53 protein-coding genes, 2 tRNA genes, 3 rRNA genes and 1 pseudogene (2 of these 59 only partly in view) are annotated in these 55160 nt (G+C 60.8%); 19 read left to right on the top strand and 40 right to left on the bottom strand.

What is annotated here, in order from left to right; genetic code table 11:
* Together ACMDB8_RS10080 and ACMDB8_RS10075 are read right to left on the bottom strand one after the other, a co-directional pair.
* Positions 1-69, bottom strand: the start of a protein-coding gene (locus tag ACMDB8_RS10080; protein ID WP_056723537.1) for a DUF1652 domain-containing protein. Its footprint begins 171 nt before the window's first position; the window shows 69 of its 240 coding nt (coding positions 1-69); the start codon lies at positions 67-69; its stop codon lies beyond the left edge, outside the window.
* A gap of 119 nt (positions 70-188) precedes the next feature.
* Positions 189-1088: a polysaccharide deacetylase family protein gene (locus ACMDB8_RS10075; RefSeq protein WP_223541492.1), complete on the bottom strand. Its 900-nt coding sequence runs from the start codon at positions 1086-1088 to the stop codon at positions 189-191.
* Positions 1089-1295: 207 nt separating this feature from the next.
* Here ACMDB8_RS10075 and ACMDB8_RS10070 point away from each other — a divergent pair, with 207 nt between their 5' ends.
* On the top strand, positions 1296-1976 hold the full coding sequence (locus ACMDB8_RS10070) for an SOS response-associated peptidase family protein (protein WP_409079276.1): 681 nt from the start codon (positions 1296-1298) through the stop codon (positions 1974-1976).
* A 60-nt stretch (positions 1977-2036) separates the two neighbouring features.
* Here ACMDB8_RS10070 and ACMDB8_RS10065 read toward each other — a convergent pair whose 3' ends face one another.
* The 3 genes from ACMDB8_RS10065 to ACMDB8_RS10055 all read right to left on the bottom strand — a co-directional run bounded on the left by ACMDB8_RS10065 (position 2037) and on the right by ACMDB8_RS10055 (position 3257).
* On the bottom strand, positions 2037-2183 hold the full coding sequence (locus ACMDB8_RS10065) for a hypothetical protein (RefSeq protein WP_177336464.1): 147 nt from the start codon (positions 2181-2183) through the stop codon (positions 2037-2039).
* A gap of 64 nt (positions 2184-2247) precedes the next feature.
* On the bottom strand, positions 2248-2559 hold the full coding sequence (locus tag ACMDB8_RS10060) for an AzlD domain-containing protein (protein ID WP_162252411.1): 312 nt from the start codon (positions 2557-2559) through the stop codon (positions 2248-2250).
* Positions 2559-3257, bottom strand: a complete 699-nt coding sequence (locus tag ACMDB8_RS10055) for an AzlC family ABC transporter permease (RefSeq protein ID WP_056723529.1) — start codon at positions 3255-3257, stop codon at positions 2559-2561. The genes ACMDB8_RS10060 and ACMDB8_RS10055 overlap by 1 nt, the downstream gene beginning before the upstream one ends.
* A gap of 167 nt (positions 3258-3424) precedes the next feature.
* On the opposite strand from ACMDB8_RS10055, the gene ACMDB8_RS10050 reads away from it, so the two are divergent.
* The 3 genes from ACMDB8_RS10050 to ACMDB8_RS10040 all read left to right on the top strand — a co-directional run bounded on the left by ACMDB8_RS10050 (position 3425) and on the right by ACMDB8_RS10040 (position 5944).
* The gene (locus ACMDB8_RS10050; RefSeq protein WP_056723526.1) at positions 3425-4360 is read left to right on the top strand and encodes a sensor domain-containing diguanylate cyclase; all 936 of its coding nucleotides are present in this window, start codon (positions 3425-3427) and stop codon (positions 4358-4360) included.
* A gap of 285 nt (positions 4361-4645) precedes the next feature.
* Positions 4646-5521, top strand: coding sequence for a 4-hydroxy-tetrahydrodipicolinate synthase (gene dapA, locus ACMDB8_RS10045; protein WP_223541490.1), 876 nt, complete (start codon positions 4646-4648; stop codon positions 5519-5521).
* A 60-nt stretch (positions 5522-5581) separates the two neighbouring features.
* On the top strand, positions 5582-5944 hold the full coding sequence (locus tag ACMDB8_RS10040; RefSeq protein WP_409079275.1) for a DUF2784 domain-containing protein: 363 nt from the start codon (positions 5582-5584) through the stop codon (positions 5942-5944).
* Positions 5945-6022: 78 nt separating this feature from the next.
* On the opposite strand, the gene ACMDB8_RS10035 is transcribed toward ACMDB8_RS10040, so the two are convergent.
* Both ACMDB8_RS10035 and ACMDB8_RS10030 read right to left on the bottom strand, forming a co-directional pair.
* Positions 6023-7567 carry a sensor domain-containing diguanylate cyclase gene (locus tag ACMDB8_RS10035; RefSeq protein ID WP_223541489.1) on the bottom strand — a complete coding sequence of 515 codons (1545 nt, stop codon included), beginning with the start codon at positions 7565-7567 and terminating at the stop codon, positions 6023-6025.
* Between the two features lie 83 nt (positions 7568-7650).
* Positions 7651-8178 carry a DUF3087 domain-containing protein gene (locus ACMDB8_RS10030; RefSeq protein ID WP_056723518.1) on the bottom strand — a complete coding sequence of 176 codons (528 nt, stop codon included), beginning with the start codon at positions 8176-8178 and terminating at the stop codon, positions 7651-7653.
* Between the two features lie 226 nt (positions 8179-8404).
* Here ACMDB8_RS10030 and ppnN point away from each other — a divergent pair, with 226 nt between their 5' ends.
* Positions 8405-9778: a nucleotide 5'-monophosphate nucleosidase PpnN gene (gene ppnN, locus ACMDB8_RS10025; protein ID WP_056723516.1), complete on the top strand. Its 1374-nt coding sequence runs from the start codon at positions 8405-8407 to the stop codon at positions 9776-9778.
* 88 nt (positions 9779-9866) lie between these two features.
* Positions 9867-10307 (top strand): NUDIX hydrolase, encoded by a 441-nt coding sequence (locus ACMDB8_RS10020; RefSeq protein WP_223541487.1) that lies wholly within the window; start codon positions 9867-9869, stop codon positions 10305-10307.
* Positions 10308-11166: 859 nt separating this feature from the next.
* On the opposite strand, the gene ACMDB8_RS10015 is transcribed toward ACMDB8_RS10020, so the two are convergent.
* The 14 genes and pseudogenes from ACMDB8_RS10015 to ACMDB8_RS09950 form a co-directional block, all read right to left on the bottom strand.
* Positions 11167-11706, bottom strand: coding sequence for a type II secretion system protein (locus ACMDB8_RS10015; protein WP_409079274.1), 540 nt, complete (start codon positions 11704-11706; stop codon positions 11167-11169).
* Entirely contained in the window at positions 11681-12055 is a 375-nt protein-coding gene (locus ACMDB8_RS10010) for a type II secretion system protein (protein WP_056723510.1), read from the bottom strand. The genes ACMDB8_RS10015 and ACMDB8_RS10010 overlap by 26 nt, the downstream gene beginning before the upstream one ends.
* Positions 12056-12059: 4 nt before the next feature.
* Positions 12060-12533: a type II secretion system protein gene (locus ACMDB8_RS10005; protein ID WP_056723508.1), complete on the bottom strand. Its 474-nt coding sequence runs from the start codon at positions 12531-12533 to the stop codon at positions 12060-12062.
* A gap of 2 nt (positions 12534-12535) precedes the next feature.
* Positions 12536-14362: a secretin N-terminal domain-containing protein gene (locus tag ACMDB8_RS10000; protein ID WP_223541486.1), complete on the bottom strand. Its 1827-nt coding sequence runs from the start codon at positions 14360-14362 to the stop codon at positions 12536-12538.
* Positions 14359-14877 carry a hypothetical protein gene (locus tag ACMDB8_RS09995; protein ID WP_056723503.1) on the bottom strand — a complete coding sequence of 173 codons (519 nt, stop codon included), beginning with the start codon at positions 14875-14877 and terminating at the stop codon, positions 14359-14361. Before ACMDB8_RS09995 ends, ACMDB8_RS10000 begins: the two co-directional genes overlap by 4 nt.
* Positions 14877-15425: a pilus assembly protein PilO gene (locus ACMDB8_RS09990; protein ID WP_409079273.1), complete on the bottom strand. Its 549-nt coding sequence runs from the start codon at positions 15423-15425 to the stop codon at positions 14877-14879. The genes ACMDB8_RS09995 and ACMDB8_RS09990 overlap by 1 nt, the downstream gene beginning before the upstream one ends.
* Positions 15412-15957, bottom strand: a complete 546-nt coding sequence (locus tag ACMDB8_RS09985; RefSeq protein WP_056723500.1) for a PilN domain-containing protein — start codon at positions 15955-15957, stop codon at positions 15412-15414. The genes ACMDB8_RS09990 and ACMDB8_RS09985 overlap by 14 nt, the downstream gene beginning before the upstream one ends.
* A 1-nt stretch (position 15958) precedes the next feature.
* Positions 15959-16762, bottom strand: coding sequence for a hypothetical protein (locus tag ACMDB8_RS09980; protein ID WP_409079272.1), 804 nt, complete (start codon positions 16760-16762; stop codon positions 15959-15961).
* Positions 16743-18449 carry a GspE/PulE family protein gene (locus tag ACMDB8_RS09975; RefSeq protein WP_056723496.1) on the bottom strand — a complete coding sequence of 569 codons (1707 nt, stop codon included), beginning with the start codon at positions 18447-18449 and terminating at the stop codon, positions 16743-16745. The genes ACMDB8_RS09980 and ACMDB8_RS09975 overlap by 20 nt, the downstream gene beginning before the upstream one ends.
* Before the next feature lie 84 nt (positions 18450-18533).
* Entirely contained in the window at positions 18534-19067 is a 534-nt protein-coding gene (locus ACMDB8_RS09970; RefSeq protein ID WP_056723493.1) for a response regulator, read from the bottom strand.
* A gap of 363 nt (positions 19068-19430) precedes the next feature.
* Entirely contained in the window at positions 19431-20981 is a 1551-nt protein-coding gene (locus ACMDB8_RS09965; RefSeq protein ID WP_409079271.1) for an ABC transporter substrate-binding protein, read from the bottom strand.
* Positions 20978-21247: pseudogene (locus ACMDB8_RS09960) on the bottom strand (hypothetical protein); the annotation flags it as partial. The gene ACMDB8_RS09965 and the pseudogene ACMDB8_RS09960, both read right to left, overlap by 4 nt.
* 50 nt (positions 21248-21297) lie before the next feature.
* A complete protein-coding gene (locus ACMDB8_RS09955) occupies positions 21298-21954 on the bottom strand; it encodes an SCO family protein (protein WP_056723488.1) in 657 nt (218 codons plus the stop codon).
* Between the two features lie 201 nt (positions 21955-22155).
* Positions 22156-22764: a lytic transglycosylase domain-containing protein gene (locus ACMDB8_RS09950; RefSeq protein WP_056723487.1), complete on the bottom strand. Its 609-nt coding sequence runs from the start codon at positions 22762-22764 to the stop codon at positions 22156-22158.
* A gap of 194 nt (positions 22765-22958) precedes the next feature.
* Here ACMDB8_RS09950 and gspG point away from each other — a divergent pair, with 194 nt between their 5' ends.
* From gspG to ACMDB8_RS09935, 3 genes are all read left to right on the top strand, one after another.
* Entirely contained in the window at positions 22959-23393 is a 435-nt protein-coding gene (gene gspG / locus ACMDB8_RS09945; protein ID WP_056723485.1) for a type II secretion system major pseudopilin GspG, read from the top strand.
* Between the two features lie 14 nt (positions 23394-23407).
* A complete protein-coding gene (locus ACMDB8_RS09940; protein WP_223541484.1) occupies positions 23408-24595 on the top strand; it encodes a type II secretion system F family protein in 1188 nt (395 codons plus the stop codon).
* A 175-nt stretch (positions 24596-24770) separates the two neighbouring features.
* Positions 24771-25325: a hypothetical protein gene (locus ACMDB8_RS09935; RefSeq protein ID WP_413966571.1), complete on the top strand. Its 555-nt coding sequence runs from the start codon at positions 24771-24773 to the stop codon at positions 25323-25325.
* A gap of 82 nt (positions 25326-25407) precedes the next feature.
* On the opposite strand, the gene ACMDB8_RS09930 is transcribed toward ACMDB8_RS09935, so the two are convergent.
* A complete protein-coding gene (locus ACMDB8_RS09930) occupies positions 25408-26304 on the bottom strand; it encodes a LysR family transcriptional regulator (protein WP_056723480.1) in 897 nt (298 codons plus the stop codon).
* 144 nt (positions 26305-26448) lie between these two features.
* On the opposite strand from ACMDB8_RS09930, the gene ACMDB8_RS09925 reads away from it, so the two are divergent.
* Positions 26449-27876 (top strand): mechanosensitive ion channel family protein, encoded by a 1428-nt coding sequence (locus tag ACMDB8_RS09925; protein WP_056723478.1) that lies wholly within the window; start codon positions 26449-26451, stop codon positions 27874-27876.
* Positions 27877-27991: 115 nt separating this feature from the next.
* On the opposite strand, the gene ycaC is transcribed toward ACMDB8_RS09925, so the two are convergent.
* From ycaC to ACMDB8_RS09890, 7 genes are all read right to left on the bottom strand, one after another.
* The gene (gene ycaC, locus ACMDB8_RS09920) at positions 27992-28618 is read right to left on the bottom strand and encodes an isochorismate family cysteine hydrolase YcaC (protein WP_056723476.1); all 627 of its coding nucleotides are present in this window, start codon (positions 28616-28618) and stop codon (positions 27992-27994) included.
* Between the two features lie 69 nt (positions 28619-28687).
* Positions 28688-30526: an amidohydrolase gene (locus ACMDB8_RS09915; RefSeq protein ID WP_056723474.1), complete on the bottom strand. Its 1839-nt coding sequence runs from the start codon at positions 30524-30526 to the stop codon at positions 28688-28690.
* A complete protein-coding gene (locus ACMDB8_RS09910) occupies positions 30526-31134 on the bottom strand; it encodes an antibiotic biosynthesis monooxygenase (RefSeq protein ID WP_223542233.1) in 609 nt (202 codons plus the stop codon). Before ACMDB8_RS09910 ends, ACMDB8_RS09915 begins: the two co-directional genes overlap by 1 nt.
* Complete coding sequence (locus tag ACMDB8_RS09905) at positions 31127-31543, bottom strand: DoxX family protein (protein WP_056723469.1); 417 nt, start codon at positions 31541-31543, stop codon at positions 31127-31129. Before ACMDB8_RS09905 ends, ACMDB8_RS09910 begins: the two co-directional genes overlap by 8 nt.
* A 257-nt stretch (positions 31544-31800) precedes the next feature.
* The gene (locus tag ACMDB8_RS09900; RefSeq protein ID WP_056723467.1) at positions 31801-32160 is read right to left on the bottom strand and encodes a DUF6124 family protein; all 360 of its coding nucleotides are present in this window, start codon (positions 32158-32160) and stop codon (positions 31801-31803) included.
* 1084 nt (positions 32161-33244) lie between these two features.
* On the bottom strand, positions 33245-34162 hold the full coding sequence (locus ACMDB8_RS09895; protein ID WP_056723466.1) for a LysR family transcriptional regulator: 918 nt from the start codon (positions 34160-34162) through the stop codon (positions 33245-33247).
* 47 nt (positions 34163-34209) lie between these two features.
* The gene (locus tag ACMDB8_RS09890; protein ID WP_056723464.1) at positions 34210-35199 is read right to left on the bottom strand and encodes an MBL fold metallo-hydrolase; all 990 of its coding nucleotides are present in this window, start codon (positions 35197-35199) and stop codon (positions 34210-34212) included.
* A 262-nt stretch (positions 35200-35461) separates the two neighbouring features.
* Between ACMDB8_RS09890 and ACMDB8_RS09885 the strand changes: the two genes are divergently transcribed.
* Positions 35462-35917, top strand: a complete 456-nt coding sequence (locus ACMDB8_RS09885) for a helix-turn-helix domain-containing protein (RefSeq protein ID WP_056723463.1) — start codon at positions 35462-35464, stop codon at positions 35915-35917.
* A gap of 37 nt (positions 35918-35954) precedes the next feature.
* Here the strand turns inward: ACMDB8_RS09885 and ACMDB8_RS09880 are convergent, their stop codons facing one another.
* Entirely contained in the window at positions 35955-36779 is an 825-nt protein-coding gene (locus ACMDB8_RS09880; protein ID WP_046043440.1) for an alpha/beta fold hydrolase, read from the bottom strand.
* A 31-nt stretch (positions 36780-36810) separates the two neighbouring features.
* Entirely contained in the window at positions 36811-37386 is a 576-nt protein-coding gene (locus ACMDB8_RS09875) for a flavodoxin family protein (protein ID WP_056723461.1), read from the bottom strand.
* 321 nt (positions 37387-37707) lie between these two features.
* Between ACMDB8_RS09875 and ACMDB8_RS09870 the strand changes: the two genes are divergently transcribed.
* The gene (locus ACMDB8_RS09870) at positions 37708-40512 is read left to right on the top strand and encodes an ATP-binding protein (protein ID WP_409079458.1); all 2805 of its coding nucleotides are present in this window, start codon (positions 37708-37710) and stop codon (positions 40510-40512) included.
* Here the strand turns inward: ACMDB8_RS09870 and ACMDB8_RS09865 are convergent.
* Together ACMDB8_RS09865 and ACMDB8_RS09860 are read right to left on the bottom strand one after the other, a co-directional pair.
* Positions 40477-41961, bottom strand: coding sequence for an ATP-binding protein (locus ACMDB8_RS09865; RefSeq protein WP_056723457.1), 1485 nt, complete (start codon positions 41959-41961; stop codon positions 40477-40479). The genes ACMDB8_RS09870 and ACMDB8_RS09865 overlap by 36 nt on opposite strands.
* A 151-nt stretch (positions 41962-42112) precedes the next feature.
* Positions 42113-43063: a GlxA family transcriptional regulator gene (locus tag ACMDB8_RS09860; protein ID WP_056723455.1), complete on the bottom strand. Its 951-nt coding sequence runs from the start codon at positions 43061-43063 to the stop codon at positions 42113-42115.
* 333 nt (positions 43064-43396) lie between these two features.
* Between ACMDB8_RS09860 and ACMDB8_RS09855 the strand changes: the two genes are divergently transcribed.
* Positions 43397-44119 carry a pirin family protein gene (locus ACMDB8_RS09855; RefSeq protein ID WP_409079459.1) on the top strand — a complete coding sequence of 241 codons (723 nt, stop codon included), beginning with the start codon at positions 43397-43399 and terminating at the stop codon, positions 44117-44119.
* Positions 44120-44172: 53 nt separating this feature from the next.
* Here the strand turns inward: ACMDB8_RS09855 and ACMDB8_RS09850 are convergent, their stop codons facing one another.
* Complete coding sequence (locus ACMDB8_RS09850) at positions 44173-45048, bottom strand: LysR family transcriptional regulator (protein ID WP_056723452.1); 876 nt, start codon at positions 45046-45048, stop codon at positions 44173-44175.
* 112 nt (positions 45049-45160) lie between these two features.
* Here ACMDB8_RS09850 and ACMDB8_RS09845 point away from each other — a divergent pair, with 112 nt between their 5' ends.
* Positions 45161-46384 carry a YbfB/YjiJ family MFS transporter gene (locus ACMDB8_RS09845; protein ID WP_409079460.1) on the top strand — a complete coding sequence of 408 codons (1224 nt, stop codon included), beginning with the start codon at positions 45161-45163 and terminating at the stop codon, positions 46382-46384.
* 83 nt (positions 46385-46467) lie between these two features.
* Here ACMDB8_RS09845 and ACMDB8_RS09840 read toward each other — a convergent pair whose 3' ends face one another.
* Entirely contained in the window at positions 46468-47520 is a 1053-nt protein-coding gene (locus ACMDB8_RS09840; protein ID WP_056723448.1) for an AraC family transcriptional regulator, read from the bottom strand.
* A gap of 163 nt (positions 47521-47683) precedes the next feature.
* On the opposite strand from ACMDB8_RS09840, the gene ACMDB8_RS09835 reads away from it, so the two are divergent.
* The 5 genes from ACMDB8_RS09835 to ACMDB8_RS09815 all read left to right on the top strand — a co-directional run bounded on the left by ACMDB8_RS09835 (position 47684) and on the right by ACMDB8_RS09815 (position 51051).
* Entirely contained in the window at positions 47684-48535 is an 852-nt protein-coding gene (locus ACMDB8_RS09835) for a 3-hydroxybutyryl-CoA dehydrogenase (protein WP_056723446.1), read from the top strand.
* Positions 48522-49181 (top strand): TetR/AcrR family transcriptional regulator, encoded by a 660-nt coding sequence (locus ACMDB8_RS09830; RefSeq protein ID WP_056723444.1) that lies wholly within the window; start codon positions 48522-48524, stop codon positions 49179-49181. Before ACMDB8_RS09835 ends, ACMDB8_RS09830 begins: the two co-directional genes overlap by 14 nt.
* A gap of 89 nt (positions 49182-49270) precedes the next feature.
* Positions 49271-49684 (top strand): VOC family protein, encoded by a 414-nt coding sequence (locus tag ACMDB8_RS09825; RefSeq protein WP_056723442.1) that lies wholly within the window; start codon positions 49271-49273, stop codon positions 49682-49684.
* Positions 49685-49822: 138 nt separating this feature from the next.
* On the top strand, positions 49823-50251 hold the full coding sequence (locus tag ACMDB8_RS09820) for a hypothetical protein (RefSeq protein ID WP_056723439.1): 429 nt from the start codon (positions 49823-49825) through the stop codon (positions 50249-50251).
* A 47-nt stretch (positions 50252-50298) separates the two neighbouring features.
* The gene (locus ACMDB8_RS09815) at positions 50299-51051 is read left to right on the top strand and encodes a hypothetical protein (protein WP_223542235.1); all 753 of its coding nucleotides are present in this window, start codon (positions 50299-50301) and stop codon (positions 51049-51051) included.
* 64 nt (positions 51052-51115) lie between these two features.
* Here ACMDB8_RS09815 and rrf read toward each other — a convergent pair.
* The 5 genes from rrf to ACMDB8_RS09790 form a co-directional block, all read right to left on the bottom strand.
* Positions 51116-51231: ribosomal RNA gene (rrf, locus tag ACMDB8_RS09810) — 5S ribosomal RNA — on the bottom strand.
* 169 nt (positions 51232-51400) lie between these two features.
* Positions 51401-54292: ribosomal RNA gene (locus ACMDB8_RS09805) — 23S ribosomal RNA — on the bottom strand.
* A gap of 234 nt (positions 54293-54526) precedes the next feature.
* Positions 54527-54602, bottom strand: a tRNA-Ala gene (locus ACMDB8_RS09800).
* A 10-nt stretch (positions 54603-54612) separates the two neighbouring features.
* Positions 54613-54689, bottom strand: a tRNA-Ile gene (locus ACMDB8_RS09795).
* A 122-nt stretch (positions 54690-54811) separates the two neighbouring features.
* A 16S ribosomal RNA gene (locus tag ACMDB8_RS09790) occupies positions 54812-55160 on the bottom strand; it runs 1188 nt beyond the window's last position.
* Together the 16S, 23S and 5S rRNA genes with 2 tRNA genes alongside form the textbook arrangement of a ribosomal RNA operon.

Below are 55160 nucleotides of genomic sequence, written 5' to 3'. Positions count from 1 at the left end.
CGTGCACTCGCACGACAGCGGCTCAAAACCGGACTCTACGATGTTGCAAAGCACTGAAATCGGAAGCATGGCCGGTCCCTCGGGCGACAGTCAATTCGATTGGAGCCGTTTCAGCATAGTTACACTTTGCCGATTTTGCGCCAGTAAATTGCCGTCAATTTTGTTATACCCCTCGCATTTCCGGCCTTTCAGTGGGAATTCCCCCCCCAGATCCAGTTCCAGAACCCCGGCAATTCGACCGGCTGCGAACCGTCGCGCACGGTTCGTGCCATGGCCGCCCGCTGTAGCGCGGCCTGATCGTCGTAAAACGGCTTGTCGGCGGTTTTCACCCCGGTCTCCCGGGCGCTGTCGAGCAGAATCTGCAGGTACTCACGGGTATGCCGGGCGGTATAGCGGTTGAGGTCGTGGAAGGTCACCACCACCGGAATCACGCCATCGACCACCGGCAATTCACCGCGGGCAATGCGTTCGCGAACTTCGGACATCGAACGCAGCATGTGCGACCGGCGCCGGGGGCTGGCATTGAAGCCCCAGATCTTGCCGTCATTGGCGCTCAAATCTGTCAGCAGTACATGCAGGCCATGCTGCTGATAAGCGGCGAAGGTACGCTTGTCGTAGTTCCAGAATGGCGGGCGCAGCAGGGTTGGCCGGGCGCCGGTAATCGCGGCGATGTCGGCGCTGCCATCGGTGAGGGCCTGCTCCAACGCTGGCGGGTCAAGGGAGCGATGATTGGTGTGCCAGGGTGTCGCCGTGTGAAAGCCCAGGATATGACCTTCGGCATGTTCACGACGCATGATGTCCCGGCCCAATTCGCTGCCACCGGCTCGCGGAGCGCGGGTTTGCACGAAGAACACGGCCTTGATGTCCGGCTGCAGCGGATTTCGCGCCAGGCTCTCCAATACCGTGACGGTCGGGTTCCACCAGCTCGATGCACTGGGACCGTCATCGAAGGTCAGCAGAAACCGGATGGGGGGTTGCGCCTGCAAACGCTGTTCGGTCCGGGGAGTCATTTCGATCGGTGCGGCGATACAGCCCAGCAGACCCACTGCCAGGGCACACACCGTTAAACACTTGAACAATGGTTTCATCTTTTGCCTTGGGCCAGACCATCACGGTCGATACTTCAAAGGGCAAGGATCCTTCGATCGCTCATCCGTCGTCGGCCCGCATCGAGACGACGGGTCGAGGTTGGATAGGGTACACAGGGTTTGGTTCCGGTGCTTGCCAGGCCCGTTTCGTCACGAGCTACTAAACTCAAAGCTTCGGTCGGAGCGTCTTAACCGGAGTGTCAGGCCATGTGCGGACGACTGTCGCAATACCGTGGAATCCACGACTTCGTAGCGGTGCTGAGCATCCCCGACGCGCTGATCAATCACGTCGGCAACGACCCCCTGGGGCACTATAACGCCGCCCCCACCACGCAACTCGCCCTGCTGCACCTGGAGAACGAGCGGCTGCACGCTGACGCCGTGCGTTGGGGTTGGCGACCGCACTGGGCAACGGATCGCACGGAGCCGGTCAATGCCCGGGTCGAGAAAGTCGCCCACGGCCCGTACTTCCGGGCGATCTGGCCCCATCGCGCGATCTGCCCGATTGATAACTGGTTCGAATGGGTCGACGCCGGCGACGGCAACAAACAACCGTGGTTGATTCGACGACGCAATCGCGCCCCGGCTTTCTGCGCGGCCATCGGCCAGTACCCCATCGGCGGAGCGCCTCACAGGGAGCACGACGGTTTCGTCATCCTGACGGCCGACAGCGCAGGCGGCCTGCTTGACGTGCATGACCGCCGACCGGTGGTGTTCTCGCCCGAGCTGGCGCGGGAATGGCTGGACCCTGCCACGCCCAAGGAACGAGCCGAGGAAATGGCGTTATCCCAGGGCGAGGTCAGTGATGTGTTCGAGTGGTACAAGGTTGACAGGGCCGTTGGCAATGTCAGGAACCAGGGCGCCGCGCTGATCAAGGAAGTTCCATGAACCTGTCAATAACGACAAAGCCCCGCTCAAAGGCGGGGCTTCGTTGTATTCCCGTGCCGGTCAGAACTTGCGATCAGGCTCTGACAGTTCCTTACCGTCGTCAGGATGCTTCCAGTCCGGTATCGAACGCTTCTGTTGCTCAATCTCTTCTTCCGTGGGTTCGTCCTCGTCTTCTTCCAGGTCCGGTTGCTTGGGTTCATTGGCCATGTTCACCTCTCTTCCTGAAGGGATCGGTCATCAACTTAAGCTTAGATCAGTTCCCCTGCCCCGCTCAAAGCCACCAGCGCAGCAAAAAGAAGAAGCCCATGCTCAACAGCATGCTGAGCAACGTATTACGGGTGTAGAGCACCAGGACGACAGCCACCAGCGAACTGATCAGATAGGGATTGTCCCAGTGCAGATTCAGCTGTTTTTCCGGCATGAACACAATCGGCCCGCAGATGGCGGTCAACATGCCCGGTACGGCAAACCCCAGGAACTGCCGGGCATTGCTACTCAAGCGTAGCGGCAGTCGCGGTTCCAGAAAAACATAGCGGTTGAGGAACACCAACACGCCCATTCCGATAATCACTGCCCAGACCATCATATGCGGCCACCGTAGAATTTATTGCAGACAAACCCGGCGGTCATGCCCGCCAGTCCCGACAGCACCAGCGCCGAGCCCCATTGCCAGTAGCTGAACAGTACCGAACAGAACAGCGACACCGCCACACACACCACGGTCGGCACATTGCGCACCACCGGGGTGATCAGGGCGATGAAGGTCGCCGCGATGGAGAAGTCCAGGCCCAGGTGTTCAAGGCCGGGAATACTGCTGCCAAGCACAATGCCCGCCAGGGTGAACAGGTTCCAGGCGATGTAGAACGTCAGGCCCACACCCAGGGCGTACCAGCGGTTGAACTGCTGTTTGTCGTGCTGGCTGGTCAGGGCGAACAACTCATCGGTGAGCAAGAACCCCAGGCCCGCGCGCCAGCGCCCCGGCAAGGGCGAAATGACCGAGCGCATGCTCATTCCGTAGAGCAAATGCTGCGAAGTCAGCAGCAACGTGGTCAGCAGGATCGAAAAGATCCCGGCCCCGCCCTTGAGCATGCCGATGGCCACCAGTTGCGCCGCACCGGCAAACACAATGCTCGACAGGCCCTGGCCTTGCAGGGGCGTGAGATTGGCTTCGATGGCCATGGAACCGGCCAGCAAACCCCAGGGCGCGGTGGCCAGGGACAACGGCATGATCGCCGCTGCGCCACGCAAAAAGGCACTGCGCGGCATGATTGAGTTGGACATAACATTCTACAGACAGGGAAAGACCCCGGACTGTGCCAGCAGTCGCTGGCGAAGGCTTGAACAATCTTGCTCACTGATACGCGGCGTGCCATTCATCGGCTGCCCGCTTGATTCGCCAAAGTGCTAGCAACATGATGGCCCTGCATTTTCCTCGAGGCAGGCCCTTCATGAGTTCAGTGGAAACCGACAGCGACGTTTATAAAACCCTGCTGGAGTCAACCCGGGCGATTCCCTGGCGCATCGACTGGAAAACCATGACGTTCAGCTACATCGGGCCACAGATCGAAGAGCTGCTGGGCTGGAAGCAGCACAGCTGGGCCTCGGTCAATGACTGGGTCGAGCGCATGCACCCGGATGACCGCGACTACGTGATGGACTTCTGTGTCTCGCAGTCGCGCGCCGGTATCGATCACGAGGCCGACTATCGCGCACTCACCGAAAGCGGCGAGTACGTCTGGATCCGCGATGTGGTGCATGTGGTGCGCAAGGACGGCGAAGTCGAGGCGCTGGTGGGTTTCATGTTCGATATCAGCGAGCGCAAGAAAACCGAAGAGCACCTGATCCGCCTGCAAAAGCAGCTTGAGGAGTACTCCTTCCAGGACGGCCTGACCGGCATCGCCAACCGGCGCATGTTCGACACAGTGCTCGAGCGCGAGTGGAACACGGCCCAGCGCACCGGCTTGCCGTTGTCGGTGATCGTGCTGGATATCGACTACTTCAAGCAGTACAACGACCATTACGGCCACATCAAGGGCGACGAATGCCTGCGCCGCGTCGCGCAAACCTTGTCCCTGGCGGCCAACCGGCCACGGGACTTCATCGCGCGGATCGGCGGTGAAGAATTTGTCTGGCTGCTGCCGGAAACCGATGCCGAGTCTGCGCGGCTGGTGGCGCACAAATGCCTGCACCTGATTCGCCAGCAACAGATCCCCCATGAATTCTCGAACGTGTCGAAGCTGCTGAGTATCAGCCTCGGCGTCGGCACCACCCTGGCGTCGATGCATGCGACGGCCCTGGAATTCGTCGAACAGGTCGATCATCTGCTCTACAAGGCCAAGCACAATGGCCGGATGCGCGCCGAGTACGCTGACTTTCGTGATTGACAAATGGCGCTCCGGCTTTTAAAACTGAGCGCCTCACTCAGGGTGTAAGCAAGTATGTCCGCAACCTTCAATCTCGACTCTTCCGTCATTGGCTTGATTGCCAAGGCGCAAGGTTGCGTTGCGCACGCCCTCAAATCGAAGAAACAGTCGCTCATGTGACCGGGGCGCGCTGTCCCGTCAGATGAGCTGACAGGACATTGAGCGCGACGGACCACCCTCCCCTTGCTTACTCTCCTTCCATGCCCCTGACGGTGACGAAATCGGTCAACCATCAGGAGAAAGTGCATGTCAGCGTTTCAAGGTATCTGGGTTCCACTGGTCACCCCCTTCCACAACGGCGCCATCGATTTCGTCGGCTTGCGCCGGCTGGTCAGCCATCTGCTGGAAAAAGGCGTCGACGGCCTCATCGTTTGCGGCACCACCGGCGAACCGGCGGCGATGGGCAAGCATGAGCAACTGGCGGTGCTCGATGCGGTGCTGGAGCTGGTGCCGGCGCAACGGGTGGTCATGGGCCTGGCCGGTAACAACCTGACCGAAATGTTGCAGTTCCAGAGCGAGATCCTCAAGCGCCCGGTGGCTGGCCTGCTGGTGCCGGCGCCGTATTACATCCGCCCCTCCCAGGCCGGCCTCGAGGCGTTTTTCCGCACGGTCGCCGATGCCTCCAGCGTTGCGCTGATCCTTTACGACATCCCTTACCGTACCGGCGTGGCCTTCGAACAGGCGACCCTGCTCAACATCGTCGCCCACGAACGGATCGTCGCCATCAAGGATTGCGGCGGCAATTTTTCGAACACCCTCGCCCTGCTCAATAGCGGCCTTGTCGACGTGCTGTGCGGCGAAGACAACCAGATCTTCAACGCCCTGTGCCTGGGCGCCAAAGGCGCGATTGCCGCGTCGGCGCATGTCCATCCGGAACTGTTCGTGCAGTTGTACCGGCAGATCCGCGACAACCAATTGGCTGAGGGCCGCGCCACGTTTTTCCGTTTGCTGGCGCTGATCAATAGCCTGTTCCTGGAGCCCAACCCGGCCCCGGTGAAAACCGCGCTGGCCCTGCAAGGCTTGATCGGAGACGAACTGCGCGCGCCCATGCAACGCAGCAGTGAATCGATGACCGAGCATTTGAAGGACGTGCTCTGGGCATTGGATCGCGACCATCGATAGAGCGCCGGCCTGCGGCCCGAGTACCATGGAGCGATTCGTTCAGCCTTCAGGGGCACCGACATGCTGTACCGAATCGCCGCCGATGGGCTGATGCTGTTCCACTTGCTGTTCATTGTGTTCGTGTTGTTCGGCGGGTTGCTGGTGCTCAAATGGCGCCACCTGATCTGGTGGCATCCGCCCGCTGCGTTGTGGGGTATGGCGGTGGAATTCTTCCACCTGCCCTGCCCGCTGACCGACTGGGAAAACCACATGCGCCATGAAGCCGGGCAAACCGGCTATGGCGGTGGGTTCGTCGAGCATTACATTTGGCCGATGATTTACCCGGCGGGACTGACCCCCGACATTCAGTTGGGATTGGGCGCCGTGGTGTTGCTGATCAATGTGCTGGTCTATCTTCGATTGATCAAGCGATGGGCTGCCTGAATCTTCAACCACCCGACGGTCGCGTCCTGGGCTGGTGGCTGGTCCAGGGAACGGACCGGTTAGACTGGCGCCCGCCCCTCAGTTGGCAATCACGCTCATGTTGCGCCCACTGGCCTTGGCCACATATAGCGCCTTGTCTGCCGCACCGATCAGCTCTTCGGGGCGGATCTGGGACGCGGCATTGCTGGCACACACGCCGACGCTGACGGTTACGCTGCCTTCCGGGCTGTCACTGTGGGCAATGTCGGCCTGCAGTACCGCGCGGCGGATTTTCTCCGCCACCAGAAATGCCCCCACGTAGTCGGTGCCGGGCAGCACCACGGCAAACTCTTCGCCACCATAGCGGGCGGCCAGGTCACCGGGGCGCTTGATGTTTTCCGTGATGATCGCACTGACCTTGCGCAGACACTCATCACCGACCAGGTGGCCGTAGCGGTCGTTGAAGGGTTTGAAATGATCGACATCAATCATCAGCAAAGCCAATTCGGACTGGTTGCGTCGGGCACGGCCCATTTCGGCATCGATGAAAGCGTCGAGCTGACGACGGTTGGCCAGCCCCGTCAGTGCGTCCTTGAGGGCCAGGCCTTCGAGGTTGCGATTGACCTCCAGCAGCTTGTCCTGGGTGTCCAGCAACTCGACCTGCACCAGGTTCTGCTGCCTCATCAGCTTGATCAGGCGAAACCCCAGTACCCCGATAAAACCCAGCAACAGCGTGACGATGCCGGTGCTGAGCAGCGTCTCCTTGCGCCAGCTGCCGAGCACTTCATCCTTGTTCAACGCGGTAAAAACGATCAGCGGATAACCCTCGACCCGGCGATACCCTATTACCCGCTCGACACCGTCGATGATCGACTTGATCGTGGCCGTACCCGCGTCGCCCTTTGGCAACAACTGGGTGAACAACGGACTTTTGGCGAGGCTGGTGCCGATGTCCGCCTCCTTGAAGGGTCGGCGAATGACAACGCTGGCATTGTCGGCGATCAGGTTGATCACGCCGTTACTGCCCATGTCGATGCTGTCGTAGAGCTGCAGGAAATGGCTGAGGTAGATTGACGCCAGCGCCACCCCGGCAAAGCTGCCGTCGGGATGATTGACCCGGCGCGAAACCGTCACGATCCATTCACCGCTCGAACGGCTCTTGATCGACGGCCCGATGTGCGGCCCCCGGCTGGGGTTATCGCGATGGAAGATGAAGTATTCGCGGTCGGAATTGTTGACACCGGTCTGGCCGGCGCCATTGGAATTGGCGACCCACTGCCCATTTTCGTCGAAAACAAAGACACCATGGAGTTGGCTCAACTCACTGCGCTGGGCGTTGAGCAATAGCGGCAGCCGGGATTTATCCACGCCGTCGTGTTCCAGACGATCGACCAGGGTGAACAGCAGCGTGTCGGCCTGCTTGATCGTGGCCTGCGCTTGCGATGCCAGGGTCTGCGCAAGGTTGGACATCGCCACTTCCTTGTCATGCAGGCGGTACTGGCGAGAGCTCCAGGCTTCCCAGATCACGATAACCACCATCGACAGGCACACCGCCACCAGCAGGATCACCGCCGAGCGGACCTTGAGACGGGGCACGACTGGCCGGAGCATTTCAATATGATCGTGGATCGATGGTTGTCCCATGTTGCTCCCTGAGGGTCTATGACGGACGAGCCTTCCTGATCGCCGCGTTTGCTTACTATGCCTGATCCAGGCTCGCCATGATGTTAGCCCCTGGCCGGCTTTACCGCCTCCAGCCATGCCGGATCCAGGCGCGTCTGTTCGGTATCGATACCCAGCGCCTGCATTCGTTCCCTGTGCTGATCCATTTCGCGGAGCAACTGGCCATGGTCGCTGGAGTTGCCATCGAGCTGATGCATCTGGTTCAACCCCAAATGGTAGAAACGCAACAGCTTCATCGCCACCGGATCACCCTTTTCCACGGCCGCCGTTACATGATGCATGACATTGGTAACGCTCATCAGGCTGCGCTTGAGTTGCCAACTGTAGACCGCCGGCGCCATCCACTCCTGGCGCCAGAACACTTTGCGCATCAACGCCGCCATTGCCAGCACCGCAACAAACACGCCACCAATGTTGAAGCGCAGGTTGTCGCCCCCCGGCGTGCCGAACAGGGCCACCGCCGCCGTGGACAGCACCATCGCCAGCGCCAGAAAGATCAGGGCAATGATGAGCGTGCTACGCCGTGTCTGTTGCCGGTAGGTCTGGGCGTTCATCGGCTGGATTTCGAACATTGCGTCGGGTTTCCTGAGCTTGAAAGGGGTCTGAGGCAAAAAGACAGCGGGCCATTATCGCCTCTGCGCGGGATTTAGCTATGCTGGGGCGCCTTTTCATCTTTTCATCGTCAAGCGGGGGACGTGGCAAGACCGCGCAGTTCGTGCCATCTTCTTTCATGAATACACATTATTCGGATGCCATTCGTAGTTGCTGTGTGAATGACATCGTTTTAAGGATCATTGAATGACCCAACGCCAAGTTATCAACGCCTCCGTCAGTCCCAAAGGCAGCCTGGAAACGCTCTCGCAACGGGAAGTCCAGCAATTGAGCGAAGCCGGTTCCGGCAGCACCTACACCCTCTTCCGCCAGTGCGCCCTGGCCATCCTCAACACCGGCGCCCATGTCGACAACGCCAAGACCATCCTTGAAGCCTACAAGGATTTTGAAATCCGCATTCACCAGCAGGACCGCGGCGTGCGCCTGGAATTGCTGAACGCCCCGGCCGACGCCTTCGTCGACGGCGAAATGATCGCCAGCACCCGGGAAATGCTGTTCAGCGCCCTGCGCGACATCGTCTACACCGAAAATGAACTCGACAGCCAACGCATCGATTTGAGCACCTCCCAGGGCATCAGCGACTACGTCTTCCACCTGCTGCGCAACGCCCGCACCCTGCGTCCCGGGGTCGAGCCGAGGATTGTGGTGTGCTGGGGCGGGCACTCGATCAACACCGAAGAATACAAATACACCAAGAAAGTCGGCCACGAACTGGGCCTGCGCAGCCTGGACATCTGCACCGGTTGCGGCCCCGGTGTGATGAAAGGCCCGATGAAAGGCGCGACCATCGCCCACGCCAAGCAACGCATCCACGGCGGCCGCTACCTGGGCCTGACAGAACCCGGGATCATCGCCGCCGAAGCGCCGAACCCGATCGTCAACGAACTGGTGATCCTGCCGGACATCGAAAAGCGCCTGGAAGCCTTCGTCCGCGTCGGCCACGGCATCATCATCTTCCCCGGCGGCGCCGGTACGGCCGAAGAGTTCCTGTACCTGCTGGGCATCCTGATGCATCCGGGCAATGAAGGCCTGCCCTTCCCGGTCATCCTCACCGGGCCGAAACACGCTGCGCCGTACCTGGAACAACTGGACGCGTTCGTCGGTGCCACCCTGGGCGACGCCGCCAAGCAGCACTACCAGATCATCATCGATGACCCGGCCGAAGTGGCGCGACAAATGACCCAGGGCCTCAAGGCGGTCAAGCAGTTCCGCCGCGAGCGCAACGATGCGTTCCATTTCAATTGGCTGCTGAAAATCGACGAAGGCTTCCAGCGCCCATTCGACCCGACCCACGAAAACATGGCCAACCTGAAACTGAGCCTCGACCTGCCCGCCCACGAACTGGCGGCCAACCTGCGCCGTGCGTTCTCCGGCATCGTCGCCGGTAACGTCAAGGACAAGGGCATCCGCCTGATCGAAGACCACGGGCCGTACCAGATCCGTGGCGACGCGGCGATCATGCAACCGCTGGACCTGCTGCTCAAAGCCTTCGTCGCCCAGCACCGCATGAAACTGCCGGGCGGCGCGGCTTATGTGCCGTGTTATCGAGTCGTTGCGTAACTAATTCGGTGTAGAAATGCCGACATGAGCTTTACCGTCGCGAACCGCAGTGAAAGCTGCGATTCGCGGCACTCTATGGAAAGAAAAAATGCGCCAGCGCAATTCCGCCAGACTGCTGGTGATCAATCCCTCGCAACAGGTTCTGCTGTTTCACTTCCAACACAAAAACGATGCCCTCGCTGGCCAAAGCCACTGGGCGACACCCGGTGGAGGTCTTGAGCAAGGAGAATCCTTCGAGGCTGCGGCGGTTCGTGAACTGTTTGAAGAAACCGGACTGAATGTCGCTGCCGTGGGAGCCAGCGTTGCAGAGCGGCGTTTTCCGATGATGCTGCCCAGTGGTGAAACGGTGCTGTCGGTTGAACGGTATTTTGTGGTTCATACCGACAGTGAACGCCTGTCCCGTGAGGGATGGACGGCTAACGAAGTCCGGGTAATGGCGGACCATAAATGGTGGTCCGTAGCCGAACTGCGAGAGACCCGAGAAACGGTGTGGCCGGAGCAGTTGATCACGATGCTGGAAAACGTCTGAAGGGCGTACACAAATCCTGTGGCGAGGGAGCTTGCTCCCGCTGGGCTGCGAAGCGGCCCCGAGATCAGACAGTGCGGTTTGCGAGTCAGCCCCCGCTGAATGGATTTGCGACTGCTGCGCAGCCGAGCGGGAGCAAGCTCCCTCGCCACATTGGTGGTATGAACCAAAGGATTATCATTGGTTGTAAGGCCGCCATCGCGAGCAAGCTCGCTCCCACAGTTGATCCGGGTATGACTGCAAGAGGTTGGTCGGCTGTCAGGCCGCCTTCGCGGGCAAGCCCGCTCCCACAGTTGGGCTGGGTACATTCGAAAGAAATTGGTCGGCTGGCAGGCCGTCATCGCGAGCAAGCTCGCTCCCACAGAAGAGCAAAGGCAAGTCGGCGTACACCCACGCTTTTCACCACTCATCAGGCCGAGCGTTAGCTCGCCTGCAGCTCTTGATCTTGATCCACCCGCCCCCTCGGAAGGCTGAGTGGAGGTGTTTATCCGGGGATTGGCGCGCAGCGCCGTTCGACGCAGTCGAACTCATTGCATGTAGGTCGAAGCGAAGCCGACCGGAGGGCAATGCCCCCGGATGAATACCGCAGCGAAGGAACCCCGAACCTTAGCGAGGGGCCGTACGTTCGGGGCGAGCGTTTTTTTGGTTACTTTTTTTAGGCGCTTGTAAAAAAAGTGACTCGCCGTAAGGGCGAAACCATACGCCGCCGTTACCGCAGCAATGGATATGTACACGGTCAACAAAAGACAGGTCGGCTGTCAGGCCGCCTTCGTCGGAACGCCGCCCGGAGCAAGCCCGCTCCCACAATTGGACCGGGTACATTTGGCGGAAATGTGTTGCCTGTCAAACCCGCTCCCGAGGTTCAAGGCTGCAATGCCTGGGGCCCGGTGGACTGTTCTTTCGGCGGTCCCTCGGCGCCATCGAGAACGACTTTCTCGGCCACGAACTGCCAGTCCTTGTAACTGGCCATGCCCTTGAAGTCCGCCCACTGGCTGGGGAAGTTCTCTTGCTTGAGCGGCTTCTGCTCGGACGGGCAATACACACCGCTGATACGCCCGTCCAAATCGCGCATCAGCTCCCACTCGCCACCCGTCATCGGCTCCGGGTACAACTGCCGCAGGTGATGCCTGGCCGTCGGGAAACGCTCGTCCTGCAACAGGTCCTTGAGCTCTTTCGGATACTGGGCCATACCGGGTGAACTGCGGTGATAGCTGCGCAACGCCTGGGCATACTGCGTACCGGCCCAGAGCAACTGCATTTCCCGATCACGGCGAGAAGCGGTGGCCCACAACTCGCCGGCACTGGCCAGGCCCATGCCCAGCACGACGATCAGAAACAGCACACCCAGGTAGGTAAAGCCATCCTGGTTCGCAGGTTTACCACTCGGAATAAAGGCTGCCATCGCGCGCCCTCCCGCTGGCCCCACTCTTGATATCGGACACCCCGCCCGCCACGCCATCCGGTGGCGCGACCATGACCCAGGTGTCCTTGCGCTCGGCAATCGGATCCAGCGGCTGGTTGCGCAGGTAGCGCAGTTCGACCAGCTGTTCGATGGAGTCGGGATAACGCCCGGTGTCCCCGTAATAGTGATCCAGTGCCTCGCGCATGGACGACAGGCTCTGGCGCAGGGTGGTCTCCTTGGAGGCCTCCAGGCTGCCGAAGTAGCGTGGCAAGGCGATCGTCATCAAGGTCGCGATGATCGCCATGACCACCATCAGTTCAATCAGGGTAAAGCCCTTTTGCCGACGCATATGCTCACCACTCTCGGTAGGCGATGCCATTGAGACCCTTGCCGCGTGCCTTGGAGTAAACGTCAAAGACGTCCTGGCCCTCCCGCGGGTTCTCAGCCGAACTGTCATAGGAACGCAGGCCCCAGCCGCCCTCGTCGTCACGCTTGACGACTGCCAGCGGGTCACGGGGGATGCGCCGCAGGAAGTAGAACTTGGCGCCCTTGGGGCTGCGCGTGTCACGCACACCCTCGACCAACACTTGCAGGTTCGGCGGGTAGCCGCTGCTGTCGATCGACTTCTCGATGTAGCCGGCGTCGAAGGCCTGCTTGTAAGCATCGATGGCATCGCGGATCTGGTACAGCGCGGTCCGCAGGTCCTGCTCTTTGCCCCGGCGCACCACGGTCTCGGTCAGCGGTGCGGCCATGCCGGCCAGCAGGCCGACCAAGGCGAGCGTCACCACCACTTCGACCAGGGTAAAACCGCGTTGCGAGGCGTTCATGATCAAGGCTTCCCAACGGTAACGGTGGTGGCGATCGGTGCGTTCATGGGGTTGGTCTGAACCGTCGTGCTCATCGAACGGTCCGGTGCCTGGATGTGCATGCTGGTTTCGGTACCGGTCTGGAATTCCATGTCCGACGGGCTCTGGTACGGCAGGTTGCGCACGATCCGTGGGGTGATCGACAACACCAGTTCGGATTTGCTGACGTCGTCCTTGTTGCTGCCGAACAGGCGACCCAGGCCGGGAATGTCACCCAGGCCGGGGATCTTGTTGCCGGTGCTGCCATGGTCGTTGCGCACCAGCCCGGCGAGGATCTGGGTTTCTCCGTCATGCAGGCGCAGAGTGGTCTGGGCGTTGCGCGTATCGACCTGGACCGGAATGGTGCCCTGAGCGGTCGGCGTCAGCGGCGTGGCGTTACTGACTTCCAGCGCGATCTTGATCGCCACTTCGTTGTTCAGGTGCACGATGGGTTGCACTTCGAGCTTCAGACCGACGTCGAGGTAGGTCACGCTTTCGGTGATCACCGGGCCCTGGGTCGAAGGCACCGAGGTGGCGCTGATGATCGGCACACGCTGACCGATGTGGATGCGCGCCTGTTCGCGGTTGCTGACCCGGATCACAGGGCTGGCCAGGGTGTTGATGTCCTTGTCCTGGGCATTGATCTTGGCCTGGGGCGATGGCGAGATCGTGATGCGGCCGGAGTTGATGCCCTTGAGCTGATCGAGAAGGGTCACCGCCGAGCCGTCGCTGTTGACCACGCCAAAGGTGTTGGGCCATTGCAGGCCAAGGTCGAGAATGCGCTGGCGGGCGACTTCCATCACTTCCACTTCCAGCACCACTTCCGGGTTGGACTGGTCCTGCGATTGCAGGAGTTTTTCCGCCATGCGCACCGCGTCGCCGGTATCGCGCATGGTCAGGGTGTTGAGGCGCTCATCGACGAACACGTCGCGGGTCTTGAGCATGGTCTTGATCATGTTCAACGCCGTGTTGGCATCGATGCTGGTCAGGTAGAAGGTACGCATCACCAGTTCCTGGTAATCCTTGATCTTCTGCGGCGAGTCCGGGTAGATCAGCAAGGTGTTTTCGTTCACCACTTTCTGATGCAGCTGGTTCTGTTGCAGCAGCAGATCCACGGCGTCTTCGATACGCACGTCACGTACGAAGATCGTGGCTTTCATGTCCGGGCGCAGGTCCTTGTCGAAGATGAAGTTCAGGCCGGCGACCTGGGACAGCACTTCGAAAATGGTCTTGAGGTTGGCATCGCGAAATTCCAGAGTCACCGGCCGGTCAAGGCGCGTGCGCAGCTGGGGGTACTGCACCACGTTGCGGCTCTGCACCAGGCGGATGCTGTCTTGCAGTTCCAGGGCGCCTTCGTTCTTCGGGTCCAGTTCGAGAATCTGCTTGACCTGGCGGTCGGCACCGTAGATGTCACCGCGACGCAGGTCGCCACGGGCCAGTTCGAGTTTCTCATCCATGCTGCGCAGGTAGTCGAGCTGGCGCAGGGAGTCCTGGGCGCGACGGTTGTTCGGCTCGATATTCAAGACCCGGCTGTAAGTCATGCGGGCCCCGGCGAAATTACGCTGGGTGCGGTCCATGTCGGCCTGGCTCAGCAGCGACTTCACGGCGAGGGCCCGTCCGTTGTTGAGGGCCATGTGCAAATCGGTATCGCGAGGGTTTTCCCGCAATCCCTCTTCGATGCGGGCCAGACCGGCTTCGTACTGGCCCGATTCGATCAGGGCCGAAGCTTCATCCTTGGCGAGCTGCGCGGAACTGCATGCGGCCAGCCCAGCGCAGAGACAAAGGCTCATCAACAAACGGGATTTGTTCATTCCGTACTCCCCACAGACAAAGTCTGCGCCAAACGCAGAGGCAGGTAGACCAGGCTCAGTTCCTTCTCGGAAATCCGCTCGATCCGCCAGGTTTCGTCGATGACATCCCCCTTGCGCACGACGTATATTTTTTCGCCGCTCTGCAAGAACACCTGCAGATCGGAATGGTCATGCAGCCTGCCGACAAACTGGAAGGGCAACGGTGGTGCCGTGGGGACTTGCACCACCGGAGTAACGACTACCGGTTGTTCAGTGACGGTGCCAGGGGCCGGCGCCGCTATCCAGCTGCGGGCGGCGAACAGGTCGCCTGCCGGGCTCAGGTCCTTGATCGGCGTCAGCGCAGCGGCACTCGATGCAGCCGTCGGTGCGCCCGGGGTCTTGCCCTTGACTGGGGTAGCCACGGTGGCCACCGCAAGGTCGCTGTCGTCGGCCTGATTGAAGTATTCGGGGAGCCAGGCGAGCGCTGCCGCTACACCGAAGAACGCCACCCAACCCGCCACGCGTTTGGTATTCATCATGACCTCGACAGGTAAAGGGTCATGCGGATCCGCCCGGTCAGGTCGGTATCGGCGATATTCTTGCGCGAAAGCTCCACATCCTCGAGCACCACTGCTGGTAACTGGCCGAGCAAGGCGTGCAGGAAACGCCGCAGTTGCGGGTAGCTGCCACGTACCGGCAGCAGAATCTGATAACGGGCCAGGTGCGTCTTGGGGTCCACGCCCAGGGAGTATTCACCCCGGGACAAGGTGATGCGCTCCTGGGCGGCCAGGGCATAGATCTTGTCGATGGCCACGGTGGCCTGGGGCTGGGATGGCAACTTGCTGCGGAAGTCGTCGAGCTGGCGCTGCGGCACCACCGGTGCGGCCACGCTGCCGTCTTCGACCTTGGCCAGGTACTCGGTGGCTTCGCGAGTCTGCTGGCTGAGACTTTGCAGCGACTCCCAGTCCGGCAGCAAACCTACCAGGCCATAGCTCAGCGCCAGCACCAGCATGGTCATCCCTGCCAGCCCCGGAACGCCCAGGCCTTTCAGGTATTCGTGGACGATCAATTTATGGATTTGCATCGCCGATCTCCCAGGTGGCCGACAGGTTGAACTGCACCGGGTGTTCCGGCACGTTGGCGACAATTTCGTGGCTCAGCAGCGACACGTCGGACAGCTCGTCGCTGGCTTCGAGGCGACGGTGGAAATCGAGCATGGCTTCCAGGTCCAGCGCCTCGGCGCTGATACGCACCTGGCCCTTGCGGGCGTCCGGGGTAAGGGTCAGCAGCGCAATGTTGTCCCGCGGCATGGCTTCGAGGGTGGCGAACAGGCGCTCCCAGGGACGACGCAACTGCTGGGAGACCTTGCGCATTTCCGCCAGGTTATGCGCCTGCTCGCGAATTTGCGCCGGGGTCAGGCTGAGTTTGCTGCCGGTATCGCCGGTGAGCACTCGCTGCGTGGTTTGCAGATGCCCCTGCTGCTGTTCGGCCTCGTTGCTCAGGTGCTGTTGCACCATCAGGCAAGTCAATGTCAGCACCACGCCACCGGCCAGCAGGCTCCAGCCCAAGGGGCCTGCACGGCGGCGCGGCTGAAAGTCGAGCATCAGGGGGCGCATGTCAGGCCACCGCCCGAGACATGAGGTACAGGCAATCGCGTGCGGCTGTCCGGTCTTCTTCGAGGCTGCGCAGCTGCACGCCGGGCACGTCGGGAGGCGAATCGATGCGCGCCGGTGCATGCAGGTAGACATTCAACGGCCGTTCGCTGGTGGAAGCCTGCAACTGGTTTTCACGACCGATCAGCGCGGTCAGCGCGGCATCGCTGTCGCTGCTGCCCACCGAACGCACCGAGGTCCAGCGTCCTTCCCGGGCCAGCAGCAACACGCTGCGCACCGGTTCGGCGACCACGAACAGGAAGTCCCCGGCTTCAAAGCTTTTATCGAAATGGTTGAACGCCACCATCAGATACGGCTGCACCGAACGCAGGCGCAAACCGCGAGCACGGACCAGGGCGCGCAGGCGTTCGAGCAAGCCCTGTGGCAGCGCGGTGGCGATGCGATCGTAACCGGCGGGTTCGGCCGAGAGCACCAGGCTCCAGGGCTGCGTCGGGGCACCGTAGAGGTCTTCGAAACACAGGTGGGCGAAGCCGAGCAATTCGGCCGGGCTGCTGATCTGCTCACTCCAGGGCACCAGGCAATAGCGGCTGAAGTGCCCGGAGATCACCACGGTCAGTTCCGCCCTGGCAACGCTGTGTTCGGCCAGCAAGCGGTCAAGGGTATCGAGGGCCACCGTCCAGGCCTGGAAGCCTTCGTCGATGTAGCCGACGCTGCCCAGCCAGTGGGTTGCAGCACCCTGCCGTTGCCCCAGGCCAACACCGTTGGCGCCGAGCACGGCGACAAATTGCTCACGAGATAAAAGTGACACGATTGATCTCCTCGAGCGTCGTCCGGCCTTGTTCCACCATCTCCAGCGCCGACTCGCGCAACAGTCGCAAGCCACGCTTGCAGGCGTGCGCCTTGATTTTCGAAATGGGCTGGCGCTCGACGATCATTTGCCGCAATTCGTCGTCCAGATGCAGCAATTCGGCAATCGCGCTACGCCCGCGATAACCGGTGCCCCGGCAATGCCCGCAGCCCTTGCCGTGGACGAACTGGTAGTGAGCGACCTTTTGCGGATCGAGCCCCGAGACCTCCAGTTCTTCTTGGGTCGGGCTGTAGGGGCTGCTGCAACTGGTGCAGACCAGGCGGATCAAACGCTGGGCCAGCACGGCATTGAGAGCCGAGACCAGGCTGTAGGGATCGATTTCCATCTGGGTGAAACGGCCGATCACGTCGAACACGTTGTTGGCATGAATGGTGGTGAACACCAGGTGACCGGTGAGCGCCGATTGCACGGCGATCTGTGCGGTGTCCGGGTCGCGGATTTCACCGACCATGATCTTGTCCGGGTCATGGCGCAGGATCGAGCGCAGGCCCCGGGCGAAGGTCAGGCCTTTCTTCTCGTTGACGGGGATCTGCAGCACGCCCGGCAGTTGATACTCCACCGGGTCTTCAATGGTGATGATCTTGTCCACGCCGTGGTTGATCTCGGTGATCATCGCGTACAGGGTGGTGGTCTTGCCGCTACCGGTCGGCCCGGTCACCAGCACCATGCCATAGGGTTCGGCGGCCAGCCGTCGCAACTGGCGCAAGGTTTCTTCTTCAAAACCCAGGGCCTGCAATTGCACACCGCAGACCTTGTCCGCCAGGTCCTGTTTATCGAGGACCCGCAGCACCGCGTCTTCCCCAAAAATGCTCGGCATGATCGACACCCGGAAGTCGATCTGCCGGCCGCTGATGCCGATCTTGAAGCGGCCATCCTGAGGCACGCGTTTTTCGCCGATGTCCAGTTCGGCCATGACCTTGACCCGGGAAATCACTTGTTCGGCGAATTCGTTGCCCTGGATCTTGCTGATGTTGTTGAGCACACCGTCGATCCGGTACTTGATCACCAGGCCGCTGCCGGTGGTGCCGAGGTGGATGTCGCTGGCGTGCATTTTCAGCGCGTCGTACAGGGTCGAGTTGACCAGTTTGACGACAACGCTGGAATCTTCGCTGATGCTGGTCAGGGACAGGCTTTGCAGGTTATCGATCTCGGCGCCGGCGTCGCTCTGGGCGTTGAGCGACTCCACCGCATGGAAGCTTTCTTCGTGACGCGCCAGGTAGGCCTTCAGGTCATCGGCATGCACCAGATACAGCGGCGCGCCTTGCAGGCATTCATCGATCCAGGCCAGGCGCGCACTGTCGAAAGGGTCGGCGAACACACCGATGACCGCATCGTTATGACGCAGCAGAGTGAATTCGCGCTTGAGGCATTGAGCCAGGGTGACCCGGTCGAACACCGGGGTGGAATTGAACAGGCTGTCGGTGTCGAGCACCGGGTAGTGCAGGGTTACGCCGAGGCATTGAATGAAGGGCATGGGAGCCAGTTCGCACAGTCCCCCCAGGGCGTCCAGCATCCGCTCGCCGGAACTGGTGGCCAGGGCCCGGGCCTGGGCCAGTTGCTCACTGCTGAAACGAGTCGGTGCACATTCCGGTTGCGCCGGTTCTACGGCAAGGGATAGACGGTCCATGGCTTGCTCTCCAACGCCCGGGGCTTTGGGCCCTGTCGGCGCGGCGAGCCATTTCGGCGCAGGCCGAAACGTCTTGTCGCGCCACTACTCCCCGGTGAGCAATTGTTCGTCGTCTGGAGCCTTGGTGGCCGATGTACTTTTTCGGCGATCTGCCAGCACCCAACTACCGTCGTACAACTGCAACGGGAAACTCTCGGTCCTGCTCTGGCGTCGTTCGACAAAGCCTTCGCAAGTGCTCACTCCCGCTTTGGGTTCGCGTTGCCTGCCCAGAAGATCAAGCACTGCACGGGCCAATTCCGCCAATGGAAACGGCTTGAACAGGATATGGCTGACGCCCAGTTGCCGGGCCCGCTCACAAACTTCCGCGGTGGGGTGCCCTGTGATCAGCACGAAATGACACTTCCTGTTCTGGCGGACGGCATCGAGCAACTGAAAGCCTTCCATATCGGGCAAGCGGTAATCGAACACCATCACATCGGGCGCGAAATCGTCAGCTTCAGCGATTCCTTGCGCACCGTCGTGGGCAATCCGGACTTCCAGTGCTTGCGCCTGCAGGTAACCCTGGAGGTTCTCCGCCAGCAACTGTTCGTCATCAACAACCAGTACTTTGTTTAACAAGGTGGACTCCTTGAAACCGCAGGTCCGGGATTTGAACCTGACGGAGTGCGCGCCCTGACAGGACTAACGCATACTTCATGCCAGGCTGGGCGCCGGTAATTTTAGGACTTCATGTCCTTGAATTTAAAAACAATGCCTTTTCGTACCGTAACTCCATCCCCCAGAAACGGGGAAAGCGACCTGATTGGCACTGATTTATTTCCCCCACTGTTGGGGAAACCCCCTATTGATCGTCAATCCGTTCGATTCGATTGCGCGAGCGCAATGGCGCCGACGCCCTCTTCCCGGTTAAGCGTAGCCCTGCGATTTCGACAGTGAAAGCGTCTGCACCGGGTGGTATCGAGTTTCATGATCGGCCTCCGGTCAGGGCTTGGCAGCAATGGGTTTATAGGGCGCGACCAGGAAGAAACGCTGATCCGGCAGATCCACCGTGACGATATGGGCACCGCTCAGGCCCAGGCGTCGGCCCGGACCAAAGCTCATCAGTGGCGTCAGCCCGGTATCGAAGTCACGCAGGCCTTCCAGAGCACTGACCAGCTTCTCGCGACTGGCATTTCGCCCGGCCTGCTTCATGCCTTCGCTGAGCAGCATCATCGAACTGAACGCGCCCACTTGCAGCACCGCGTGCTGGCCACCGAGGCCCTGATGTTCGCGCAGCTGGGTCAGGGCCAGGCGCCCGGCCAGGGTCCAGTCGCTGGGCACGAACGGATAGGCCAGGAACACCCGCCGGGAAAATCCGCTGGGCATCTGCGTCAGATTGCCCGCCACCTGGTTCGAGGCTGCGAACAGGTAAGGCACCTGTCCCGCCGCTTGCAAGCGCTCGGCCAGGCGACTGAAGCCGCTGCTGCTGCCCAGGTAAAACACCGAGCGCGACCCCAAGGGAAAATCATCCCCGGCCGGGTCATAGGCTTGCAGGCTGACCTTTTGCCAGGCGTGCCCCTGCAAGTATTTGCTGAGGTCTTGCGCCGCCAGACGTTGGCCGGGTTCGTCCGGGTAGGCGATCAGCGTCGGCCCCTGAAGCACCCGCAGGCTGGCCCTGGCGTAGTCGGCCAGGGCGATCAATTGCTCGCGAAGGCCCGGCAGCGGTTCGAATATCTGCGGGCTGGTATAGGGCGTGCCTTGCAAGGACAGCGGCCCGATCAGGGGAATGCCGGCCCGTTCCAGACGTACGGCGAAGCTCCCGTCCAATGCCGGCGCCAGCGGTGCGATCAGGGCAAACACCTGCTCTTCGTCGATCAACCGATCCAGCGCCTTTTCGGCACTGGCGCGGTCGGCACCGGGGTCGAGGATGGTCAGGCGCAACTGCCGGCCATGAATTCCGCCCGCCTCGTTGATGCGCGCCACGCAGCCGTTGAGCACCGCCGCCACCGTGATGCCCTCCTCGCCCAAGGGTCCGGAACCCGGCAACAACGTGCCCAGGTGCAGACTGTCTGGGGCCAGGCCCGGGTCGCTGTCGGCGGCCAGGTGCTTGAGGTACGCCGTGAGGTTGCGTTGATCGATCATCGACAACACGAACCGTGGCATCGTTGGATCGAGCTGGTTGTTGCCCGGATCGCGCCCCTCCTGCACCGCCCGCGCCAGGGTGGTTTCACTGTAGGCCGGGTAACTGCGGCCGTTGATGTGCTGTTGGCCCTGGCTGCTGGCCAGTCTCGACCAGCGCAGGTCTGGCGGGCGCACCTCGCCTTCCGGGCGCCCGAGGCCATCTTCACCATGACAACTGGCGCACGGCAGGCGGCTGGCCGGCAGCAGCATGCCCGCTGCGCCGACCCGGACCATGACCGGATCGCCGTTGGCCGACACGCCTTCGTGGTACAACCGTTTCCCGGCACTTTCGCTGAGGCTCAGCGGCAGTGCCTGGGCGGTGAACGCGATGCCGCCGAAGAGCAGCAGGCCAAGGACGAGGGCAGTATTCATGGCCGTGGCTCCGCGACCGGGGCAACGGGACGGATTTTGCTCCAGCGTCTGTTCGCCGCGTCACCGACGATCCACCGGGTGGAGTGTTGCGCGGGGGTCGGCAGGATCTGGTCGATGCGCCCCCATACAAGGTCCATTTGCACCTTGTCTTCGGTAAGAAAAAACCAGTGGGGCCCATCGATGCCCTGTTTCAAGGTGCAAGCCTTGAGTACCGCCACAGTGTTACGCAGCGGATCACTGGTAAGGGAGATAAAGGTGCTGCCGTTCTGGCCCTGCAAGGGTGTGCAGGGCAAGCAGGTTTTCCTGTCGAGGGCGCTCATGGCTGATGCTCCATGGCGATGGCGGTGTGCTTGGCGTGGGCGTTGCGTTCGCCTCTGAGCCTCTCGACGGCCCGGGCCAGCTCCGTCGGGTCGGTGAGACCGTAGTAGCGGGTCCAGGAACGGTTGTTGCCGTCCCCCACCAGAATCAGCGGCGAGTGGTTCTCGAAGCCACCGCTGTAGGCGCCAAGGCCCTTGAGGGTGGCATCGACCGACTGCGGCGAACCGGTCAGCCAGCTCCAGCCCGGCCCCTTCTGGAAGGTGCGGGCGTAGTCATTCAGCCGTTGGGGATCATCACGCTGCGGGTCGATGCTGATCGACACCAGTTGCACCTCGGTGCCGACCCGCGCGCCCAACTGTTTTTGCACCCTGCCCATAATCGAGGACACCACCGGGCAGACCGTGGTGCAGTTGGTGTAGATGAAACCCATGACCACGATCTTGTTGCTCACCAGGTCTTTTTCCAGGCTGACGACCTTGCCGTTCTGGTCCAGCAGGGTCACGTCGGCAAACCTGATCCGGGCGGTCTCCGGGTTGGCGGTGCTGGCCGACATATCGTGCCCGGTGTGCTCGTCCACCGAGTGTGCCGGCGCCTGGTCGATACCGAAGACCAACAGGCAGAACGTCAGCAGGCCGCGATGCGCGAATCGGTCCATGTCTGTTTCCTCTTGGTGGTGTATCGCCACTTCTCGACAAATCGACCGGAGCAATCCGCATGCCACAAAAAAATACGTTATTAATCAGCTTGTTATAATTACGACTTGATAGGTCGGGGGATTTACCCCACCCAATCCCCCCACTTTTTCGCCGGGGCCATCATTCCCCACTATTGGGGAAAAATCCCCCGGGGGTTTCGATCACAGCGGCGCATCCGCGGGCAACCCCTGCAAACGCCGATACTGGTTCAGCACGCTGGGCACATAACGCTGGGTCTCGGCGAACGGCGGGACCACGTTGCCCCGGCTGAGCACCGCTTGCGGGCCGGCGTTATAGGCCGCCACGGCGAGGCGGATATCGTTGTCGAACATCGTCATCAGGCGCTTGAGATAGCGGGCGCCGCCCTGGATGTTGGCCTTGGGGTCGTAGACATTGGTCACACCCATTTCGCGGGCAGTGTCGGGCATCAACTGCATAAGCCCGCGAGCACCCTTGGGTGAGGTGGCGCGGGCGTTGTAGCTCGATTCGGTCTTGATCACTGCGTGAATCAGCGCCGCCGGCAGTTCGTTGGCCGTGGCTGCCGCCGCCACCAGCTCGGCATAGGGTTGCGCGGCGATCATCTGCGGTTGCTGATCGAGGCTGACCACCGCCGCATCGGGCTCACGAATCACCCGTTCATAGTGGCGTCCGGGGCGGTGGACGTTGGACAGGACGTAGCTGCCATTGGCGTCCACGGAAACAAACACATCGGCCTGTGCGGCGCCGGCCAGTACAAGCAGACCCAGTAATCCGGTGGTGAGTGTTTTCATTGTTATACCTCCCCTTCCGGCCCCGAAAATTGGGGCAATTGCCCCAATGGCCAGTCGTGCACCAGCCATACGCAAGCACTGTGCCGTAAGCGAGAAGGCCCGTAGTACGGGGGGCGCGCCAGGGTCAGCAATCGTGAGCATGGCAATTGCATGCAACTACATGGCAACTCTGCTGCCGACTGAGTGAGGTCATCATGAATCAGCGACTGTCTTATGCCCGGCGACCCCAAGGCGGGTTCACCTTGCTCGAACTGTTGGTAGTGCTGGTGGTACTGGGGCTGTTGGCCGGCATCGTGGCGCCGAAGTATTTCGCCCAACTGGGCCGTTCCGAAGTGAAAGTGGCCAAGGCGCAAATAGAGGGCTTGAGCAAAGCCCTGGACCTTTACCGCCTGGAAGTCGGCCATTACCCATCGACCGAACAAGGCTTGCAGGCGCTGGTCACCGCCCCCGCCGACGAACCGCGCTGGACCGGCCCGTACCTGCAGAAAAAACTCCCGCAAGACCCCTGGGGCCGCAACTACGCCTATCGCTATCCCGGTGAAAACAGCGAGTACGACCTGTTGTCCATGGGCAAGGACGGGCAGCCCGGTGGCGAAGGCGAGAACGCCGAAGTCACCAACTGGAACTGACGGGAATGGCGACCATGCGCTTTCATCTCAAGGCCGTTGGCAAGGCCGGTGTCGTCTCGATGACCGTCGAAGCACCGGGGCACAGCGAAGCCAGGCGCATCGTCGAAGACCAGGGCCTGCGGGTGGTCAGCCTGCACGCCGAGCGACATTGGCGCGCGTTGCGCCTGCACAAGCGCGAGACGTTCAACCTGGTGTTGTTCAGCCAGGAACTGACCACCCTGCTCAACGCAGGCCTGCCGTTGATCGATGCACTGGAAAGCCTGGCGGAAAAGGAAAACGCGCCACAGGCTCGCAAGACCTTGAACGAGTTGGTTCGCCTGCTTTACGAGGGTAAATCGTTTTCCCAGGCCCTGAGCCAGTTGTCGGCGGTTTTTCCTCCGCTGTACGTGGCGCTGGTGCAGTCCAGCGAGAAGACCGGCGCCGTGGGCGATGCCCTGGGCCGCTATGTCAGTTATCGCCAGCGCATGGACGAGGTTCGCCAGAAGATCATCAGCGCTTCGATCTACCCCTTGCTGTTGCTGGTGGTGGGCGGTGGCGTGGTTTTGTTTTTGATGGGGTATGTCGTACCGCGCTTCAGCCTGGTGTTTGAAGGGCTGGGGTCGAACCTGCCGTGGATGTCGCAGATCCTGATGAGCAGCGGCATGTTCCTGCACGCCCACCAGGGTGAATTCTTCGGTGGCTTGCTGGCCATCATCGTCGCCCTCACCCTGCTCCAGCGCCAGCCGGCGTTTCGTCGGGGGCTGGACCGACTGATCGAAAAACTCCCCGCGGTGCACCAGCGCATCTTCATGTATGAACTGGCGCGTTTCTACCGTTCGCTGGGGATTCTGCTACAAGGTGGCATCCCTCTGGTCACTGCCATGGGCATGGTCCGTGGCCTGCTCAGCGTCGCCTCCCGCACGCGCCTGGACCAGGCCTGCGACCGGGTGCGCGAAGGGCAATCACTCTCTGCCGCGCTGGAACTCAATCACCTGGTGACCCCCGTGTCCCTGCGCCTGCTGCGTGCCGGCGAACAGTCCGGCAACCTCGGGCAAATGATGGAGCGCAGCGCCGACTTCTACGACGAAGAAATCAGCCGCTGGATCGAATGGTTCGTGCGGCTGTTCGAACCCTTGCTGATGACCTTCATCGGCCTGCTGATCGGGGTGATCGTGATCCTGATGTACATCCCGATTTTCGAACTGGCCTCGAGCATTCACTGACCCTTTGGAGTTGACCCTTTAGAAGCAGGTCCGGCCGTGCATCGCATTCTTTTTCAACGTTCCAGCCGAATAAATCGGTGCGTTGAACTGTTCATCTAGTTCCCATGGGGAAAAAAGGCAGCACATTGCAATGTTCATCAACGTTCCAATCTGAATAAAAAAGACGGAGAACGACATGCTCATCAATAAGCTTTTACTGGCAGTAGCTATTGGCGCGGTTCTGTCGGCGTCTACCGTATTGATTCCGGACAGCCTGTCCGGAGTTTCCAGTGCTCAGGCCAAGGATGGGGGGGGTAGTGGCGGCGGCGGTGGTGGTGGCGGAAGTGGTGGTGGTGGCGGAAGTGGTGGTGGCGGAGGAAGTGGTGGTGGAGGTGGAGGCGGCGGTAGCGGTGGTGGCGGCGGCAGTGGTGGTGGTGGCGGTAGTCACGGTGGAAGCGGCAGTGGCGGCAACAGCGGCAGCGGCCACAGTGGCGATCATGGCAGCAACAGCGGCCATGGCAGTGCCAACAGCGGTTCGAGTCACTCCGGAACGGCCTCGTCCTCAGGTCGCAGCGGCACCCATGATGAGCCCGGCGATGACCATGGGGTTCATGCCAATGGCGAGCCCGGTGATGACCGTGGAGTGCATGCCAATGGCGAGCCCGGCGATGACCGTGGAGTGCATGCCAATGGCGAGCCCGGCGATGACCGCGGTGTCCATGCCGAACCCGGTGATGACAAAAGGAGCTGATCCCAGCTGATTCCCATACAACACAAAACCCTGTGGGAGCGGCGCACCGCCGCTCCCACAATAGATTGTGTGAACCATCTCATTACAACCCACCCTCAGACTGATCCAGTTCCTCGCGCAAGAACTCAACCAGCGCCTGCACCGGCCGCGAACTCTGCCGGTGTTGCGGATAGACCGCCGATAACGTCAGCGGCTCGGGGCGCAAATCCTCCAGCACCTCCACCAGTCGCCCATCCTTCAACGCCGAGCCGACAATGAACGTAGGCAAATACGTGATCCCCAGCCCGGCGATCGCCGCATCCTTGAGCAGTTCACCGTTGTTGACGCGCATCCGCCCGCTGACATTGACGCTCAATGATTTGCCCTGCCCCGCAAACCGCCATTGCACCTGTCGACCATGGCCATACGGCAGGCAGTCGTGACTGTGCAAGTCTTCAGGCTTGAGCGGTGTACCGCGCTCGGCCAGGTACGCCGGGCTTGCGCAGTACACCCGCTCAATGGAGGCAATGCGTCGGGCGATCAGTGTCGAGTCCTCCAGTGTGCCGATGCGCAGCGCGAGGTCGTAGCCCTCACCGAGCAAATCCACGGGGCGATCGCTCAAATCCATCTCCACCGTCACGTCGCGATAGCGCTGCAAAAACACCGGCAACAGGCAGCCCAGATGGGCCAGTGCGAACGACAGCGGCGCACTCACCCGAATGGTTCCCCGTGGCTCGGTGGTCTGGCCGGCGATGCCCTGCTCCACTTGTTCGACTTCGCTGAGCAGGCGCAAGGCTGATTCGTAATAGCTCTGCCCCAGGGGCGTAACGTCCAGGCGCCGGGTCGAGCGATTGAGCAAGCGCACGCCCAGGCGCTCTTCGAGTTGCATCAAGCGGCGGCTGACAAACTGCTTGGACAGCCCCAATTGATCGGCGGCCGCCGTGAAGCTGCCGGAGTCCATGACCTGGCAAAAAATGCGCATATCTTCGAAGGGGTTCATTGTCACCTCCCGGTTGACAGTCAAACACTTTATAGCCGCTTTTTCCCTTCATGGCACACCATTAATCTTCGTTCACCGCACTGAAATCACCTTCCCCGAAGGATCTGCGATCTGTTTGCCGCAAGCATTTAAATGGAGTTCCCCATGTCCTTGCTCCTTGAGCATTTGCTTTCCCTGAGCGCACTGCTGTTGGTAGTCGACGCCCTGCTCTGGCACCTCGCGCCATTCAAGCATCGCGTCAGCCGGGTCGGTGTGCGCCTGGCGCTGTTTGTGCTGTTCAGCGCGGTGCTCATCAACGCCGGTGTCAGCCCGTTGCAGGCACCCTTGTTTGCCGAAGATCCCGTGGCACAACTGGGGGCCACGGCACTGGGGATTCTCTGGTGGCTGTACGCCGCGCGGGTGCTCACCGAAGTGATCGGCCTGGCCCTGATGCAGCGCATCGGCCACAGCGGCCGGCTGTTGCAGGATGTCATCGGCGCACTGGTGTTCCTGATTGCCGTGGTGGCCGCCGCCGGCTACGTGCTGGAGCTGCCGGTGAAAGGCTTGATGGCGACCTCCGGCGTCGTCGCCATCGTGGTGGGCCTGGCATTGCAGAGCACCTTGAGCGACGTGTTCTCCGGCATCGTGCTCAACACCACCAAGCCGTATCAGGTCGATGACCGGGTTTCCATCGACGGAATTGAAGGCAAGGTGCTGGACATCGACTGGCGTGCCACCCACCTGCTGACCAGCGCCGGCAGCACCGCGGTGGTGCCGAACTCGGTGGCGGCCAAGGCGAAGATCGTCAACCTCAGCCGCCCGTTCAACCTGCACGGTGTGTCCATCAGCATTCAAGTGCCCAACCACATCCGCCCGCGTCGGGTACTCGACGCCCTGGACCGCACTCTGCAAGGCAGCAGCAGCCTGCTGCTCGATCCGGCGCCGAAAGCCGTGCTCAAGGAAGCCGGCGAAACCATGTCCGAATACGTGGCCAGCGGCTTTATCGCCGAGTTGGGCAAAAAAGGTGAAGTGCGCAATCAACTGTTCGACCTGGCCCATCGGCACCTCGAAGCGGCAGGCATTTCCCGGCAACCCGATGGCGTGATCGAACCGTCGACCCGCGCACGGGCCTTGCTCGATGAAGTGAAAATCTTCCGTTCCCTGAGCGCCGAGGAGCGTGATCGCCTGGCCCAGAACATGGTGGCGCAACAATACACGGCCGGTGAAGTGGTGCTGGATCTGGAAGAAGTACCGGACAGCCTGTTCGTCATCGCCACTGGCGTGGTCAGCGCCACCGTCCCCGACGGCAGCACGCAGATCGAAGCCGGGCGCATGGGGCCGAGCGAAGTCATGGGCGAACAAAGCATCCTCGCCGACACGCCATCCCAGGCACGGTTCACCGCCATGACTTCAAGCATCATTTACCGCCTCGACAAATCCCTGACCCGCAGTTGCATGGCGCAACGACGGGAAGTCGACCGGGCGTTGAACAAGCTGCAAGCAGTGCGCCAGCAGAACAGCCGGATGGCGTTGATGGCCAAGCCGGTGGCGGTCAGGAAAGGTGGATTTTTGAGTTGGTTGCAAAAGCGTTGAAAGAAAAAAGATCGCAGCCTTCGGCAGCTCCTACAGGGAAACACATTCCGAAGTAGGAGCTGCCGAAGGCTGCGATCTTTTAAAGGCTGCTGGCCAAAGCCAGCAGCCACAACCATTACTGCGCAGTAAATTTCATGTAGCTGTTGATCAGGTTGCGATAGTTCGGCAGGCGCTCGGACAGCAGGTTGGCCAGGCCTTCCATGTCGTTGCGCCAGTCGCCTTGCAGCTCGCAGGCCACGGAGAACCAGTTCAGCAGGTGCGCACCGGCGGCCGACATGCGTGCCCAGGCCGCTTGTTGCACGGTGGTGTTGAAGGTGCCGGAAGCGTCGGTCACCACAAACACCTCAAAGCCCTCGGCAATGGCCGACAGGGTCGGGAACGCCACGCACACGTCGGTCACCACACCGGCGATGATCAGTTGCTTGCGACCGGTGGCCTTGATCGCCTTGACGAAGTCTTCGTTGTCCCAGGCGTTGATCTGGCCCGGGCGAGCAATGAACGGCGCGTCCGGGAACTGCGCCTTGAGCTCCGGCACGATCGGGCCGTTCGGACCGCTGTCGAAACTGGTGGTGAGGATGGTCGGCAGCTTGAAGAACCTGGCGATGTCGCCCAGCGCCAGCACGTTGTTCTTGAACTCGTTGGGCGAGAAATCCTGTACCAGCGAGATCAGACCGGTCTGGTGGTCGACCAGCAAAACCACGGCATCGTCTTTGTTCAGGCGTTTGTACGGAACGTTGCTCATTGGAAACTCCTTGATGGATGGTTGTCGCAGTCAGCGCCGACCTGTTGGGCCGGCGCTTTTTTAAAAGAGTCAGAAGGCAAAACACGAGCAGCCAAAGGCACCCCAGAAACCGGCAAAATCGCTGACCGGCGCGTTCGACAGGCGCGCCCGTTCATGACTGTGGGAATGCACCGCGCACGGGCCGCTGCAATGGTGAACCTGGGCCTGCATCGGCGACGTCGGGCGCCAGTGACCGGGCACCTTCACCACCGGCGACCAGTCCGGCAGTACCGGCACGCTGGCCGGCCCGAGTTTCTCGAAGTCACCGGCACCGTAGACCACCTTGCCGCCGACCACGGTCAACACCGACTCGATCCACTTGATCGCCTCTTCATCGACGCTGAAAAAATCCGCGCTGAGGGCGGCGACATCGGCCAGTTGCCCGACCTTGATCTGGCCCTTCTTGCCTTGCTCCGACGAGAACCAGGCGCTGCCGTGGGTGAACAGTTCCAGCGCCGTCAGGCGTGAAAGGCCTTCGGCGTGCAACTCCATACCGCCGACGGTGCGACCGCTGACCATCCAGTACAGCGAGGTCCACGGGTTGTAGCTCGACACCCGCGTCGCGTCGGTACCGGCGCCGACCGGCACACCTTCGGCCAGCATGCGTTTGATCGGCGGCGTGGCTTCGGCCGCTTTCGCGCCGTAACGCTCGACGAAATATTCACCCTGGAACGCCATGCGATCCTGGATCGCGATGCCACCGCCCAGCGCCCTCACCCGCTCGATGTTCTGCGGGGTGATGGTTTCGGCGTGGTCGAAAAACCACGGCAAGCCATTGAACGGAATGTCGCGATTGACCTTCTCGAACACATCGAGCATGCGGCTGATGGATTCGTTGTAGGTGGCGTGCAAACGGAACGGCCAGCGTTGCTCGACGAGGTGGCGCACCACCGGCTCCAGCTCGGCTTCCATGGTTTGCGGCAGGTCCGGGCGCGGTTCGAGGAAGTCTTCGAAGTCCGCCGCCGAGAACACCAGCATTTCCCCGGCGCCGTTGTGCCGCAGGAAATCGTCGCCCTGGTGCAGCTTCACGCTGCCGGTCCAGTTCTTGAAATCGGTCAACTCTTCCTTGGGCTTCTGGGTGAACAGGTTGTAGGCGATGCGCACGGTCAGTTGCTCGTCCTTCGCCAACTGCTCGATCACCTGGTAATCATCCGGGTAATTCTGGAAACCGCCGCCGGCATCGATGGCGCTGGTCAGGCCCAGGCGATTGAGCTCGCGCATGAACTGGCGGGTCGAGTTGACCTGATACTCCAGCGGCAACTTCGGCCCCTTGGCCAGGGTCGAGTACAGAATCATCGCGTTGGGCCGCGCCACCAGCATGCCGGTCGGCTCGCCGTTGGCGTCACGCACGATCTCGCCCCCCGGCGGGTTCGGTGTGTCGCGGGTATAACCGGCGACGCGCAACGCGGCACGGTTGAGCAAGGCGCGGTCGTACAGGTGCAGCACAAACACCGGCGTATCCGGTGCCGCCTGATTGAGCTCCGCCAAGGTCGGCATGCGCTTCTCGGCGAACTGGAATTCGTTCCAGCCACCGACCACCCGCACCCATTGCGGCGTCGGCGTACGGTCGGCCTGCTCCTTGAGCATGCGCAAGGCATCGGCCAGGGACGGCACACCTTCCCAGCGCAGTTCCAGGTTGTAGTTCAAGCCGCCACGGATCAGGTGCAAGTGCGAGTCGTTGAGCCCGGGGATCACGCAGCGGCCCTTGAGGTCGATCACTTGTGTGCCCGAACCACGCAGTGCCATGGCTTGGGCATCGCTGCCGACCGCGACAAAACGCCCGTCGCTGATCGCCACGGCGCTGGCGAGCGGTTTCTCACGGTCAACGGTATGGAATTGACCATTGAACAGAATCAGATCGGCGTTCATCACGGTTCCTCGTGCAAAGTAGCGGGAGACAGCCAGGGCGCGAACAGACGCGTCGCCATGGGCATGAAGAGGTAAACCACCGACAGCACGATGGTCAGGGTGATCAGGAACGTGGCCACCACGTAGTTGGAGAGCAAGGCGTTGAGCCGTAGCAGCGGCCCCCAGAGCAACGGTACCAGCAGGGTGTGCGGCAGGATCACCAGCAGCGTTACCACGGCCTGCTTCCAGCGCGGCGGTGGCGTACCGGCCTCGGCCTGGGGCGAGAACCAGAACTCGTTGACCGGATTGACCTCGGTCTGGTCGCCATCGGCCAGCATCGGCGCGGCTTCGTTGACCAGTTCCTGGCGTTGCGGTGAATCGAGCCAGTTCTGCATTGCCTCGGTCGAGCAAAAGCGCAGCACGCAGGTGTAGGTATCGAGGCCGGCATTCTTGCCGCGCACCACGTCCACCCCCAGATGCCCGACGTTCTGCGCGGCCACCTTGACGATATTGCGCAGCCAGGCTTCATAAGGCACTTCGAAACCGGCCTTGACCCGGTGCTTGACGATCAGGGTCACCACCTCATCAGGTCCGGGACTGGCCGGCTCACGGCGATTGAGATCAGACATAACGCAAGGCTCCGACGAAACGGACATTGAGCGCCAGCCGTCCCGGCCCGGCGATGAAAATACTGGTGAAGACAATCAGCAGCAGCCAGCCGAACTGGCCTTCGAAGAGCGTCCACTGCGGATGCACGACCAACATCGACACACACAGCAAAAACAGAATAGGCAAACACGCCAGACGCGCCAGCAACCCGGCAACGATGAGCAGCGGGCACACGACCTCGGCGAAAATCGCCAGCAGCAGCGTCAGGTTCGCGCCCAGATGGAAAGGGTCTTCGATGTTCTGCAACTCGGCACTGTAGTGAAACAGCTTGGGCAAACCGTGTACCCACAACAGGAACAACCCGCCGCTGACCCGCAGGAACAGCAGCCCCCAGTCTTGCGCCCGATCATCGCGTCGCGAAGCGTCCATGGCCTACCCGCACAAATAAAAAACCACCGGCATCGATACGCCGGGACAGGACTTGATAGTGCCGGGACGGGGGGAGGAAAAATTGAATGTACGTGCTCTGTTTGCGGGAAGACCGAGATCGACCAAACGACATAGAACCCTGTGGGAGCGAGCTTGCTCGCGATGGCGGCATCACATTCAGCATGGATGTTGACTGACCCACCGCAATCGCGAGCAAGCTCGCTCCCACAGGTTTATTTGTTGTTGCTTCTACCGGGTTATTCCTGCGGGTCGAGATTATCCAGCGCCCGGTTCACCGCCAGTTCGCCCAACATGATGATTTGCGCAATCCCCAGCAGCGCGTTGCGATGAGGGCTTTGCAGAAATCCCGCAAGGTCACTGGCCATGATGCTGGCCGAGGCCAGGGATTCGCAGGCGTGGGCCAATAGCGTTTCGGTGTTGATGTCGGGGGCGATGACAAACATCGTGCTGGGTTTGTGCGATGGAGCCGGATCTTTTGCGGGGTTGAGGTAGTGATCCAGTGCGCGGTCGGCGGCTTCGTGGAGCTTTCTGGAGTCGAGCGAGTCGTAGGGGGAAACGTCGTCGGATTGCGGGGGATTGGGGGTTGGTTTGCACATGGCGGAGCTCCTTTATACCTGGTGAAACCACCAAAACCCGTCGCTAAACAAGTAAGGGTGGCAGCTGTACGCAGGTTAGCGAACCGGGAGGTATAAGACCCGGCAGACCCGAAGGTCTCCCGCGCACAGCCACCATGTCGAAAATTGCAGACTGGAGCCTTGTTGCGCTTATACCTGGTCGGGTCGCTAAACCCGGTCGCTGAATTTGCAGCGACCGGGAAACGATAAAGACCGGGTACAAGACTCACAAGCCGGCGGATTCTGGCGTAGTTGTAGGCAACGACGCAAGGCGGTGTGGCTTTCAGGAATAGAGGCTGACGGCTTTTAAACAGGGCTGTCAGAACGCGGCACATTCCCTGTGGGAGCGAGCCTGTTCGCGAAGGCGGCATCACATACGGCACTGGTGTTGACTGATACACCGCTATCGCGAGCAGGCTCGCTCCTACAATTGGATCGGCAACATCTGTGAGGGATTGGTTGGCTGTCAGGCCGCCTTCGCGAGCAAGCCCGCTCCCACAGTTTGAGTTGTGTGTATCTGCGAGAGATTGGTTGGCTGGCAGTCCGTCTTCGCGGGCAAGCCCGCTCCCACAGGTACTGAGTACATCTGTGAGAGATTGGTCGGCTGGCAGGCCGTCATCGCGAGCAAGTCGGATCGCCGCACCGTCGCTCCCACAGAAGAGCAAAGGCAGAGCAGTCCACACCGCGCCGCTTCTCACCACTCATCAGGCCGAGCGTTAGCTCGCCTGCAGCTTTTGATCTTGATCCACCCGCCCCCTCGGAAAGCTGAGCGCAGGTGTTTATCCGGGGATGGGCGCGCAGCGCCGTTCGACGCAGTCGAACTCATTGCATGTAGGTCGAAGCGAAGCCGACCGGAGGGCAATGCCCCCGGATGAATGCCGGAGCGAAGGAACCCCGAGCCTTAGCGAGGGGCCGTACGTAAGGGGCGAGACCTTTGGTTACTTTGGGGCGTTTGCCAAAGTGACCCGCTGTAAGAGCGGAACCATAAGTGGCCGTGACCGCAGAAACGGATATGTACTCAATCACCCAAGAACCTGGTCGGCCCAGAGGCCGCCAAGGTCAACAACTAGGGAATATCCAAAGCCAAAGACATGAACTGACCAATCCGCGACCGCAACCACCGCTCCGCCGGATCATTGTCATGCACCCCGCTCCAGGCCATCGACAACTGCGCCGCCTCAATCTCGAACGGCGGATCCTCAGCCCGCAACCCACACCCCTCGACCAAAGCACACGCCGCATAATCCGGCACAGTGGCAATCATCTCGGTCCCGGCAAGCAACGCCCGCAACCCACTGAACTGCGGCACCCCCAGCACCACACGACGACTGCGCCCGACCTTCGCCAGATCCAGGTCGATATTGCCGCTCAAATCCCCCGAGAACGACACCATCGCATGGGGCCGCTCGCAGTACTCATCCAGGGTCAGCGTCCCGGGACGGGTGTCACCGCGCAGCACCTTGCAGGGAATATCGCGCAGCTTCTTGCGCTTGGCATTGGCCGGCAGATCCGTGGTGTAACTCACGCCCACCGAGATTTCCCCCGACGCCAGCAGCGTCGGCATCAACAGGTAATTGGCCCGCCGCACGACCACGACGATGCCCGGCGCTTCCTCCTGCAACTGACGCAGCAACGGCGGAAACAAACCGAACTCGGCATCGTCCGACAGCCCAATGCGAAACACATCGCAACTGGTCGCCGGATCGAACTCCTTGGCCCGGCTGACCGCACCGGAAATGGTGTCCATCGCCGGTTGCAACTCCTTGAGAATCGCCAGCGCCCGCGCCGTCGGCTCCATGCCACGACCGTTGCGCAGCAGCAACGGGTCGTCGAACAGGTCGCGCAAACGCCCCAGCGCGGCGCTCACCGCCGGCTGCCCCATGAACAGTTTTTCCGCGACGCGGGTCAGGTTCTTTTCGAACATCAGGGCCTCGAAAATCACCAGCAGGTTCATGTCGACGCGACGCAGATCGTTACGGTTCATAGACTCGGGTTCCTTGTATGTTCGGCCAGGCGCGAGAGCTGTCGACTTTACTCGATCAACGGTACGTTTGCCGCTCGTTTGTACGGCCCGTACTCCACCGGCACCCACTGGAAATGCTTGCCTTCGGCGGTGATATGACCGATACCGGGAAATGGCAGGTGCGCCGCCGTCACCCAGGTCTTGCTGGCGGCAGCGGCACTGAACACCTGGTTGCGGCTTTTGATCGCATGCTGGCTGTCGACGTCGAAACCGATCGATACCTCAGGATGCAGGAACTGCACGGCGAGGTTGTGCACCAGGTCGCCCATGAACAGAATGCTTTGCCCTTGAGACGTGAAACGGTACGTGGTGCTGCCCGGCGTGTGCCCGGCTTCCAGTTGCGCCTCGACCACGCCCGGTAGCGGTGACTGGCCGGGGGTGAAGGTCTTGAAACGGCCGGCGGCCACGTAAGGCGCGGTGGAATCCTGGGCGATTTTGAAGTAGCCCTTGGCCGCTTCCGGTGCCTTGGCCAATGCCTGCGGATCGAGCCAGTAGTCGGCCTCGGCCTTGGCGGCATACACCGTGGCGTTGGCGAACAGCGGTTGCTGTTGGCCGTCCACCAGGCCGCAGACATGATCAAGGTGCAGGTGGGTGATCAGGATGGCGTCCACTTGCTCCGGTTTGTAGCCGGCCGCTTGCAGGTTGGCCGGCAACTGGCCGGCGGTAGGGCCGATGCACTGCCCTGCCCCAGTGTCGATCAGGATCAGCTGTTTACCGGTGTTGACCAGAAAGGCGTTGAAGGCGGTCTGTACCCCCGGGGTTTCAATCGAACGACGGGCCAGCAGTGCGCGGATCCGGTCCTGGCTCATGCCCTGCAACAGCTTGGGCGACAGATCGTTGTAGCCGTCGAACAGCGCCGTCACTTCGTAATCCCCCAGCGCCAGGCGGAAGTATCCGGGTACTTGCGTGCCCACCTGCGCGGGCGCCTGGGCCTGTGCGCCGGCAGATATCAGCGCCAGGCCGATGGCGCCGAGCGTTCCCTGCAATGTCCGTTTCATCTGATTACCTTTCCAGGCCAAGCGGCGGTCCGTTATAGCCCGCTCCATTGTGCGCATCTTGTGCCAATCGCCGCTGCCCGCACTTGCAACGATGTGCTGTGTTCACACCCTCGGGCATGGAATTAACAACGTTTAACTCGTCAGCCGCATCGGCCGCCTCCAACAATGAAGCCCTCAGCGCAGAACTGTTTTTTTCCAGAGTAACGGTGCTGATCGCTCGAACCGGGCGCCAGCGCTTTTCCTCCCCGACCGGACAATGGCCATGGCTTACCCACAGCACACCACCGCCCGCGCACCTGCCAGCGAACCGCGCAAGCCCCACACCGGCGGCCTCAGCCCACAACGCGAAAAACTGGTTAAACAACTGATCCTCGAGCGTCTGGGCGACAGCCTGGAAGTCACTGAACTGGCACAGGCTTGCGCCCTGTCGCGCAGTCACTTCTCGCGCGCGTTCAAGTGCAGCACAGGCCTCTCGCCACAGGACTGGATTCGTCAGCAGCGCATTGCCCTGGCCAAGCAATTGATCCAATACACCGGCCTGAGCCTCACGCAGATCAGTCTCGAATGCGGTTTCTGCGATCAGGCGCACTTCTGCCACATCTTCACCCGCAGCGAAGGCATCAATCCGTTTTCCTGGCGCTGTCAGGTGGTGCATGGCCTTAAAAGCAAAAGATCGCAGCCTTCGGCAGCTCCTACGGGTATACACGCTGGCGTGTAGGCGCTGGCGAAGCCTGCGATCTCTTGATCTGTGCTTTTTAACCTTTCAAGAACGCCAACAGGTCAGCATTGAGCTGGTCCTTGTGGGTGTCCGTCAAACCGTGAGGGGCGCCCGGGTAAATCTTCAGGGTCGAGCCCTTCACCAGCCTGGCGGAGGAGACGCCCGCCGCTTCGTACGGCACAACCTGATCCGCGTCGCCATGCACCACCAGGGTCGGCACGTCGAACTTCTTCAAATCTTCGGTGAAGTCGGTTTCCGAGAACGCCTTGATGCAGTCATAGGCGTTCTTGTGGCCAGCCATCATGCCTTGCATCCAGAACCAGTCGATCATGCCCTGGGACGGTTTCGCGTCGGGTTTGTTGAAGCCGAAGAACGGGCCGCTGGCGAGGTCGATGTACAGCTGCGAGCGGTCGGCCAGCGAGGCCTGGCGAATGCCGTCGAACACTTCCAGCGGCAGGCCGCCGGGGTTGGCTTCGGTCTTGAGCATCTGCGGCGGTACCGCGGAAATCAGCCCGGCCTTGGCCACGCGGCCGGTGCCATGGCGACCGATGTAACGCGCCACCTCGCCACCGCCGGTGGAGAAGCCGAACAGCACGGCGTTTTGCAGGTCCAGCAGCTCGATCAACTGCGCCAGGTCGTCGGCGTAATGGTCCATGTCATTGCCCGACCACGGCTGGCTGGAGCGCCCATGACCACGACGGTCGTGGGCGATGACCCGGAAGCCCTTGGAGGCCAGGAAGATCATCTGCGATTCCCAGCTGTCGGCGTTGAGCGGCCAGCCGTGACTAAAGACAATCGGCTGACCGGTGCCCCAGTCCTTGTAGTAGATCTCGACGCCGTCGCGGGTAGTGAAGGTGCTCATGGGTGATGCTTCCTTAACGTTGGGGGGTGAATCAAACCGGTAGCGGGTTCATGCGATCCGCCAGGCGCGCCACACGCTCGCCCAGGTGCGCGGCGGTGCAGCGATCCTCGGGTGGAGGGGCATCGTCGGGGGATTGCTCGACATTCGACTGGGCCATGGCGCCCAGCGAGCTGCCCAGGCGATTGAGTTGGCCGTTGAACGCGCCGGTGCTGGAGCGTGCCGGCAGCAGGTCGAGGCCGACCCAGATCATCGAGTGCTGGGCGGCGAACACCGCCATTTGCAGCAAGGTGTTGAGCTTGTCGCCGCACAGGCTGCCGGAATTGGTGAAGCCCGCCGCGAGTTTGTCGCGCCAGGGCTGGGTCAGGTAGAACGCCGCCGTGGCCTCCATGAACGCCTTGAAGGCCGCCGAGGCGCTGCCCATGTAGGTCGGCGCGCCGAAGATGATGGCGTCGGCGCTGTGCAGCCGCGCCCAGTGCCCGTCCACTTCTTCGACCGGGATCAACTGGCAGGTGCTGCCCAGGTGCCGCTCCACGCCCGCGGCAACGGCTTCGGCCATGACCCGGGTGTGCCCGTAGCCACTGTGATAGACCACCACCACGTTGCTCATTGCTGTGTCCTTAGTGGGAGCGGCTCGCGGCTGACTGACATTTCATCCCTGCCTTCAGTGGAAGTTGAAGAAGGAGAGTTTTGGACGCAGAGCGGACGCAGGACGAGTTAAACGTTGTTAATTTTCCTTGGCGCGCAAAAAGCCCCGGCACGTCCTGCCCATCTGTCGCACCCAATGTTTTCGGGACCGACAGCCACTGGCCGATACGCTAGAGTCAATGCCTGCCCCTTCAGTCACCCGGGCGGCGCATTGCGCTCTGTAACAAACCTGAGGAATATGCTCGAAAACCGCGTACTAGACGGATGCAGCAGGAGCGACTCGTTGACCCTTTCCCCCGAACAGGCTGTGCATTTCGGTCCCTACCGGGTCTACCCCGACCAACGCCTGGTGATGGAGGCCGACCAGCCTTTACGCCTGGGCCGACGCGCCATGGACATCCTGTTGATCCTGCTTGAGCACGCCGGCAACGTGGTCAGCAAGCAGCAACTGATCGCTCGGGTCTGGCCCAACAGCGTGGTCGAAGACATCAACCTGCGGGTGCACATGGCCGCGTTGCGCAAGGCGCTCGGCGACGGTCAGGCCGGCCAGCGCTACATCGTCACCGTGGCCCAGCGCGGGTACAGCTTCGTCGCACCGCACTCACTGGACCAGGCCGAGCAACTGTCGGCGCCCACCGCCCCCACGCCGGGCCGGCATAACCTGCCGGTGCGTCGCACGCGCATGATCGGCCGGCGGACGCTGGTCGACAATCTGGTGGTGCAACTGCCACGCCAGCGCTTCATCACCCTCGTCGGCCCCGGCGGCATCGGCAAGACCACCGTGGCCTTGCGAGTCGCCGAGCAAATGATCGGTCGTTACCCGGACGGCATTCGCCTGCTGGACCTGGCCCCGATCAACTGCCCGCTGATGATCGACGGCCACCTGGCGACATTGCTCGAACTGGCCCTGCACGACGACCAGCCCCTGGGCGGTCTTGCCGACTGTCTGCGCGACAGGCGAATGCTGTTGGTCATCGACAACTGCGAACACCTGGTCGACGCCATCGCCCAGCTCTGCGAAAACATTCTGCGCAGTGCGCCGCACGTGCATATTCTCGCCACCAGCCGCGAGAGCCTGCGGGCCGAAGGGGAATTCGTCCAGCGCCTGGAATCACTCGACTGCCCGCCGCCCATCGCCGTCCTCGACCGCGCCCAGGCCATGACCTTTTCCGCCCTGCAACTGTTTGTCGAGCGGGCCATGGCCAGCCATGACAGCTTTGAACTGACGGACGATGAGCTGCCGCTGTTGATCGAGATCTGCCACCGACTGGATGGCATTCCACTGGCCATCGAACTGGCGGCGGCGCAGGTGGGCAACTTCGGATTGCCCGGCTTGCTGGCGCAACTGCAAAGCAGCTTTCGGGTGTTGACCCAGCCCTGCCAGACGCCCCTGGCACGCCATCAGACTCTGCGCGCGACACTGGACTGGAGCTTCGAGCTGCTCAGCGCCTGCGAAAAGACCTGCCTGCGCCGACTCAGTGTGTTTCGCGGCAGCTTCACCCTGGAGTCGGCAGCGGCGGTGATTGTCGGCGAACACATCGAACCCCGCGAAGTGTTCGGCTCGATCACCCAACTGGTCGCCAAGTCCCTGTTGAACGTCGAGGTGGGCGACGAGGATGTCTTCTACCGCCAGCTCGACACCACCCGCAGCTATGCCCTGGAACAACTCGGGCAAACCACCGACCTGCCCGGCACTCGGGAGCGGCATGCCGAACGTTGCCTGGCGCTGATGCAACAGGCGCAGGACGACTGGGAGAAAACCCCGACCGGCCTGTGGCTCGAACGCTATGGTCGGGCCCTGGAGGACATCCGCGCGGCCCTCGATTGGGGTTTGCACGCGCAAGGGCCGCAGGCACTGGCGATACGCCTGGCCGCGGCGTCCACGCCCCTGTGGCAGGAGCTGTCACTGCTCAAGGAACACGGCGGTTATGTGCGCAAGGCGCTGGCCCTGCTCGAACAGTCTGCCCAACCTTGCCCGCGCTTGCAGATGGCTCTCAAGCTGGCCCTGGGCAGTGCCTGTTATCACGCTCAAGGCGCCAGCGCCGAAACCATTGGCGCGTTTGTCAGTGCCAGAGTCCTGGCCAGCCGACTCAATGATGTGGCCGGTCAGTTGCGGGCGATTTCCGGACACCTGACGGTCAATCTCAGTTGCGGCCAATACCAGATGGCCCTGGAACAGAGCCGGCAATTCGATCGGCTGGGGCTGCATGACGACGCCCTGATGTCCCTGAGCATGCATCGTTTGCGGGTGCTCGCCCTGCACTTCTGCGGCGATCAGCAACAAGCCGGCGAGCATGCCGAACAGGTGCTGCAACGCATGGCCCAGAGCGGTCATCTCAACCGTTTCACCCATGGCTTCGGCGTGCAATACGACCAGAGCGTCGCGGCGCTGACCATCCACGCACGCATCCTCTGGCTGCAAGGCCAACCGGAACAGGCCTGGCGCGCAGCCCGGCAGGCACTGGACATCGCGCTGCAGATCAACCACGGCACGTCGATCTGCTACACCCTGGCGCTCGCCGGCTGCCTGATCGCCCACTACAACGGCGACACCCGCAGCGCCCGCGAACTCCTGCGCCTGCTGCTGCAACAGGCGCAGAAACACTCGGTGCTGCTGTTCCATGACTGGGCGCAACACTACGCGCGGGTGATCGGCGGCACCGAGGTGCAGCCCATCGGTCGACAAAGCGTCGGTTTGATCAAGGACATCATGGTCACGCTGGATTCAACCTGTGTCGACCATGATCTGCTCGAACGTGCGCAAAGCGGTGTTTCGGACTGGAGCACGGCGGAGATTCTGCGGGCCTGGGCCAGCACGTTGCTGGCAACGGATTGCCCGGTCAAAGCCGCGACGGCAGAAACCGTGCTGCTCAAGGCACTCAACGTGGCAAAGACCCAGGGTGCCCTGGCCTGGGAGCTGCGTAGCGCCACCTCGCTGGCGCAACTGTGGCAGCGTCAGGGACACAGCCAAAGGGCGTATGACCTGCTGGCCCCGATCTACCAGCGCTACACCGAAGGGTTCGCCACGCCCGACTTGATGTCCGTTCGCCGGCTACTCGACGAGTTGCAATGCCACCTGCCCGCCTGAAGGCCGGCTCGTTTGACTGACGTAACCGGCATAACGCGTTTCAAGGGCGCGCAACTCACCACTGTGTTCGAGTTTTTCCAGGGCGTAGGTGCGGGTGGTGTTGAGGAATCGGTAACGGGTCACACCACCGCCCTGCTCCTGGGACAGCAGTGATTTGAGTGTGAGGTTGTCCAGCACCTCGATCAGTTCGACGACCGGCAACGCGTCGCAGCTGATCACCCCTATCGCGGCATCCTGGGTAAAAGCCATCTTGAACACCGCCAGTCGCTGCAGCACGGTTTGCTCTACGGCAGTCAACCGTTCGTAGCTCCAGTCCAGCGCAGCCTTGAGCGTCTGGTGCCGGGGCACGGCCGTGCGGCGACCCTGGGACAGCAACTGAAAACAGTTATCGAGTTGCGCTTGCAACCCCACCAGCGCCAGCGCATCGATTTGCGCCGCCGCCAACTCAATCGCCAGCGGCAGGCCATCGAGGCGTCGGCAGATTTCCCGTACGGTCTTGAGGTCTTGCTCACGCAGGGTGAACCCTTGCTGACGAGTTCGGGCACGGCTGACGAGCAACTGCACCGCCGAATAGCCCATGACCTCGGCAACACTGCGCAGCGCGGACGCCGGCGGCACCGCCAGCGGTGGCAGACGCATGACGGTTTCGCCCGCTGCCTTGAGCGGCTCGCGGCTGGTGGCGAGGATCGACAGTCGCGGCAGCGCAGCCAGCAGCGTCTCGATCAACGTCCGGCAGCGTTCGAGCAGGTGTTCGCAGTTGTCCAGGACCAACAAGGCATGCCGCTGCGCCAGCGCCTCCAGCGTGGTACCGACTTCCAGCCCAAGGGTTTGTGTGAGGTGATCGGTCACGTGCGCCGGGTCTTCGATCGCCGCCAGGTCGACCAGCCACACACCGTGCCGATAGTGCTCCAACAACAGTTCGGCCACGCGCAGCGCCACGGTGGTCTTGCCGATCCCGCAAGGCCCGGCCAGGGTCATGAATCGGCGCACCGGCAACTGCCGCACGAGGCTGCCGACAACCGCATCGCGCCCGGTGATCGGCGTGAGCCGCGCCGGCAAGTTGTGCAGGGGCTTTTTCAAGGTCTCGCTCGGGAACGCTACGGGCTGCGGCGAATGCTGTACCGAGGCGACAAAACTGTAGCCGCGCTGGGGAATATTGACGATGTAGCACTGGCCGTTCTGCCCGTCGCCCAAGGCGCGGCGCAGGGCGGCAATGTGCACACGCAGGTTGATCTCTTCGACCACGGAGCACGGCCAGACCTGCGCAATCAACTCTTGCTTGCTGACCACCGAGCCTGCGTGCTCGACCAGCACCTGCAACACGTCAAGGGCGCGGCCGCCCAGGCGCAGCGGTCGATCGCCCTGCAGCACCAGTCGCTGACTGAGGTGGAAAGCGTAGGGTCCGAATTGCAGCACCGCTTCGCTGTTCAAATCTCTGAGGCTGTTCATGGGCTGTCACCCGCGGCAATCCTGGTTTCCAGCCCAGGCTCCGCACCGTCCTTGCAATGAGTTCAGCGGTATCTTGGCAGGCCTCGGTGACGGTACAACTGCCACGGGGGGAGCGTCACGGCCATTGCGGTGCGCATGACGGACACGCGCGCTAGCTGAACTGCTCGCGGTATTGGGTCGGGGTCAGGCCGAGTTTCTCACTGAACAGAAAACGCATGTGCCGCACGCTGCCGAAGCCGCTTTTGAAGGCCACGGTCTTGAGCGGCAACTCGCTGGTTTCCAACAGGTTCCTGGCGCAGTCGATGCGTGCGCTTTGCAGAAACTCCATCGGCGTCATGTTCACTTCCCGGGCGAACACCCTGGCGAAATGACGCGGGCTCATGTTGGCCAGACCGGCCATGCGTTCGATGCTGTAGGTCTCATCCAGATGTTCGAGCACATGGTTCTGCACTCGGGTAATCGCCGTTTCATGAGGGGCCACCGCCGCCATCAACGGGCTGAACTGCGCCTGCCCACCCTGGCGTTTCATGACCACCAGCAACACCTTGGCCACGTCCTGGGCGACTTTCTTGCCGTGGTCCTGGGCTACCACCGACAAGGCCAGGTCGATCCCCGCGGTGACGCCACCGGACGTGATCAGGTTGCGGTCCTGGACGAAGATCTGATCGGTCTCGACGGTCGCTTTCGGAAAGCCCTTGATCAGCCGCTCGGTGTAGTGCCAGTGCGTGGTGACGCGATAGCCGTCGAGCAAACCCGCATGCCCCAACACGAACGCCCCGGTGCAGATCGAGCCAAAAGCGGCGGACCGGCTGACGTTGTGCCGGAGCCAGTCGAGCAATGGCGGATGCCTTTCGTTGTAGGCACCGGGACCACCGGGCACCAACAGCAAATCAAAACCCTCGCAGGCCTGGTCGATGTGCCGGTCGGCGTGCACGCTCACGCCATTGGACGCCCGCAATGCGCCGGGCTCGGTGCCGATGGTCGACAGCACGTAGTGATCGTCGGGTTTCAGGTATCGATTGGCGATGGAAAACACTTCCATGGGTCCGGCCATGTCGAGCAGGAGAAAGTCGGGAAACAGCACCATTGCCACGGTTTTCATGGATTGGAATTCACTGGGATCAATAGGGTCGGCACACCAATCCTTGTGGGAGCGGGCTTGCTCGCGAAGGCAGTGTGTCATTCACCATCATTTAGCCTGACACGACGCCTTCGCGAGCAAGTCGAATCGTCGCACCGCCGCTCCCACAGGATTCTTGCCATGCATTATGGCTAAGTACAACGTAAAGGTTGGAAAAGAATAGCTGATTCGCCCTCATAAACTGTCAACCTGTTCGAGACAGTATTTCAATTTTCATCTACTTATTGCACCAGCCAGTAACCATTAACCTTCTCCTCACTCGGACGAATTCACGTCCCCACAGGAGATTTCATCATGCTGACTCTTCGCAAAGCCTCGGATCGTGGCCTGGCCAATCACGGCTGGTTGAAGTCGTTCCATACCTTTTCCTTCGCCAGCTATCGCAACCCGAAAGAGCAGGGCTTTTCCGACCTGTTGGTGATCAACGACGACCGTGTGGCCGCCGGCAAAGGCTTCGGCCAGCACCCGCACCGCGACATGGAGATTTTCTCCTATGTGCTTGAAGGTGCCCTGGAACACAAGGACACCCTGGGCACCGGTTCGGTGATCCGCCCCGGCGACGTGCAACTGATGAGCGCAGGCAGCGGCGTGGCTCACAGTGAGTTCAACCACTCGAGCACCCGGGCGGTGCACTTTCTGCAGATCTGGATCGTGCCCGACGTCAGCGGCGCCAAACCGCGTTATCAGCAAGAGCATTTCAGCACCCAGAAGAAACGCGGACGCCTGCAACTGATCATCTCGCCGGACGGTGCCAAGGGTTCGCTCAAGGTGCGTCAGGATGCACGGGTGTATGCCGGCCTGATCGACGGCAAGGAAAGCGCCACCCTGGAGCTCGCCGCCAACCGCTACGCGTATGTGCACGTGGCCCGGGGCAGCGTCGAACTCAACGGTGTGCTGTTGCAGGAAGGCGACGGTGTGCGGGTTCGTGATGAACAGATGCTGACCTTGAGCAACGGCGTGGATGCTGAAGTGCTGGTGTTCGACCTGCGCCCACAGGAACTGCCGCAAATGCCATAACACCTTTGTGGGAGCGAGCCTGCTCGCTCCCACAGGATTTGTGCCACCTGGAATTACTCGCCGGTCCCGGCGAACCCCGCGACAATCTCATCGATCACCGCCCGGACCCTGGCCGTATGCCGCAGGTCCGCGTGGGTCACCAGCCAGATGTCATAGGGCATCGGACGCGAGCGTTCCGGCCACAACCTGACCAACCCCTCCTTCTCCCCGATGTACACCGGAATCTCTCCGACTCCGATCCCCGCCGCAATCGACCGACGCACCAGCAGGCTGGAACTGAGGCTCGCGACAATCCGCCCGCGCGCCACCGGTTCCGAGACCAGCGTCAGGTCCTTGTTGCCCTGCAAGTACGGCTGATACACCACCAGGTCATGCCCGGCGAACGCCGAGCCCGGCTCCGGCACGCCGTGGGCGTCGACATAGGCTTGCGAGGCAAACAGCCCTACCGGCCAACGGGCGATACGCCGGGCAATCAGGTCAGGGTTTTCCGGCCGGGTGTTGCGTACGGCGATGTCCGCTTCGCGTTTTGCCAGGCTGAGAATCTGCGTGGTGGCGTCCAGTTGCACCCGTACATCCGGGTGTTGCCGATGCAAACGGGCAATCGCCGGGATCAGGAAATCAATCGCCAGGGAGTCGGTGGTACTGACCCGAACCGTGCCGGTCAAGCGATCGTCCAGGCCCTGGATCTGGCGCTCCAGCTCCAGCGCCGAATGCTCCATTTTCTCCACGGCCTTGAGTGCCGCTTCGCCGACAGCCGTCAGCGCATAACCTTCGGATGTGCGCAGGAACAAGGTCGCACTCAATGACTTTTCCAGCGCCGTGATGCGCCGGCCGACCGTGGCCTGGTCGACCCCCAACACCCGCGCCGCACCACGCAACGTGGATTCGCGGCAAACCGCGAGAAATACCCGGGCGTCATCCCAATTCATCACGTTCTCCTGACGATGCAATTACGCATCAGCATAGCGCGTAATCGCTGCATTAATGCTTCGTAAAACCTCGATATGCTGAAGGCCAGAGTGACCCTACAGGACAATGCACATGCACAGTTCATCGCCTCCCCTTACCCCGGCGCCCGGCGCGATCTGGCTGCCGATCTTCGCCGGCCTCTGCGCCAGCCTGGTCAGCATCGGCCTGGCGCGCTTCGCCTACACGCCACTGATTCCCTCGCTGATCCAGGCCCACTGGTTTTCCGCCAGTGACGTGGTGTACCTCGGCGCCGCCAATCTGGTGGGGTACCTGATCGGCGCACTGATCGGCCATCCCCTGGCACGCCGGACCTCGAACAAGACCGCCCTGCGCCTGATGATGCTGGCGGTGACCCTGGCGTTTTTCGCCTGTGGCTTTCCGTTGTCGGTGAGTTGGTTCTTCGGCTGGCGCCTGCTGTCGGGGATTGCCGGTGGCGCGATCATGGTGTTGGTGGCGGCCACCGTATTGCCCCGGGTCCCGGCGGCCCGCAAAGGCCTGGCCAGCGGCGCGATATTCCTGGGTATCGGCCTGGGCATCGCCGGGTCGGGGACGATCGTACCGCCACTGCTGAGCCTCGGCTTGCAGCAAACCTGGTTCGGCCTGGGCCTGCTGGCCTTGATCCTCACGGCTGCCAGTTGGTTTGGCTGGCCGACAACTGCGCACCCGACTACCGCAACGCCGTCGAATGCACCGTCGTCCCCCACCGACCCGAACGTTTACCTGCTGTTCGCCCAATACGCATTCATGGCGGCCGGGTTGGTGCCGGCCATGGTGTTCCTGGTGGATTACGTCGCCCGTGGGCTCAATGCCGGGGCACATGTCGGCGCGCTGATCTGGGTGATGTACGGCCTGGGCGCGATTATCGGGCCGGTGAGCTACGGCTTTCTGGCAGACCATCTGGGCGCGAAAACCGGTATCCGCATCGTGCTGGTGCTGCAGGCGCTGGCAGTCGGCCTTTTATCGATCAGCAGTTCGTTCGTGGCGCTGGCTTTACTGGCGGTGATCCTCGGCTCCTTCCCCCCAGGCATCGTGCCGCTGGCGTTGGCGCGGGTGCATGAACTGATCCCCGGGCATCATCAGCAACAGGTTGCCTGGAGTCGCGCCACCGTGTCGTTCGCTACTTTCCAGGCGCTCTCGGGGTTCGCTTACTCGGTGCTGTTCAACGCCAGTGGCGGCCATCATGCCTTGATGTTCGTGATTGCCGCCGGCGCCATCGTTGTAGCGCTGTTGCTGGAACTGGGCAGCCGACTGCTCAGTCGCTCGACCGAATCCTTGACGCTCAATGCAGGTAAATGAAATGACACTCCCGCAGACCATGACCCTGATCGAAATCACCGAACCCGGTGGCCCTGAAGTCCTGCTACCGGACCGACAATGGCTCAGGGCTCGCAGGGTTCCTGAAGGATGGCGGCCCCTGCGCCCTGCTCCCCCTGATAACGGGCGCGATAGCGCCCGGGGCTTTCCCCGGTCCACTTCTTGAACGCCCGATGGAAGGCGCTGGGTTCCTGGAACCCCAGTTGCTCGGCGATATCGCTGATGCTCGCATCGCTCTGACGCAGTTGTTCAAAGGCCACGCCTCGGCGTACTTCGTCCTTGATTTCCTGATAGGAACAGCCTTCACGCTCCAGTTTGCGGCGGAAGGTGCTGGGGCTCAGGTGCTGTTCCAGGGCAAAGGCCTGCAACGTCGGCCACTCGCTGTAATGACTGCCGCGCAAGCGCTGATGGACCTGGGATGCCAGTCCGTGCTGGTTACGGAAGCGGATCACCAGCCATTGTGGCGCTGTACGCAGGAACACTTTCAGCGACGCCAGGTCTTGAGCCACTGGCAGGCGCAAGTAGTGACTGGCAAATTCGATTTCGGTGCGCTCGGCACCAAAGGTCAGGTTGGGGCCCCAAAGCAGGCGGTCGTCACCCAGCGACAGGCGCGAATGGCGGAAGTCCGCACGATCAATGGGAATGCGCCGCCCGCCCAGCCAGCACAGCAGACTGATCATCAACACCAGGAAGGTTTCTTCACCAAACCGGCTGGCGTCGTTGTCCGTCGAGCGGGTTTCAAGGCTGATCACCGCACGCTTGCCACGCACCGCGAGCGAGCCGCGAAAGTCTCGCAGGAACAAGCCGAAGTTGGCCAGGCATTGACGCATGGCCTTGTGCAGATCGGGCTCCTGAATCAGGGCACGGCAAATCAGGGCGAAACTGCCCGGCGGCATGCCATGGGAGTCGAGCCCGAAAAACTCATCGTCGAGCTCGCGGATCTGGATCAGCCACAACGCCGCAAACGCGTTGGCCGGCACCCGCGCCGTGGGTTGGTGCATGACCGCCGGATCAATGCCCGCCTGTTCGAGCACGGCCGTCACGCGCTGCGGATCATCCCTCAGCCCATGGATCATTGCCTGCACGAAATAGGCGGCAACCGAGTCCTTTTCCCGCATTGGTTCGCTTCTCTCTCATCACCCGAATGGCAAAAAACATCAGTGCCGTTGAACAGTTTTGGCATAGGACAACCGCCCTGCCGGCTCTAGACTCGCGGCAATAGTACGCCTTCGGCCGCCGTCGCGGCCAAGGTATCGCAGGGTTTGATCGAAGGATGGGAAGATGAATCTGCAAAACATCGGAGTGATCGGTGCGGGCACCATGGGCAACGGTATCGCGCAAGTCTGCGCCATGGCCGGTTTCAACGTGACCTTGCTGGACATATCCGAAAGCGCTTTGCAAAAAGCCGTCGCAACGGTCGGTAAAAACCTGGACCGGCAGATCGCCAGGCAAACCCTGACGGTGGAGCAGAAACAGGCCACCCTCGACAAAATTCGCATCAGCACCGATTACAGCGTCCTGGGTGACGCGCAACTGGTCATCGAAGCGGCCACTGAAAATCTGGACCTGAAACTGCGTGTGCTGCAACAGATCGCCGCGCAGGTCAGCAACGAATGCGTCATTGCCTCCAATACCTCGTCGCTGTCGATCACCCAACTCGCCGCCAGTGTCAGCCAGCCTGAGCGCTTCATCGGCCTGCATTTCTTCAACCCGGTGCCGGTGATGGGCCTGATCGAAGTCATCCGTGGCCTGCAAACCAGTGACGTGACCCACCAACTGGCGCTGGACATGGCGACCACTCTAGGCAAAACCGCGATTACGGCGGGTAACCGTCCGGGATTCGTGGTCAACCGGATCCTGGTGCCGATGATCAACGAAGCGATCCTGGTGTTCCAGGAAGGCCTGGCCAGCGCCGAAGACATCGACGCCGGCATGCGCCTGGGCTGCAACCAGCCTATCGGCCCATTGGCCCTGGCGGACCTGATCGGCCTGGACACCCTGTTGTCGATCCTCGAAGCCTTCTATGACGGTTTCAACGACAGCAAATATCGCCCGGCGCCACTGCTCAAGGAAATGGTCGCCGCCGGTTACCTGGGACGCAAAACGGGGCGCGGCTTCCATGCCTATGCCTGAGCGTTGCTCGCGCTTTGCCGAGTACCGGGACAAGGTCCTGGAGCTGTTTGCCTGCAAGGGGTTCGGCCAGGTCGGCATGCGCGAGCTCGCGACGTGCCTGGGGCTCTCCCCGGGCTCGCTGTATCACCATTACCCCAGCAAACAGCATCTGCTGCTCGACCTGATCGAGGAATTCTACGAGGAACTGTTGGCTACCCTGGGACGTATCCAGCAAAAAGCCCCGGGCAAGCGCGACAAGCTCAACAGCCTGATCCGCGCCCATCTGAACCTGTATCGGGAGATGCCTTGGCATTTCCGCCTGGTGGAGCGCGACAGCGGTTGCCTGAACGAAGAGCAGCAGGCTCGGGTCCGGCAATTGCGCGAGCAATACGAACGCACGTTGCTGAGGATGCTGGGCGCGAAGTCGCGTTTCAGCGAGCAAGGTCAGCTGGCGGCCGGGCATGCCATTGGCGCCCTGCTCAACAGCGCTCCCAGCTGGCTGACGCCACATGTGCTGGACGAGCAGGAACGTGATGAGCTGCTCGAGAGCATGGTCAGCGGTGCCATCGAACGTGTGCTGGCGCCACGGCGCGTGCCGGAGGCGATAAGCCTCGCGCGTCCTATTGAAAAAACATCTAAAGAAACACAAGCTTCGACAAAGATTTAGCGCTTTGCTTGTCGGCTCGACACAATCGGAATTCGCCGAAAAAACCGGCGTCCAAACCGATGTATGCACTCGAACACCTGGAGCCGACCATGAAAATCAATCCCTACCTTATCTTCAACGGCGACTGCAAAGCGGCCTTCACGTTCTACGCGCAGTGCCTGCAAGGTCAGATCGAAGCCATGTTGACCTTCGGCGAAACGCCGGCTGGTGAACATTTCCCCAAGGATCTGCACAACCTGATCATCCATACCCGTCTGATCGTGGGCGATCAGGCGATCATGGGGTCGGACACCACACCGGATCGCCCCGTGGATAAAATGAGTGCCTGTTCGATTTCACTCAACGTCGACAGCATTGCCGAGGCCGAGCGGGTCTTCAATGCGCTGGCGAACGGTGGCTCTGTGCAAATGCCACTGGAGACCACGTTCTGGGCGGCGCGCTTCGGCATGCTGGTCGACCGCTTTGGTGTGTCGTGGATGGTCAATTGCGAAAAGGATCAGTGAAAGACCTCAGTCGATTGACCGTCTTCAAGGCACTAAAAAGCCCAACCTGAAAAGGTTGGGCGTTCTGGCAACTCCCGGCCCGTCTGCTACCGTCAACTAGCCACATGGATAGCAGCGAACCAGAGGAGCGAACCCACTATGCCGGCCCACGACCTGTCCTGGCCCACCCGTTTCAAATGCTTGCTACTGGCCGGTGGACTGATCACCGGCCTGCTGACCCTCAATGGCTGCGCCACTGTCGACGCACAGACCACCGCGTATGTCGGCGTAGAACATCCAGCACCGACATCGCCGGACCATGTAGTCGTGCTGCGCTCGGAGCCTCTGCGTCCGCATGTGCGCCTGGGTGAAGTGTTGATCGACGCCAGCATCGACCCCGCCCCGCCGATTACCGAAGTCGAACAGAAGCTGCGGGAAGAGTCCGCCAAACTCGGTGGCGATGCTGTGGTGGTGGTCTATGACCACATTCAGGCGGTGGGTGCCTATGCCAGCGGGCCGCTGTGGGCTCGCGACGTGACGACCATCGAAGGACGCAAACTCAAGGGCATCGTGATCAAGTACCAGTAGATATCTCCCCTGGAAGACAGCGTCAACGGAGGTTGAATTTGAATGACGTGGTGATCGCCCTCATCGTTTTCGCCTGTCTGTCCGCCAGCGCACTGCTGGGCTCGTACGTGAGGGAGCGATTACCGAGCCATCATCTGAGCGACGACTCCGTGGCGGTGGTGAAGCTGGCCACCGGCCTCATCGCAACGATGTCGGCGCTGGTTCTCGGCCTGCTCGTTTCCTCTGCCAAAGGCACATTCGATACGGCCAATGCCGAACTGGAGGGCGCTGCGGCGAAAGTGGTTCAATTCGACCGCTTGCTGGCCCGCTACGGCACCGACACCCAGGGCATCCGCACCGAACTCAAGCACAACTACGCCGAAGTCACCCGAGTACTCGCGACCCGCGACCACCATCAGATTGCAGAACTCGATAGCCCCGAAATGATCCGTCGCTCCGAAGGCCTGCAACGCCAGGTCGAATCACTGACGCCTGGCAACGATGATCAGCGCACGCTGAAAGCCTCGGCATTGCAAGACATGGACACCGTGTTTGCCGCCCGCTGGCTGACCCTGTTGCAGGCCAATCAATCGATTCCACCGGTGATGCTGGTGATCCTGGTGACGTGGCTGGGGATTATCTTCGGCTCATTCGGTCTGTTTGCACCCTGCAACGGCACCATTGTCGCCGTATTGCTGATGTGTGCCTTGTCGACGGGGGCAACCATCCTGCTGGTAGAGGAACTCAATCGACCGCTTGATGGTTTTATCTGTGTGTCACTGGATCCCCTGGAGCACACGCTGGAGCGGTTGGGGCAGTAATTTCATTTCCTGCGGACAAAAACAAAACCCCAACTGCTTTCGCAATTGGGGTTTCGGAATTTAATCTTGACGATGACCTACTCTCACATGGGGAAACCCCACACTACCATCGGCGATGCATCGTTTCACTGCTGAGTTCGGGATGGGATCAGGTGGTTCCAACGCTCTATGGTCGTCAAGAAATTCGGGTACTGAGTCGTGACCGGATGGCCTCGCTTCAGCAAATTGGGTATGCGATAGTTTGGTGTTTTGTGAGTATCTCGAACTTTCGGTTCGTTTCGTCTTCACACACCGCAATCTGGCCTCTTTCGTTTCTTCAACTAGGAGCAGCAAATTGCTTGGGTGTTATATGGTCAAGCCTCACGGGCAATTAGTATTGGTTAGCTCAACGCCTCACAGCGCTTACACACCCAACCTATCAACGTCGTAGTCTTCGACGGCCCTTCAGGGGACTCAAGGTCCCAGTGAGATCTCATCTTGAGGCAAGTTTCCCGCTTAGATGCTTTCAGCGGTTATCTTTTCCGAACATAGCTACCCGGCAATGCCACTGGCGTGACAACCGGAACACCAGAGGTTCGTCCACTCCGGTCCTCTCGTACTAGGAGCAGCCCCTCTCAAATCTCAAACGTCCACGGCAGATAGGGACCGAACTGTCTCACGACGTTCTAAACCCAGCTCGCGTACCACTTTAAATGGCGAACAGCCATACCCTTGGGACCGGCTTCAGCCCCAGGATGTGATGAGCCGACATCGAGGTGCCAAACACCGCCGTCGATATGAACTCTTGGGCGGTATCAGCCTGTTATCCCCGGAGTACCTTTTATCCGTTGAGCGATGGCCCTTCCATACAGAACCACCGGATCACTAAGACCTACTTTCGTACCTGCTCGACGTGTCTGTCTCGCAGTCAAGCGCGCTTTTGCCTTTATACTCTACGACCGATTTCCGACCGGTCTGAGCGCACCTTCGTACTCCTCCGTTACTCTTTAGGAGGAGACCGCCCCAGTCAAACTACCCACCATACACTGTCCTCGATCCGGATAACGGACCTGAGTTAGAACCTCAAAGTTGCCAGGGTGGTATTTCAAGGTTGGCTCCACGCGAACTGGCGTCCACGCTTCAAAGCCTCCCACCTATCCTACACAAGCAAATTCAAAGTCCAGTGCAAAGCTATAGTAAAGGTTCACGGGGTCTTTCCGTCTAGCCGCGGATACACTGCATCTTCACAGCGATTTCAATTTCACTGAGTCTCGGGTGGAGACAGCGCCGCCATCGTTACGCCATTCGTGCAGGTCGGAACTTACCCGACAAGGAATTTCGCTACCTTAGGACCGTTATAGTTACGGCCGCCGTTTACCGGGGCTTCGATCAAGAGCTTCGCGTTAGCTAACCCCATCAATTAACCTTCCGGCACCGGGCAGGCGTCACACCCTATACGTCCACTTTCGTGTTTGCAGAGTGCTGTGTTTTTAATAAACAGTCGCAGCGGCCTGGTATCTTCGACCGGCGTGGGCTTACGGAGCAAGTCCTTCACCCTCACCGGCGCACCTTCTCCCGAAGTTACGGTGCCATTTTGCCTAGTTCCTTCACCCGAGTTCTCTCAAGCGCCTTGGTATTCTCTACCCAACCACCTGTGTCGGTTTGGGGTACGGTTCCTGGTTACCTGAAGCTTAGAAGCTTTTCTTGGAAGCATGGCATCAACCACTTCGTGTTCTAAAAGAACACTCGTCATCAGCTCTCGGCCTTAGAATCCCGGATTTACCTAAGATTCCAGCCTACCACCTTAAACTTGGACAACCAACGCCAAGCTGGCCTAGCCTTCTCCGTCCCTCCATCGCAATAACCAGAAGTACAGGAATATTAACCTGTTTTCCATCGACTACGCTTTTCAGCCTCGCCTTAGGGACCGACTAACCCTGCGTCGATTAACGTTGCGCAGGAAACCTTGGTCTTTCGGCGTGGGTGTTTTTCACACCCATTGTCGTTACTCATGTCAGCATTCGCACTTCTGATACCTCCAGCAAGCTTCTCAACTCACCTTCACAGGCTTACAGAACGCTCCTCTACCGCATCACCTAAGTGATACCCGTAGCTTCGGTGTATGGTTTGAGCCCCGTTACATCTTCCGCGCAGGCCGACTCGACTAGTGAGCTATTACGCTTTCTTTAAAGGGTGGCTGCTTCTAAGCCAACCTCCTAGCTGTCTAAGCCTTCCCACATCGTTTCCCACTTAACCATAACTTTGGGACCTTAGCTGACGGTCTGGGTTGTTTCCCTTTTCACGACGGACGTTAGCACCCGCCGTGTGTCTCCCATGCTCGGCACTTGTAGGTATTCGGAGTTTGCATCGGTTTGGTAAGTCGGGATGACCCCCTAGCCGAAACAGTGCTCTACCCCCTACAGTGATACATGAGGCGCTACCTAAATAGCTTTCGAGGAGAACCAGCTATCTCCGAGCTTGATTAGCCTTTCACTCCGATCCACAGGTCATCCGCTAACTTTTCAACGGTAGTCGGTTCGGTCCTCCAGTCAGTGTTACCTAACCTTCAACCTGCCCATGGATAGATCGCCCGGTTTCGGGTCTATTCCCAGCGACTAGACGCCCTATTAAGACTCGCTTTCGCTACGCCTCCCCTATTCGGTTAAGCTCGCCACTGAAAATAAGTCGCTGACCCATTATACAAAAGGTACGCAGTCACCCAACAAAGTGGGCTCCCACTGCTTGTACGCATACGGTTTCAGGATCTATTTCACTCCCCTCTCCGGGGTTCTTTTCGCCTTTCCCTCACGGTACTAGTTCACTATCGGTCAGTCAGTAGTATTTAGCCTTGGAGGATGGTCCCCCCATATTCAGACAAAGTTTCTCGTGCTCCGTCCTACTCGATTTCATGACCAAGAGATTTTCGCGTACAGGGCTATCACCCACTATGGCCGCACTTTCCAGAGCGTTCCGCTAATCTCAAAGCCACTTAAGGGCTAGTCCCCGTTCGCTCGCCACTACTAAGGGAATCTCGGTTGATTTCTTTTCCTCAGGGTACTTAGATGTTTCAGTTCCCCTGGTTCGCCTCTTGCACCTATGTATTCAGTACAAGATAACCATCTTATGATGGCTGGGTTCCCCCATTCAGACATCTCCGGATCAAAGTCTGTTTGCCGACTCCCCGAAGCTTTTCGCAGGCTACCACGTCTTTCATCGCCTCTGACTGCCAAGGCATCCACCGTATGCGCTTCTTCACTTGACCATATAACCCCAAGCAATCTGGTTATACTATGAAGACGACATTCGCCGAAAATTCGATTGAGCTCCTAAGAGCAACTCACAAATTTTACCTTAGCCTGATCCGTTACCAGTGAAAGTAACGTTCAGTCTATCTTTCTATCACATACCCAAATTTTTAAAGAACGATCTAATCAAAAGACTAGAAATCAATATTCACATCGGAATACTCATTTCTAAACTTTCAGAAGCAGTTATATGGTGGAGCCAAACGGGATCGAACCGTTGACCTCCTGCGTGCAAGGCAGGCGCTCTCCCAGCTGAGCTATGGCCCCATAACAAAATTGGTGGGTCTGGGCAGATTCGAACTGCCGACCTCACCCTTATCAGGGGTGCGCTCTAACCAACTGAGCTACAGACCCAATTTCGAGCGCGTAACTGTTAGCTTGGAGCTATCAGCTTGGAGCTTAAAGCTGCTTCTATCGTCTTCTTCAATGAATCAAGCAATTCGTGTGGGAACTTATGGAGCAGCTGAGTCGTCGATTAAGGAGGTGATCCAGCCGCAGGTTCCCCTACGGCTACCTTGTTACGACTTCACCCCAGTCATGAATCACACCGTGGTAACCGTCCTCCCGAAGGTTAGACTAGCTACTTCTGGTGCAACCCACTCCCATGGTGTGACGGGCGGTGTGTACAAGGCCCGGGAACGTATTCACCGCGACATTCTGATTCGCGATTACTAGCGATTCCGACTTCACGCAGTCGAGTTGCAGACTGCGATCCGGACTACGATCGGTTTTGTGGGATTAGCTCCACCTCGCGGCTTGGCAACCCTCTGTACCGACCATTGTAGCACGTGTGTAGCCCAGGCCGTAAGGGCCATGATGACTTGA

Origin of the sequence: Pseudomonas monachiensis (assembly GCF_047345015.1) — a bacterium.
In the GTDB taxonomy this organism is placed as follows: Bacteria; Pseudomonadota; Gammaproteobacteria; order Pseudomonadales; family Pseudomonadaceae; genus Aquipseudomonas; species Aquipseudomonas monachiensis.
This window is presented reverse-complemented; position numbering and strand designations above follow the sequence as displayed.

What these genes read in the sequence shown, in the direction of transcription:
- ACMDB8_RS10070 (WP_409079276.1), top strand. Translation starts at nt 1,296, where the DNA reads ATGTGCGGACGACTGTCGCAATACCGTGGAATCCACGACTTCGTAGCG.
- ACMDB8_RS10060 (WP_162252411.1), bottom strand. Translation starts at nt 2,559, where the DNA reads ATGGTCTGGGCAGTGATTATCGGAATGGGCGTGTTGGTGTTCCTCAAC.
- ACMDB8_RS09895 (WP_056723466.1), bottom strand. Translation starts at nt 34,162, where the DNA reads ATGAACCGTAACGATCTGCGTCGCGTCGACATGAACCTGCTGGTGATT.
- ACMDB8_RS09820 (WP_056723439.1), top strand. Translation starts at nt 49,823, where the DNA reads ATGCCGGCCCACGACCTGTCCTGGCCCACCCGTTTCAAATGCTTGCTA.
- ACMDB8_RS10020 (WP_223541487.1), top strand. Translation starts at nt 9,867, where the DNA reads ATGCGCCAGCGCAATTCCGCCAGACTGCTGGTGATCAATCCCTCGCAA.
- ACMDB8_RS09935 (WP_413966571.1), top strand. Translation starts at nt 24,771, where the DNA reads ATGCTCATCAATAAGCTTTTACTGGCAGTAGCTATTGGCGCGGTTCTG.
- ACMDB8_RS09905 (WP_056723469.1), bottom strand. Translation starts at nt 31,543, where the DNA reads ATGGACGCTTCGCGACGCGATGATCGGGCGCAAGACTGGGGGCTGCTG.
- ACMDB8_RS10030 (WP_056723518.1), bottom strand. Translation starts at nt 8,178, where the DNA reads ATGTTCGAAATCCAGCCGATGAACGCCCAGACCTACCGGCAACAGACA.
- ACMDB8_RS10010 (WP_056723510.1), bottom strand. Translation starts at nt 12,055, where the DNA reads ATGCGTCGGCAAAAGGGCTTTACCCTGATTGAACTGATGGTGGTCATG.
- dapA (WP_223541490.1), top strand. Translation starts at nt 4,646, where the DNA reads ATGTCAGCGTTTCAAGGTATCTGGGTTCCACTGGTCACCCCCTTCCAC.
- ACMDB8_RS09825 (WP_056723442.1), top strand. Translation starts at nt 49,271, where the DNA reads ATGAAAATCAATCCCTACCTTATCTTCAACGGCGACTGCAAAGCGGCC.
- ACMDB8_RS09845 (WP_409079460.1), top strand. Translation starts at nt 45,161, where the DNA reads ATGCACAGTTCATCGCCTCCCCTTACCCCGGCGCCCGGCGCGATCTGG.
- ACMDB8_RS10015 (WP_409079274.1), bottom strand. Translation starts at nt 11,706, where the DNA reads ATGGCAGCCTTTATTCCGAGTGGTAAACCTGCGAACCAGGATGGCTTT.
- ACMDB8_RS09925 (WP_056723478.1), top strand. Translation starts at nt 26,449, where the DNA reads ATGTCCTTGCTCCTTGAGCATTTGCTTTCCCTGAGCGCACTGCTGTTG.
- ACMDB8_RS10005 (WP_056723508.1), bottom strand. Translation starts at nt 12,533, where the DNA reads ATGAACGCCTCGCAACGCGGTTTTACCCTGGTCGAAGTGGTGGTGACG.
- ACMDB8_RS09900 (WP_056723467.1), bottom strand. Translation starts at nt 32,160, where the DNA reads ATGTGCAAACCAACCCCCAATCCCCCGCAATCCGACGACGTTTCCCCC.
- ACMDB8_RS09975 (WP_056723496.1), bottom strand. Translation starts at nt 18,449, where the DNA reads ATGGACCGTCTATCCCTTGCCGTAGAACCGGCGCAACCGGAATGTGCA.
- ACMDB8_RS10050 (WP_056723526.1), top strand. Translation starts at nt 3,425, where the DNA reads ATGAGTTCAGTGGAAACCGACAGCGACGTTTATAAAACCCTGCTGGAG.
- ACMDB8_RS09875 (WP_056723461.1), bottom strand. Translation starts at nt 37,386, where the DNA reads ATGAGCAACGTGGTGGTGGTCTATCACAGTGGCTACGGGCACACCCGG.
- ACMDB8_RS09990 (WP_409079273.1), bottom strand. Translation starts at nt 15,425, where the DNA reads ATGCAAATCCATAAATTGATCGTCCACGAATACCTGAAAGGCCTGGGC.
- ACMDB8_RS09835 (WP_056723446.1), top strand. Translation starts at nt 47,684, where the DNA reads ATGAATCTGCAAAACATCGGAGTGATCGGTGCGGGCACCATGGGCAAC.
- ACMDB8_RS09915 (WP_056723474.1), bottom strand. Translation starts at nt 30,526, where the DNA reads ATGAACGCCGATCTGATTCTGTTCAATGGTCAATTCCATACCGTTGAC.
- ACMDB8_RS09865 (WP_056723457.1), bottom strand. Translation starts at nt 41,961, where the DNA reads ATGAACAGCCTCAGAGATTTGAACAGCGAAGCGGTGCTGCAATTCGGA.
- ACMDB8_RS09840 (WP_056723448.1), bottom strand. Translation starts at nt 47,520, where the DNA reads ATGCGGGAAAAGGACTCGGTTGCCGCCTATTTCGTGCAGGCAATGATC.
- ACMDB8_RS09850 (WP_056723452.1), bottom strand. Translation starts at nt 45,048, where the DNA reads ATGAATTGGGATGACGCCCGGGTATTTCTCGCGGTTTGCCGCGAATCC.
- ACMDB8_RS10040 (WP_409079275.1), top strand. Translation starts at nt 5,582, where the DNA reads ATGCTGTACCGAATCGCCGCCGATGGGCTGATGCTGTTCCACTTGCTG.
- ACMDB8_RS09965 (WP_409079271.1), bottom strand. Translation starts at nt 20,981, where the DNA reads ATGAATACTGCCCTCGTCCTTGGCCTGCTGCTCTTCGGCGGCATCGCG.
- ACMDB8_RS09985 (WP_056723500.1), bottom strand. Translation starts at nt 15,957, where the DNA reads ATGCGCCCCCTGATGCTCGACTTTCAGCCGCGCCGCCGTGCAGGCCCC.
- ACMDB8_RS09910 (WP_223542233.1), bottom strand. Translation starts at nt 31,134, where the DNA reads ATGTCTGATCTCAATCGCCGTGAGCCGGCCAGTCCCGGACCTGATGAG.
- ycaC (WP_056723476.1), bottom strand. Translation starts at nt 28,618, where the DNA reads ATGAGCAACGTTCCGTACAAACGCCTGAACAAAGACGATGCCGTGGTT.
- ACMDB8_RS09940 (WP_223541484.1), top strand. Translation starts at nt 23,408, where the DNA reads ATGCGCTTTCATCTCAAGGCCGTTGGCAAGGCCGGTGTCGTCTCGATG.
- ppnN (WP_056723516.1), top strand. Translation starts at nt 8,405, where the DNA reads ATGACCCAACGCCAAGTTATCAACGCCTCCGTCAGTCCCAAAGGCAGC.
- ACMDB8_RS09880 (WP_046043440.1), bottom strand. Translation starts at nt 36,779, where the DNA reads ATGAGCACCTTCACTACCCGCGACGGCGTCGAGATCTACTACAAGGAC.
- ACMDB8_RS09885 (WP_056723463.1), top strand. Translation starts at nt 35,462, where the DNA reads ATGGCTTACCCACAGCACACCACCGCCCGCGCACCTGCCAGCGAACCG.
- ACMDB8_RS10000 (WP_223541486.1), bottom strand. Translation starts at nt 14,362, where the DNA reads ATGAACAAATCCCGTTTGTTGATGAGCCTTTGTCTCTGCGCTGGGCTG.
- ACMDB8_RS10055 (WP_056723529.1), bottom strand. Translation starts at nt 3,257, where the DNA reads ATGTCCAACTCAATCATGCCGCGCAGTGCCTTTTTGCGTGGCGCAGCG.
- ACMDB8_RS09950 (WP_056723487.1), bottom strand. Translation starts at nt 22,764, where the DNA reads ATGAAAACACTCACCACCGGATTACTGGGTCTGCTTGTACTGGCCGGC.
- ACMDB8_RS09930 (WP_056723480.1), bottom strand. Translation starts at nt 26,304, where the DNA reads ATGAACCCCTTCGAAGATATGCGCATTTTTTGCCAGGTCATGGACTCC.
- ACMDB8_RS09890 (WP_056723464.1), bottom strand. Translation starts at nt 35,199, where the DNA reads ATGAAACGGACATTGCAGGGAACGCTCGGCGCCATCGGCCTGGCGCTG.
- ACMDB8_RS09860 (WP_056723455.1), bottom strand. Translation starts at nt 43,063, where the DNA reads ATGAAAACCGTGGCAATGGTGCTGTTTCCCGACTTTCTCCTGCTCGAC.
- ACMDB8_RS10065 (WP_177336464.1), bottom strand. Translation starts at nt 2,183, where the DNA reads ATGGCCAATGAACCCAAGCAACCGGACCTGGAAGAAGACGAGGACGAA.
- ACMDB8_RS10035 (WP_223541489.1), bottom strand. Translation starts at nt 7,567, where the DNA reads ATGGGACAACCATCGATCCACGATCATATTGAAATGCTCCGGCCAGTC.
- gspG (WP_056723485.1), top strand. Translation starts at nt 22,959, where the DNA reads ATGAATCAGCGACTGTCTTATGCCCGGCGACCCCAAGGCGGGTTCACC.
- ACMDB8_RS09955 (WP_056723488.1), bottom strand. Translation starts at nt 21,954, where the DNA reads ATGGACCGATTCGCGCATCGCGGCCTGCTGACGTTCTGCCTGTTGGTC.
- ACMDB8_RS09830 (WP_056723444.1), top strand. Translation starts at nt 48,522, where the DNA reads ATGCCTATGCCTGAGCGTTGCTCGCGCTTTGCCGAGTACCGGGACAAG.
- ACMDB8_RS09995 (WP_056723503.1), bottom strand. Translation starts at nt 14,877, where the DNA reads ATGAATACCAAACGCGTGGCGGGTTGGGTGGCGTTCTTCGGTGTAGCG.
- ACMDB8_RS10075 (WP_223541492.1), bottom strand. Translation starts at nt 1,088, where the DNA reads ATGAAACCATTGTTCAAGTGTTTAACGGTGTGTGCCCTGGCAGTGGGT.
- ACMDB8_RS09855 (WP_409079459.1), top strand. Translation starts at nt 43,397, where the DNA reads ATGCTGACTCTTCGCAAAGCCTCGGATCGTGGCCTGGCCAATCACGGC.